We start from the raw sequence: 54,142 nt of genomic DNA, 5'->3' as shown, positions 1-54,142 counted from the left end.
GCCGGGGCTGCTGGCGCTGGCCTCACCCGGAACCATGTTCCTGGACTGTTCCACCATCAACGTGGAGGAAGCCAGGGAGGCGGCGCAGCTGGCGCTCGGCGCCGGCCACCGGTCCGTCGATGCTCCCGTTTCCGGCGGCGTGGTGGGCGCCGAAGCCGGAACACTCACCTTCATGGTGGGCGGCGAAGCGGAGGACTTCGACGCCGTCGGCCCCCTCCTTAACGTCATGGGCAAGCGCATCGTCCACTGCGGAGCCCACGGAGCCGGCCAAGCGGCGAAAGTCTGCAACAACCTGATCCTGGGTGTCTCGATGATCGCCGTCAGCGAGGCCTTTGTCCTCGGCGAGAAGCTGGGGCTCAGCCATCAGGCGCTGTTCGACGTTGCCTCCGCCGCGTCCGGGCAATGCTGGGCCCTGACCACAAACTGCCCGGTGCCCGGCCCGGTTCCCACCAGTCCAGCCAACCGCGATTACCAGCCGGGATTCGCCGGCGCGCTCATGGCCAAGGACCTCAACCTTGCCCTGAACGCCCTGCACAGCACCGGGGTTGCCGGCCGGATGGGCCCGCTTGCCGCGGAAATCTACGATACGTTTGCGGCAGGGGGCGGCGCCGGACAGGACTTCTCCGCGATCATCAACGACATCCGCGAGAAGTCCGGCACCGCGCCGCACAAGACCGCAACAGCGCACGACGACGGGAGTCCTGAATGACGGAGTACGCCAACATCCTGGTGGAACAGCGCGGCAGGGTGGGGCTGGTGACGCTTAACCGGCCCCAGGCGCTGAATGCCCTGAACAAGGCCACCCTGGAGGAACTGGTGCACGCCGTCAGTGCCATGGACTCAGATCCCGGAACCGGTGCCGTGGTGATCACCGGCTCCGGAAAGGCCTTCGCGGCCGGCGCCGACATCAAGGAGATGGCTGCCCAGGGCTACATGGACATGTACGCCGCTGACTGGTTCCGCGGCTGGGAGGATTTCACCCGGCTCCGGATCCCCACCGTCGCTGCCGTATCCGGGTTTGCCCTGGGCGGCGGCTGCGAACTGGCCATGATGTGCGACCTCCTCATCGCCGGGGACAATGCCAAGTTCGGCCAGCCCGAAATCAACCTCGGCGTCCTTCCCGGCATGGGCGGCTCGCAGCGGCTCACCCGGGCTGTGGGCAAGGCCAAAGCCATGGACCTGATCCTTACCGGGCGGTTCATCGGAGCCGACGAAGCCGAACGGTCCGGCCTGGTGTCCCGCGTGGTGCCCGCCGAGGACGTGGTGGCCGAAGCCCTCAAAGCCGCCGAAGTAATCGCCGGCAAATCAAAGCCGGTGGCGATGGTTGCCAAGGAAGCCGTGAACGCCGCCTTCGAAACCGGGCTGGCCCAGGGTGTCCTGTTTGAGCGCCGGCTCTTCCATTCGCTGTTCGCCACCGAGGACCAGAAGGAAGGCATGGCGGCGTTTTCGGAGAAGCGCGAACCGGAGTTCAAGCACCGGTAACGGCCAGCGACTCCCGGTAGGCCGTGAGGTCGCGTTCCATTTCCTCGGCCATGAGGGAGTTGTTGATGATCACCGCGGTCCAGGACGCGGCAGCCGCAGACGCCAGGACCTGCGCCCTCATGTCCGTGACATTGCCGGCGGCCCAGACCCCGGGAACTGACGTGGCGCCCTCGGCATCAGTTTCCAGATAGTCTCCGATGCCCAGGGGATGGGGAACCGCAGCCAGGCCAAGACCGCTGAATGCGTCGAGGCGGGCGTGCACCCGCGTACCCACCACGAGGGCGTCCACGGCTACCTCCGGGCCGCCCGCCAGCACCACGGACTTGAGCGCATCGCCCTGGACCCGCACGGTCTCGACGGCACCGGGAACCACCTTGACGCCACGGGCAGCCAACTGCTCGAGTTCGTCCTCCGAAGGCTCCACCACGTCGCTGAGGAACAGGGTGATGTTGCTGCTCCATTGCCGGAACAGCAGGGCCTGGTGCACAGACCACGGGCCGGTGCCCAGAACGCCGATGGCCCGGTCCCGGACCTCCCATCCATGGCAGAACGGGCAATGCAGCACGTCCCGGCCCCAGCGCTCGCGCAGGCCGGGGATGTCCGGCAGTTCGTCCACCAGGCCCGTGGTGATCAGGAGCCGCCGCCCGCGAAGCAGCCGGCCGTCGTCGAGCGTTATCTCGAAGCCCTGCTCGACGCCGCCTCCGGCAGCCACCACCGTGCCGTTGATGATGTCCGCGCCATAGTGCCGCGCCTGGTCGCGGCCGGTGGCGAGGAGTTCTGCCGGGCTGATCCCGTCGCGTGACAGGAAGCCGTGCACACCGTGCGCCGGGGCGTTGCGGGGCTCACCGCTGTCCACCACCGCCACGCGGCGGCGCGTCCGGCCGAGCATCAGGGCGGCGCTCAGGCCAGCGGCCCCGCCGCCAATTACCAGCACATCGTAAAAGGGGTTCTGTTCAGTCATGCATTCATCGTGCTTCCCGCCCCCAATTCTTGGCAAAGTATTTTGCCGGTATGGCAAAATGGCCGAATGGATGAGAACCTCGACGACGTCCTGGCAGCCGTCGGCCCGCGGCTGAAGGCCCTACGCCTGCGCAGGGATGTCACCCTGACCGCGCTCGCAGAGGCAACGGGCATTTCCGTCAGCACGCTCTCCAGGCTCGAATCGGGCCAGCGGCGGCCCAACCTCGAACTGCTGCTTCCCCTCGCGCAGGCCCACCAGGTGCCCCTCGACGAATTGGTCGGGGCTCCTGCCACGGGGGACCCGAGGGTACATCTGCGCCCCCTGACCGCCCACGGCATGACCATCATTCCCCTGACGCGGAAGCCGGGCGGTATCCAGGCGTACAAGCACATCGTTCCCGCCGGGCCGGCGGAGCAACCGAACCCGCAGGTCCATGAGGGTTACGAGTGGCTCTATGTGCTGAACGGCAAACTGCGGATGGTCCTGGGCGCCCGGGACCTGGTCCTGGGGGCGGGCGAAGCAGTGGAATTCGATACCCGGGTGCCGCACTGGTTCGGCCGGGCCGATGGCCAGGCCGTGGAGTTCCTGAGCCTGTTTGGCTCCCAAGGCGAGCGTATGCACGTCCGGGCCCGCCCGGCGGCCGGAAAAGCCACGGGGATGTAGCCCCCACCACGCTGCCAGCGGGCGTTCAGGTCCGTACGGTAAAAAGGACCTTCAGGGATATGGTCGCGGAACGCAGGGGAAATCGGGGGAACGGCCTATGTGGGCAACAGCGGCAGATGGAACGGGCGCAGCGGAAGGCCTGGGCGGGCTGGTGGGTGCAGCGGCCCAAGTGATCGAGAACCTCGGCGAATGGGGCGTGGGCGCCTTCACCCTTGCCGAGACCGTGGTCCCGCCCATACCCAGCGAAGTAATCCTCCCGCTGGCCGGCTATCTCGCCAAACAGGGCTCCCTGAACCTGGGGCTCATCTTCGTCACCAGTACGCTGGGCGCCTACCTCGGCGCCCTCCTCCTGTACTGGCTCGGCGCCAAACTGGGGCTGGAGCGGTCCATCCGCGGCCTGTCGAAACTGCCGCTGGTGGACCGTGAGGACTTCGAAAAGGCTGCAGGCTGGTTCACCCGTCACGGTAAGTCCTCGATCTTCTTTGGCCGGCTCCTGCCCGGCGTCCGCAGCCTGATCTCGCTTCCTGCCGGGGCGGCGGCGATGCCGCTTCTCACCTTCTCCGTCTTCACCCTGGCCGGCAGCGCACTGTGGAACGGGGCCCTGATCGGGTTCGGGCACCTGCTGGGAACGCAGTACCACCTGATTGAGGGCTACTCGAAGTATTTGAACTACGCCGTCTACGCGGCCCTCGGCATCGCCCTGGTGTGGCTGGTGGTCCGGCGGGTCAGGCGTGTGAAGGTGAACCGCTGACCATGGTTACGGCATTTCCTCAAAGTCGCCGGCACTCCTGCGGAAGTCGCCCAGGATCCGGATCAGTGCGTCAACATCCCCCGGCGGAAATCCCGGCTCGCTGAAGACCTGGCTGTTGAGGGCCGAGGTCGAACGCTGGGCTACGGTATGGCCTTCCGCAGTGAGCCCCACCAGGGTGGTTCGGCCGTCCGTGGGGTGCGGTGAGCGGGCCACCAGGCCCGCTCGCTCCAACCGGTCCACGGCGTTGGTGACCGACGTCGGGTGGACCTGAAGCAGGGCGCTCGCCTTGTTCATCGGCAGGGCGCCCTTCCGGGTGAAGCTCAAGAGGGCCAGCAGTTCGTACCGGGCGAAGGTCAGGCCAAACGGCTTGAGGACGGATTCAATCCTGGCCAGCAGGATCTGCTGGGTCCGCATAATCGCCGTGATGGCGGCCATGGGTGCCGCGACATCGGACCAGCCGTGGTCCTCCCAGTTCCGCCGGGCTTCGGCAATCGGATCCCGGGATAACGGTGTGCCCATAGCCAGCCCCTTTCCGGAAATCCTGTGAATATACTAGGACATCCAACCGTTTGGAAGGGAAGCGTGATGCCCGGACACTCCCATGACGGCCCGGCGGAGATTCCCTATCCGGACGCGGATCTCCTGCACATCGTGCGGCTCCTTTCCTCCATGGAGCAGGCCAGGTACGCCGATATCCGGAGCTACCTGCAGTCCACCGTCAGGCCCGCCTCCATCGGATACTGGAACCGGGAAGAATTTCCTCGCGATGTAGTGGCCGGGATGGGCGCCCGCGGGCTGGGAGAGCTGCAGCTCGACGGCAGTTCCGCCCTGTTCAAAGGCCTCATGTACCTGGAACTGGCCAGGGCCGACGTCTCTCTTTCCGCCCTGGCCGGTATCCATAACGAACTCATCGTGGGCACCATCCACCAGTTGGGCTCAGGTGAACAGAAGCGCAGGTGGCTCCCGGGACTGAGGACTTTTGCACAGCTGGGAGCTTTCGCCCTCACGGAGCCCGGCCACGGCTCCGACATTTCACGCGGGCTCGAAACCACCGCCCGGCGGGACGGCGGCGAGTGGATCCTCAACGGAACTAAACGCTGGATCGGCAGCGGGACTGTTGCCGACGTTGCCCTGGTCTGGGCCCGGGACACGTCTGACGGACACCTCAAGTGCTTCCTCGTGGAAACGGACCGGCCCGGCTACTCCGCCGCCAGGATTGACCACAAGATCGGCCTGCGGATCATGCAAAATGCCGACATCAGGCTGGAGGACGTACGCCTGCCCGCGGCCAACCTCCTGCCCGGCGCGTCAAGCTTCGCCTCAGCCAACGCGTTGCTCAGGGACTCCCGGGCCTGGGTGGGCTGGCAGGCCGCCGGCATTCAGTTCGCTGCCTTCGATGTGGCCCGCAGCTACACGCTGGACCGCCGCCAGTTCGGCAGGGAACTGGCGGGTTTCCAGCTGGTCCAGCAGCAGCTCGCGGACATCCTGGGGAACGCTGCCGCTTCGCTGGCCCTGATGGTGCAGCTGGCCCGGCTCCAGGAGGACGGGCTGCTGGAGATGGCACAGGCAGCCATGGCCAAGGCCACCACCACCAGGCTAGCCAGGGCCTCCGTGGCGATGGGGCGCTCGCTGCTGGGCGGCAACGGAATCACCAGCGACCACGAAATGGCCAAGCTCTTCGCGGACGCCGAGATCCTGTACACGTACGAGGGCACCTACGAGATCAACTCGTTGCTGGTTGGAAGGGCCGTCACGGGAATCCAGGCGTTCACCTAGGCCGCCCGCCGGCACTGCTAGAGGTTTCGGTCCGCGTAGGTCCGCAGAGCGTCCCGAACAAAGGTGGCTCCGGCCTCGCCCCCGTAGTTGGCGGCGAACCGTGGATCTGCCACGTACATGTCCGCCAGGCCAGCGACGTAGCCTTTGATGTCTCCACCGGCCTCGGCCGCGGGCGTTCCCGGGATGGATCGCAGCCACGCCACGTGCCGGGCGGCCACGTCCTGGGCTTCGGCGCTGCCGGGTGCTGCCCCCGAGCCGGCTGTGGCCAGCCAGTCCCTGCCAAGTTCCTCGGCGCGGGACTTCCACGACCGCTTCTCCTCCCCGTCCATTCCGCGCCACCACGCGTCACTTTTCGCGTAGGCGTCCTTGCCCCACCGTTCTTCCACTTCGTCCTTGTACTGCGTGTGGTCGAAGCCATCAAACATCTTCTCTGCCACGAGCTCTCCTCCTTGTTGCACTGTTTCGATGGTTTGGCGGACGGACCGGACTTGCCGGGCCAAGCGGTCCTGTTCCTGGCCCAGCCACTCAAGGTGGCGGGTCAGTGCCCGGACGGGGTCCGTCTGGTGCTGGAAGACTTCGGCGATAGCCGGCAGGCCCAGGCCCAGCTCCCGGAGGAGCAGGATCCGCTGTAACTGCAGGAGTGCTCCGCCGTCGTAGTAGCGGTAACCGTTGCTGCCCACCCTGCTGGGCTTCAGCAGGCCGATGTCGTCATAGTGGCGAAGGGTACGGCTGGTGGTTCCCGCCATCCTGGCTACGTCCTGGATGGGCCAGTCGCCGGCCCGGTCCTCCCCGGTTGCTTCCATGCTTCGAGCGTAGAGGTTGACGCAGCGTCAAGGTCAAGGGGGAACGCGAACGGTAACCAAGAAGGGTTGCGCGGGTCGTCAGCGGGTGCGGCGGTGACGGGCCTGGGCCACCAATCGGGTGAAAGAGAAAACGAAGACGGCCTCGATCAGGACCATGAGTCCGGCCAGCAGCCATTGCTGGCGGGCAACGAAGAAAACGCAGCCGGTCAGGACCAGGATGGTGCCCAGGGCCAGGGCGTAAACAGCGAAGCCGACGGCGACGCGGGCGCTGCGCACGCCGGTACGGAAACCGAAGCCGTGGGGTTCGCCGCCGGGCTGGCCGGGGATGCGGTCCGGAATTCCGGGACCGAGCCTTTCGAACTCCTCCCAGGGATCCCTGTCCTCTTCCTTGCCGGTCATAGGTCAAGTATCCCAAAGGCGCCGGAAGTTATGGGCGGGCGGCAGGCGTAACTAAAACAGCGGCCCAGCCAACCCGAGGTTGGCGGGGCCGCTGCTGGCTGATCCGGGAGACCGGGCCGGCCGTAAGACTTAGAGCGGGCGGATGTTCTCTGCCTGCGGGCCCTTGGGGCCCTGGGTCACATCGAATTCGACCTTCTGGTTCTCGTCCAGTGAGCGGTAACCGCTGCTGGCGATTGCCGAGTAGTGGGCGAAAACGTCAGCGGACCCGTCATCGGGGGCAATGAAGCCAAAACCCTTTTCGGCGTTGAACCATTTAACTGTGCCTGTTGCCATGGCTGCATTCCTTCATGTGACTCTGATTCTCTCCCCGGATTTCAGCCCGGGGTGTGCGAAGAACGTCCCCCGCAGTCCCAACGTACGGGGCGAAACGCCCTGTTGCAAGGGTAAACGCCACAAACCCGGGTCAGCGCATGCCCTCACGGCGGATGGCGGTGGCAATCGCCGCGGCCCGGGTTTCCACTCCGAGCTTCGAATAGATGTGCGCCAGGTGGGTTTTGACGGTGGCCTCCGAGATGAAAAGGCGCTGGCCGAGTTCGCGGTTGCTAAGCCCCTGGGTGAGCAGGCTCAGCAGTTCCGCCTCGCGCGGAGTGAGGATCTCGTCCGGGTTGCGGAGTTGCTGGAAGAGCCGCGAAGCCACCGGCGGGCTCATCACGCTCCTGCCCTGCACCGCGCCGCGGATAGCTGCAAAGATCTCCTCCGGCGCAGCGTCCTTCAGCAGGTAACCCATGGCACCGGCGTCCACCGCACGGACAATGTCCGCGTCCGAATCGTAGGTAGTGAACACCAGGATGGCCTGCCTGCTGTTGAGCCCGCGGATGCGCCGGATGGCTTCGATCCCGTCCATGCCGTCGCCCATGGCGAGGTCCATGACCACGACGCCGGGCGAAAGCTCCCGCACCAGCTCCAGGGCTTCCTCCCCGGACCCGGCGTCGGCCACCACGTCGATGTCCGGCTGGGTCCCCAGCAAGGCGCGCAGCCCGCTGCGGACCACCAGGTGGTCATCTACCAGGAGCACGGAAATGGTACTCATGCCGGGCTTCCTTCCGTTGGGGCCACCGATGGGCCGGCGGGGAGTTGCGCGGCCACGATGGTGCCCTCGCCCGGGGCGCTTTCCACCGAGAACGTCCCGCCAAGCTGCTCGACGCGCTGCCGCATGGCCCGCAGCCCGTACCCTCCGGCGTCCGACGGCGGGGCCGCCGCTGCCGGATCAAAGCCCGCGCCGTCGTCGTAAACGTCCAGGGTGACGGCGTCCGGGAGGAACCCGAGGGTCACCGTGGCGGCGGTTGCGGAGGCATGGAGCCGCACGTTGGATGCCGCACTTTGGACCACGCGCAGCAAGGTGTGCCGGGTGTCTGCCGCCACCGGCCGTGGTTCGCCGGTAACCAGGAGGCGGGCCTTGGGAAGGTAGCGGCGGGCAGCGGTCAGCAGCGCCTCCGGCAGGGGCGAGCCTTCGAGCCCCGGGGAGGCAAGGTCATGGACCAGGCTTCGGGTTTCGGCCAGGTTGTCCCGCAGCAGGGAAGTTGCCTGCCGCAGGTCCGATTGGGCGGCGGGGGCGGGCCAGCTGCGCCCGGCAGCCTCGAGCAACAGCAGGCTGCTGGCCAGGCCCTGGGTTACGGTGTCGTGGATTTCGCGGGACACGCGCTCCCGTTCGGCAATGGTGCCCGCACGCCGTTCGCTGGCTGCCAGCTGCCCTTGCGCGGTGGAGACCTCGGCGTGCAGCCGCCGCTGTTCCTCGGCATCGTTGCGGATCCGGTCGTGGATGAGGGTCAGCATTACGCCCACGGCCAGGGGGCCAAGCAGCATGGCCAGGTCCGTGCCTCCGCTGAGCCGGAACAGCCCGGCTGCGGTGGCAACGGCGATGATGCCCGCGGCAACGTAGGCGGCAATGCCGCTGATCGCGGCACGGCAGAGGAAAAAGAGGGCGAACGAGCACCAGGCAAAGCTGGGTGCAGCGATGACCAGCACCGCCCAGACCGCCACCAGGGCGGACATCCACGCCAGTTTGGGCAGGCCGCGACGGGCAAGCACCGCCACCCCTGCGTACAGCAGGGAGGCTGCGGCGGCGAGGCACAGGACCAGCATGTTGTCCGCGGGCGGGTGGCGCATGACGTACCGGATGGTTGACGCCACCAGGAGGACGGCGAATCCCGCGTGGACAGCGGTGTCGATGCTGCCCAGCCGGGGCAGCCCGGCAGGACTTGCGGACTGGTCTGGGCCTGGGGCTGTCATGGAATTTCCGGTCTGGTGGTGGGAACACTGCCTTTTCATGCTATTGCCAGCGGCCGGGGCGGGTCTCTCATCCATTTGGCTGATACGGCTGTCCTTTAGTCGCAGCAGGGACCATGCAAAGGCCCGATGGCAGGCGGGGCAGTGGCAGGAACGATTGAAGTGTTCGCAGCGATCGCCTGCCCAACCCAAGGAGCCACCATGAAAAAGTCCCGCACAGCCCTTGCCGCCGCCGCAGCCGGTGCCCTGGTCCTGACCGCCGGGGTCACGGCTGCCGCCAACGCAGGATCAACCCCTGCGCCGGTGGCTGTTCCCGCCGTGGACGTCCAGCCTGCTCCGGAAACCGTCGTCCAGCAGAACCGCATCTCTGTGGGGGCCTCCGCCGCTGCCGTGAACGCCGCGCTGGCCAAGTGCCAGGCGGACAAGCTTCCGTTCGTCACCGTTGCCGTGGTGGACCGGTTCGGCACTGTGCAGGCGCTGCTCCGCGGAGACAATGCGGCGGAGCACACCATTGAAGCCGCGAAGCAGAAGGCCTACACCGCTGCCGCCTTCGGTACGCCCACCAGCGAGCTGGCCAAAAGGGTCAACGGCAACGGTCCGTCGATTGCGGACCTTCCCGGCACCCTGTTCCTGGCAGGCGGCGTCCCGCTCAAGGTCAACGGTGTGTCGGTGGCCGGCGTCGGGGTTGGCGGCGCACCGGACGGCGCCCTGGATGAGGCATGCGCAACCGCCGGAGCTGGGGCCATCGCGGGCACCTCCGCCGGAAAGTAGGCTGCCCGTATGAGGCGCAGTGTCTTCGGAGCCCAGGGGTTGCTGGCCGCCGGCGCCCTGGCCCTCATCCTGACGGCGTGCCAAAGCCCTGGGCCGGTACAATCCGGCGGCCCGGCGCCGGCCGTCCCTTCGCCGGACCGCACTGCGTCCGCCACCACTGCGTCCGCCACTGCTGCGGCTCCGCCGTCGTTGTCGGCGGAGGCCCAGGCGCGGCTGGACCAGGAACTCATTGCCGCCGCCAAGGCCAACGACGCGGTGCGGGTCAGTGAACTGGTGGGCCGGGGCGGCAACGTCAATGCCAAGGACTCCATCCAGGACTCGGCGTTCCTCTACGCCGGTGCCGAAGGATTCAACGAGGTCCTGCAGCTGACCCTGGACGCCGGCGCTGACGTTTCCAGCATCAACCGCTACGGCGGGACCGCGCTAATACCGGCGAGCGAGCACGGGCATGTGGAAGCGGTGAAGATCCTGCTTGCCGCAGGGGTTCCTGTCAACCATGTGAACAACCTGGGTTGGACAGCCATGCAGGAAGCCATCCTGCTGAACAATGGTGGCCCCCGGCAGCAGGAAGTTGTCCGGCTGCTGCTGCTGGCCGGCGCGGATCCGGGCATCCGGGATCCGGAGGGCCGGACTGCGCTGCAGAACGCGGAGCGGCTGGGCTTTGCGGAGATCGCGGCGATCATTAAGGGCGGCACCTGATCCCCGCCCGGCCCTGGATTTTTTGGGCAGATACGAGGACTTTGCCGCCCCTGAAGTCCCGTTATCTGTCCAAAAACTCCAGGGGTTAGAGGGCTTCGAGGATGCTGACGTAGTTGGCGATGCCCACGCCGCCCATGTTCTGCACTGCGGCCCGGCGCGGGGCCGTAAGCTGCATGTCGCCAGCAGTGCCCGTCAGTTGCATGGCCGCCAGCACATGCTGGGAGACGCCGGTGGCACCCACGGGGTGGCCCTTGGATTTCAGGCCGCCGGAGACATTGACGGGCAGCTTCCCGTCCTTGAACACCCACCCTTCCTCGAGGGCCAGGGCACCCTGCCCGGGTTCGGTCAGTCCCATGGCCTCGTACATCAGCAGTTCAGCGATGGTGAAGCAGTCGTGGACTTCTGCGAGGTCCAAATCTTCGATCCCGACTCCCGCCATCGCCAGGGCGCGCTGCCAGGACACCCGCGTGGCCTCGAAAGCGGTGGGGTCCCGTCGTGCGGCAGGAAAGAAGTCGTTGGCCTGGCCAAAGCCGGCCAGCCTGACGGCGGGGTTGGTGCCGCCGGTGGCCGCAGTGGACAGCACGACGGCGGCCGCACCGTCCGAGACGGGGGAACAGTCGGTGCGGCGCAGGGGATCGGCCACCATGGGGTTCCTGTCCGACACGGTCCGGCAAAACTCCTCGCCGAGGTCCTTGCGGAGTTGGGCGTAGGGGTTGTCCACGCCGTTGCGGTGGTTCTTGGCGGCGATGCTGCCCAGCACGTCCCCAAGGTTCCCGGCCGGATCGTAGCGTTTGGCGTAGTGCTTGGCCACTTCCGCGAACAAGCCGGTAAAGCCGGTGGTGGAGGGCTTGCCGGCCATGTCGTAATCTGCGCCCAAGAGGCCGGCGCCCACCACGTCAGCCCCTGCGTGGGTCATCTTCTCGGCGCCGATCACCAGGACGGTTGTAGCGGTACCCGCCAGCAGTGACTTGGTGCCCTGCTGGAACGCCGCCGAACCCGAAGCGCAGGCGTTTTCCACGCGGGTGGACGGGACATTGGCCAGATCCGGGGAAACCTGCAGAGCCAGAGACGACGGGAACGCCAGCGGCATCATCCCGGAGTTGAACTGGCCCACGTAGATCTCATCGATCTGCGAGGGCTCCACACCCGCGCTGGCGATGGCCTCGGTGGACACCTGCACGATCAGTGATTCCAGGGTGTCATCAGTGAGTTTCCCGAACCGGCTGTGGCCCCATCCCGTGATCAGGACATCCTTGCCGAACTGTTCCTTCAGGCTCATGCCGCCACTTCCTCGTTCTCCAGGCGGACGTCGAAATCCGCTTCTGTTTTCTCCCGGATGTCCTCCACGGTGACTCCCGGCGCCAGCCGGGTCAGCGTAAGCTGCCGCCCGCCGTCGCCCGTTCCTCCCCCATCCTTGACCAGGTCGAAGACGGCGAGGTCGCTGATGATCCGGTCCACGCAGCTGAGGCCGGTCAGGGGGAGGGTGCATTCGCGGACGATCTTTGCTGTGCCGTCCTTGGCGTTGTGCTCGGTGAGGACCACCACCCGGGGCGTGCCTGCCACCAGGTCCATGGCCCCGCCCATGCCCTTGACCATCTTGCCGGGGATGGTCCAGTTGGCCAGGTCGCCGTTGCCGGACACCTGCATGGCACCCAGGATGGCCACTTTCACGTGTCCCCCGCGGATCATGCCAAATGACGTGGCGGAGTCGAAGATGCTGCCGCCGGGAAGCACCGTGACGGTCTGCTTTCCGGCGTTGATGAGGTCCGCGTCCTCATCGCCCTCATAGGGAAACGGCCCCATGCCGAGGAGCCCGTTCTCGCTCTGCAGGACCACCCGCACGCCCTCGGGCAGGTTGTTGGCCACCAGCGTGGGGATGCCGATGCCCAGGTTCACGTAGTCGCCGTCGGTCAGTTCCTCAGCCGCTATCGCAGCCATTTCATCCCTGGTCCAGGCCATGGTTTCCTCGATTCTCAGTATCTTGTCGGTTGTTTGGGGGTGCCGCCTGGGGCGGCTATTTGGGAATGACCGGCGGAACGAACTCAAAGGTCATTCCCAGCAGCCAGGCCAGCAGCAGGACCACCGGAAGGTGGAACAGGAACTGCTGGAAGGTGAAGCCCACCAGGTCCCGGGCGCGCAGCCCGAGCACGGCCAGCAGGGGCAGCATGAAGAAGGGGTTGATGAGGTTGGGCAGAGCTTCGGCCATGTTGTAGATCTGGACGGTCCAGCCCAGGTTCATGTTGACGTCCGTGGCGGACTGCATCACGTACGGTGCTTCCACCAGCCACTTGCCACCGCCCGAGGGGACGAACATGCCCAGGAAGGCCGTGTAGAGGGCGATGACCACCGCAAAGGCGCCGTTGCTGCCGATGCTTGTGAAGAAGTGGGCCAGGTGCTCGGAGACGGTGAGCCCGTCAGCCCCGGCGGCCTTCGTGAGGATGGCTGCCATGGCTGCATAGAGCGGGAACTGGACCAGGATGCCGGCGGTGGCGGGCACGGCCTTGGTGACCGCCTGCAGGAACTTCCTCGGAGTTCCGTGCAGCACCAGGCCCAGCATCAGGAACACCAGCAAGTAGCCGTTCAGCGAGCTGACCACGGTGAGGATGGGCAGTGTAAGCAACTGGGAGACCAGCCAGCCCAGGGTCAGGACACCGGCAATGATGGGCAGGATCCGGCTGTACTCAAGCCATTCACCGGGGCGCGACTTTTCGGCGGGAGCTTCGGGTTCGTCATCCAGGTCCACGCCCAGATCCCCGGCCGTCCGGATGGCCTTTCCGGTGGGGGCAGAGAAGTGCGCGATCACGGTAGTAAGGAGCATGAGGATCACCAGCGTCAGCAGCGACTGCCACGTGAAGATGGTGGTGCCGAAGTCCAGGACCCCGGTGATCTGCAGCAGAGCGGGCGGAATCGACGCCTTCGTTGCCTGCAGCTGCGCGGCCGAGGAGGACAACCCCAGGGCCCACACTGCACCGAGCCCCATGAAGGCTGCCGCACCGAGGGCGCGGTAGTCGACCATGAGGTCGGAGCGCCGCGCGATGGCCCGGGCCAGGAGGCCGCCGAAGATCAGGCTTAGGCCCCAGTTGATGAACGAGACGGACATGGACATGACGGCCACGAAGCTCACCGCCGTCCGGGCGTATCCGGGAATGAGGGCCAGGCGGTTGATCAGCCTGGCAACCGGAGGGGACGTGGCTACCACATAGCCGGTAAGCACCACCATGGCCATCTGCAGGGTAAAGGCGGTGAGGTCCCAGAACCCGTTACCGAAAGAGTCCACCACGGCCTTGGGAGAAGCTCCGATGGCCAGTGCGGCAATGGCGACCAGGACGACGCCGGCGAGGGCAAAGATGTAGGCGTCCGGGAACCACTTCTGCGTCCATCCGGCCAGGCTTTCCGCCATCCGGGCCAAGCCTTTCTGGCGGATATCCTGGTCTTGAATCTGCGCGGTGTTCATTTGCTCTCCATTGAGTTGCGGGCGGTTTGCTGCGGGCGTCGGCGCTGGTCAGGCGGACACAAGCCCTGTGCGCGGCCGCACCGTCCGCTGCTCAATGTCCTTAACACGGTTGGTTGCCTGCACGAGGCGCTGGACGAAGACGCCCGGGGTGACCACCTGGTTGGGGTCCACTTCACCCGGCTGCAGGATCACCTCCGCCTCGGCGATGGTCAGCTTGCCGGCCGTTGCCACCACGGGGTTGAAATTCCGGGCGGTGTAGCGGTAGATCAGGTTGCCGTCGGTGTCCGCGGTGTGGGCGTGGACAAGTGCCACATCGGCAATGATTGCGCGCTCGCGGACGTACGTTTCGCCGTCGAACACTTCAAGCGGCTTTCCTTCGGCCACCAGGGTGCCCACCCCCGTCTTCGTGTAAAAAGCCGGGATGCCGGCCCCTCCGGCGCGGAGCCGTTCGGCCAGGGTTCCCTGGGGAGTGAACTCCACCTCCAGCTTTCCGGCCAGGTACTGCTCGGCGAAGAGTTTGTTTTCCCCCACGTAGGAGGCAATGACCTTGCGGACCTGTCCGGCTTCGATAAGGATTCCCAGGCCCTTGCCGTCAACGCCCATGTTGTTCGAGACCACGGTGAGGTTCTGCACGCCGGAATCACGGACGGCTTCAATCAGGTCTGCCGGAATACCGCTGAGCCCGAAGCCGCCAACGGCGAGGGTGATGCCGTCCTGCAGCGCGCCTTCCAGGGCGGCTGCCGCGGAGTCCTGGATTTTCCTCATGGGTGTGTCTCCTCGTTGAGATGATCGGTCCACTTTGTGGACTAAGGGTCTGAATATGGAGACTACGGTCCCCGTCTCAAGCCCGTCAAGGCTGGAAATCATGCTTTTCTGACTAGGATCTATACTGTGGACGAGGGGCAAGAAAGTATCCACAATATGGACGATTGGATCAAGTATGAGCAGTTCTCCTGTGCAGGGCGCCCAGGTAGTCAGCCGGCTCGCCAGCCTGCTGCGGCTGGTTGGCAGCAGCGCCGCGGGCATGCCGCTCACCGGCATAGTCCGCGAATCGGGCCTCACCCGGCCGACCGTCCACAGGCTTCTGTCCTCTATGGCCGCCGAGGGCCTGCTGGACCACGATCCCGCCAACGGCAACTGGGTGCTGGGCCCCGAAATGCTGCTCCTGGGGTCTGTAGCCTCCGCCCGGTTCCCCATGGAGGACATCGCAAGGCCCAGCCTGCGGCGGTTGGCCGAAGCCACGGGCGAGAGCGCCTTCTTCTCCATCCGCCGCGGAATGGAAACGGTCTGCCTGCTGCGGGAGGAAGGCAGTTTCCCGGTCCGTTCCTTCGTGCTGCACGAAGGCGTCCGGTTTCCCTTGGGGGTGGCGTCCGCGGGAACCGCCATCATGGCTTTCCTTCCCGAGGGGGAACGGGAAGGGATCCTGCAGGACTGGGAGGCCCACGCGGGAACCTTCGCGGCCGGGCACACCGCCGGCATCGTCCGGGAGAACCTTGAACGCACCAAGCTGGCGGGCTATTCAGTGAACCCCGGGCTCGTCCTTGAAGGCAGCTGGGGGATGGGCGCTGCCGTGTTCGACAGGTCCGGCAAGCCGGCCTGGGCCCTGTCCCTGACAGGCATCGAGCCGCGCTTCAAGGCGGAACGGCAGGAAGAGCTGGGCGGCCTACTTTTGGCTGAGGCCCACCGGATCACCCAGCAGCTGGGCGGGGGCGACGGCGGCGGCCCGGCCCGCTGAGTTTCCCCACCTTTGCCGGGACACGACGACGGCGCGCCGCCCTTTTGGGTGCGACGCGCCGTCGTGATCCCCCAAAGCTGGGGAATGTCAGCGTGGGGTGCCGGGCTGCAGTCCGGCGCGGGGCCCTAGTGGTCTTCGCCCTTCCACCAGGTGTCGAAGATGGTGACCGGAACGGTGCGCTTGTGGCGGGTGCGCAGGTACTTCTGCTCGATGGATTCGGCCACGGCATCGGGGACCTCGCGTCCTTCGAGGTAGTCGTCGATCTGGTCGTAGCTGATGCCGAGCTCGTCTTCGTCGGTGCGGCCGGGCTTTCCGTCCAGGAGATCGGCCGTAGGGACCTTCTCCCAGATGCGTGCCGGGGCACCGAGCTCGGCCAGCAGGGCACGGTTCTGCCGCTTGTTCAACCCGAACAGGGGCAGGATGTCCGCGCCGCCGTCGCCGAACTTGGTGAAGAAACCCGTGACGGATTCGGCGCCGTGGTCCGTGCCGATCACCAGATAGTTGAACTCGCCGGCCAGCGCGTACTGGGCGATCATGCGGGTGCGGGCTTTGGTGTTGCCCTTGTGGAAATCCGAGATCTCCGAGCCCACGGTCTTCTCGAACTCGTCCTCAAAGCCGTCCACGGCGGCGGAAATGTTGAAGGTCCACTCCGTCTTGGCCTTGATGAAGTCCAGGGCCGCCTGGGCATCATCCTCGTCGTGCTGCACTCCGTAGGGCAGGCGGACCGCCACGAAGTTGGCGTCAACACCCTCGGCGGCGAGCTCCTCCACCGCCTGCTGGGCCAGTTTGCCGGCCAGCGACGAATCGAGCCCGCCCGAGATCCCCAGGACGAAGCCCTTGGTGTGGGTGGCCTTGAGGTATTCCTTCAGGAATGTGACGCGTTTGCGCACCTCCCCTGCGGGATCGATCCGGGGCTGCACGCCCATTTCTTCAATGATGGTGGCCTGGAGTTCGCGCATGTGGTCAACACTAGCCAGCGGCGGCAACCCTGCTCAAGCAACCGCACCGGCCCGGCCCCACTAAACTGGAACCCATGACTTCCCCCAGTGAGACTGCAGTGGACTCTGCAGCCGCCCGCGCCCGACTGCTCGAACTCATCAAGGAACTTGCCGTGGTCCGCGGCAAGGTCACCCTGTCCAGCGGCGCGGAGGCGGATTACTACATCGACCTTCGCCGCATCACCCTCCACCACGAGGCGTCCAAGCTGGTGGGCCAGGTCATGCTGAAGATGGCGGACGACGCCGGCATCAGCTTTGAGTGCGCAGGTGGCCTGACCATGGGGGCCGACCCCGTGGGCACCGCCGTCATGCACGCTGCGGTGGACGCCGGCCGCACCGTGGACGCGTTTGTGGTCCGCAAGGCCCAGAAGTCTTACGGCATGGGGCGCCAGGTGGAAGGCCCCTCGGTCGAGGGCCGGAACGTGTTGGTCCTTGAGGACACGTCCACCACTGGCGGATCCGCACTCACGGCTGTCGAGGGTGTCCGCAAGGCCGGCGGCAACGTTGTGGCCGTGGCTGTGATCGTGGACCGCGATACGGGCGCCAAGGAAAAGATTGAAGCCGAAACCGGCGTGCCTTACCTCTTCGCATTCGGCAAGGACGAACTGGGGCTGGACTAGGTCCCAACCGCTGGCCCGGGCAGCAATTGCTGGCCCCGGGCCGGCAGCCCGGCCGGGTGGCCGGGTGGGGGAGGAGCGGCGCAAAATGACTTGGCTAGCGCACTTGGCCCGGACTGACTGCTGACCTAATATTTTCGTTAGTCCCATTTAGCCCCTTGGAGAACGTGCCCATGCCCACCGCCGACCAGCCTTTGAGTGCCACTGAGACTGTTCAGGACCTGATCCTGGACAGCTCAGACTTTGAAGAGTTCCTCAATGAGCTCGCTCGTTTCTCGGCCCACCAGGTGGCCGGGCTGGGCGATGATGCCCTGTGCGGCATCACGCTGCTTCGTGACAGGAAGGCCGCCACCATCGGCTGGAGCAGCGACTCCGCCCGCGAAGTGGATGAAATCCAGTATTCGCTGTCCCAGGGACCCTGCCTGACCGCCGCCCAGGAGGAACGTGAGATCCACGTCCCGGACCTGTTCGAGGAGGAACGGTGGGGACCTGAGTACGCATCCGCCGTAGCTTCCTACGGCCTGCGTTCGGTGTTGTCGCTGCCTTTTAACCTGCAGGGCGATGCGAAGGCCGCGCTCAACCTGTACTCGGATGTCCCGCACAAGTTTGACGAGCGGGCCACAGCGAAGGCCCGCGGCTACACGAGGGAGATTTCGCAGGCCCTGCGTCTGGCCGTGCGCTTCTCCCTCCACACCGACAGCGCCGCGAACCTCCGGGCAACCCTCGAATCGCGCACTACTATCGACATCGCCATAGGAATTGTGATGGCGCAAAACCGGTGCAGCCAGGAAGCAGCCATCAGGATCCTCACCGAGGCTTCCAGCAACAGCAATACAAAGCTGCGGGACATTGCCAAGTCGTTGGTCGATTCCGTGGGCGGTTCGGGCACCCGTACGTTCTACCAGGAACCCGGCATCCGCAAGCCTGAGCAATCAGCCTAGGCAAGCTGCCCGTGCGGGCGGCCTGAGCGCGCACTCACTGAGGCGCCGGAGCGCGGGTTGTGCCTGCACCCCATCGGGGATACGCTGACCGTGGTTGAGCCGTCGGCCATAGAACCTCTTTTGGAGTACCTATGGACCGCTCTCTTAATGCGCTCGTTAACCTCGACGTCCCCACTGACATAGTCAGGATTGACGTCCGCGGCAGCCTCACCCACGATTCCCGGCCGGACCTTGTCCACATCATCCGACGTGTCCGGCGCATGGGCATCCGTGCCCACATCCGCGTCGACCTTTCGCAGGCTGCACTGGTGGAATCCAGTGCGTTGGCCGGCCTTCGCAGCGACCTCAACACCATGGACGCCAACACCCTGCCGGGCATCTATGGCTCGGGTGTTTCGCTCCACCTCACGGGTTCGCACGACAGGTTCCCGGGCGCACCCATGGCCGGTGCCGAGCCTGTCCAGGAGCTGCAGCAACTGCATATCGTCGACGACGACGCCAGCTTCCCGAACCACGGCAGGCCCTTCGGCGAGGGGCATCAGGTAGCGCCGGATGCCGCTCTGGAGGAACTGTTCGGGCGGCAGCTGGTGGAATACTCCGAACAGGAACTCCTCGCCGCCAGCGACACCCTTTTTGCGCTGCTGGACCACCCCGGGGCCTTCCCCGGCTCCGACCTCCTGGGGCGCTACAAGGACATCGGACGCGAGCTTGGCCGCCGCCAACAGGACCCGGAAGAGCCATTCCCGGCAGCGGAGGGCCAGGCCGCCAGCTGACGGACCGCCCAGCCCTGGGCAGTCACCGAATGGTTATCCAAGGCTCCTTGCGGCGGACTCTTCAGTTGTGCCTACGGTAGAGGCGTGCCGTATGAGGGGAAGGTTGATCCGCAGGGCCGGGGCGGGGCAACCGCAGCCCGGCTGCTGTCACAAGCTGCTGCCCTCAAGCGCTTTTCCCGCCGCAGCTTCTTCACCGCCACTGGTGCTTCAGGGGTACTTGCAGCGGACATGCTGCTGACCCGCGAGGTGCAGTCGCAGCGCCGGACGGACAAGATCCTGCCCGTTCCGGACGACTTCGCCGACGCCTACTATCCGGACGCCAGCTGGTTCCTGTTCCCGGGGTACAAGACCAGCTGGGAGGAGGCCCAGTGGATCCTGAACTCCCTCCGTGGTGCGCTGAACAAGCGGGCCCGGCTCGCCGCCGTTGGGTATTCAAACCAGGGGCTGGACATCGACGACATCGTGATCGCCGTCATCGAGTACGTCCGTGAGCAGAAAATCGAAAAACTGTTCTTCTATGGGCACAGTTTCGGCGGAATGGTGGCTACCCAGGTGGCAGCCAGGCTCTTGGAAATCCACGGCGTGCAGGTCCAGTTCGTAGTGCTGGACTCCAGCCCGTACAGCAAGCACGACGTCCTGGACCAGAGCTGGTTCGATGGCGTGGTGTTCCTTTACGAGCGCGGCTTCCGGTTCCCGTCCACCCTCCGCGGCGGCTACGAGCTGGGTGAGCGGGTCATCCACAAGGACGAGCGCAGCTGGCGCCAGATCCTTGACCAGACCCTGGAACAGCTCTCGCCCATCGCGCCGTCAAGCGTGCTGATCCAAACGGAATCCGCCTACATCTACCACTTCGACGGCACCCGGTTTGCAGGGAAGATCGGGACCGCGAAGATGGCCTACCTGGGTAATCCCAAGGACCGCACCGTGCGCTACGAATCAGCGGTGGAAGCGTGGGCGGTGGCTTTCAAGGACAACATGGTGTCCACCGGACTCCAGACCACCGGGGCCGCGCCCGCGCACGCCAGCCCACAGTGGAACCCGCACATCTACCGGCCGCTGCTGGACGGACTGCTGGACGAGCATTTCCCATTGCCGGCCGGCGGCTCCCGGGTAACGGTGTTCTAGAGCTGGTTCTTCAGGTCCGCTACGGAGTTCAGGACCTGGTTGGGCCGGAAGGGGTAGGAGGCGATCTCTTCCCGCTGTGTGATCCCGGTCAGCACCAGGACCGTGTGCAGCCCGGCTTCCATGCCGGCGATGATGTCCGTGTCCATCCGGTCGCCGATCATGGCCGTGGTTTCGGAGTGGGCGTCGATCTGGTTCATGGCCGAGCGGAACATCATCGGGTTGGGCTTGCCAACAATGTAAGGTTCCCGCCCCGTAGCTTTGGTGATCAGCGCCGCTATGGCACCGGTGGCCGGCATGGGGCCGTCCTTGGACGGGCCCGTGGCGTCCGGGTTGGTGGCGATGAAGCGGGCACCGGCGAGAATGAGGCGGATAGCCGTGGTGATCGCCTCGAAAGAGTAGGTGCGCGTCTCACCGAGCACCACGAAGTCCGGATCCTGGTCGGTGAGGATGAAGCCTGCCTCGTGCAGCGCCGTCGTCAACCCGGCTTCGCCGATGGTGTACGCGCGGTTGCCGGACCCCGAACCCCGCACCTGGTCCTTCAGGAACTGGGCCGTGGCCAAAGCCGACGTCCAGATGTTCTCCTCCGGGATCTCCAGGCCGGACGCGCGCAGCCGGGCCGCAAGGTCGCGGGGCGTGAAGATCGAGTTATTGGTCAGGACCAGGAAGCGCTTGGAGGTGTCCACCCAACGCTGGATGAGTTCAGCGGCGCCCGGCACGGCCTGGTTCTCGTGTACCAGGACACCGTCCATGTCCGTCAGCCAGCACTCAATGTCCTGGCCGCTGCGGTATGCCGCCGGTGCGCCCTTGACCTTGTCCGCTTCTGCCATGCCTGCCTCCGAATGTCGACGCCTGAGATGAAAGGGCGTGATGATTGCCCAAAGGTCCAGTCTAGTGTTGAGGGGTGAACCAAACGCCCGGGATGCCAGACGCGCCGCACCAGCCGCCAGAAGAAGCCGAAGCAACGGAAGCCGGCGCACCCAGGGCGGAGGTCGGCGTCGGACCCTGGGAAGGCGAGTTGCCCGAAGGCGACCATTGGGATCCTGACCTTCTGGCGGACGGTGACCGGCGCAACGTGCTGGACAAATACCGGTACTGGAAGCACGAGGCGATCGTGGCGGAACTGGATTCGCGGCGGCACAACTTCCACGTGGCCATCGAAAACTGGCAGCACGACCTCAACATCGGCACCGTGGTGCGCACCGCCAACGCCTTCCTCGCCAAGGAAGTGCACATCATCGGACGACGGCGGTGGAACCGCCGCGGAGCCATGGTCACCGACCGCTACCAGCACGTCCGCCACCACCCCACAGTGGAGGATTTCGTCCAGTGGGCGCAGGAAGAGGGTCTGGCGATCATCGGCATCGACATCTTCCCGGACTCCGTCCCGCTGGAGACGTATGAGCTGCCCCGCGACTGCGTTCTCGTGTTCGGGCAGGAAGGGCCCGGCCTGACGCCGGAGGTCCATGAAGCAGCCGAAGCCACGCTGTCCATCGAACAGTTTGGTTCCACCCGTTCCATCAACGCCGCCTCCGCCGCCGCGATCGCCATGCACGCGTGGGTCCGCCGGCACGTCTTCAACCAGCACGTTTAGGGCTGACTGCGCCGGCCCGCCAGGGAGTGTTACCGACTGCCGACCAGAAACTCGGCGGTGTGGCGGATATCGCTAGGATGGTGCCTAGCCGTAAGCGGTCTACTTGAGGGTCTTCCACCCACAGACGAAACTCAGCAGAGGAGTCAGCATGCCCATTGCAACCCCAGAGATCTACTCCGAAATGATCGACCGTGCGAAGGCGGGCGGATTCGCTTTCCCGGCAGTGAACGTCACGTCCTCGCAGACGCTGAACGCAGCCCTCCGCGGCTTCGCCGAGGCTGAGTCCGACGGCATCGTGCAGGTTTCCACCGGCGGTGCCGCCTACTGGTCCGGCGCCTCCACCAAGGACATGGTGGCCGGTTCCCTGGGCTTCGCGGCCTTCGCCCGTGAAGTGGCCAAGAACTACGGCGTCAACATCGCCCTGCACACGGACCACTGCCCCAAGGACAAGCTGGACGGCTTCGTCCTGCCCCTGCTCGCAGCCTCCGAGGCCGAGGTCAAGGCCGGCCGCAACCCGATCTTCAACTCCCACATGTGGGATGGGTCCGCCGAAACCCTGCAGGACAACCTGCGCATCGCCCGCGAACTGCTGGCCCGCACGGCCGCCGCCAAGATGATCCTCGAGGTTGAAATCGGCACCGTGGGTGGCGAGGAAGACGGCGTTGAGAACGAGATCAACGAGAAGCTGTACACCACCGTCGAGGACGCCCTGGCCACCATTGAAGCCTTGGGATCCGGCGAGAACGGCCGCTACATCACCGCACTGACCTTCGGTAACGTGCACGGTGTCTACAAGCCCGGTGGCGTCAAGCTCCGCCCGGAGATCCTCAAGGACATCCAGGCCCAGGTTGGTGCGAAGATCGGCAAGGACAGCCCGTTCGACCTCGTGTTCCACGGCGGCTCCGGCTCCTCGGACCAGGAGATCGCGGACGCCGTTTCCTACGGCACCATCAAGATGAACATAGACACGGACACCCAGTACGCGTACACGCGTCCGGTAGCGGACCACATGTTCCGCAACTACGACGGCGTCCTGAAGGTGGACGGCGAAGTGGGCAACAAGAAGACCTACGACCCCCGCGTCTGGGGCGCCTCCGCCGAAGCCGGCCTCGCCGCCCGCGTGGTGGAAGCCACCAAGCAGCTCGGTTCAGCCGGAAAGACCTTCTAAATGTCGGATGAGTTCCGCAAGAACCTGATGGGGCCGGAGCCAACGCTCCTGCCGGCAGAGTCCGAGATCTACCAGCACCTGGCGCTCGGCCAGGAGGCGGTCGACCTGGTGGCGAAGAACCCCACGTCGTCGCTGCTGTGGGCCATCCTTGCCGAGGAGGCCTGGGCGGAGGGGCGCACCATCGATTCCTACGCGTACGCCCGCGTCGGCTATCACCGCGGCCTGGACTCGCTGCGCCGCAACGGCTGGCGCGGCGTCGGTCCCATTCCCTGGGAGCACGAGCCCAACCGCGGGTTCCTGCGTGCGCTCTACTCGCTGGGGCGGGCGTCGTCAGCTATCGGTGAAGCCGACGAACCGGAGCGGATCGAAAAGTTCCTCAACGATTCCGACCCCGCGGCCAAGGCGGCCATCGAGGGCAAGTAGGTCCCCACCGCCTCCCTAGCTTCGCTGCGCTCAGCCAGGGAACCCTCCCCACTGCCTCCCCAACCTCGCAAGCTCGGTGGGGCCCCTCGGCAGCGTGGGCCCAGGCGGAGGCCCCTTCATATGACGACGGCGGGCGGTCACCTTCCTTGGAAAGATGACCGCCCGCCGTCGTACTGCCTCGGTGGTTGAGCTTGTCGAAACCTGTATTTCGACAAGCTCAACCGCCGGTTAGCTGGCCTTCTGCAGTCCTGTACGGGCCATGGCGTCTGCGTAGGCCACGCGCATGTCCTGGAGGTACTCCTCCTGGCGCGCCGGGGAACCGGCGAAGGCGCGGCCGCTGAGGGAGCGCACCTTGTAGGTCTTCAGGCCACGGCGCCACAGCAGCGGAACCTCGGTCTTCAGGAGCGCGTTGGCCAGCCGGTTGGCTTCGGTTCCGTGCGCCACGATGACGGAAGCGCGCGGGACGAGGGCCAGGAATTTGAGCAGCGGCTTGAGGCCGGCCTGGATCTGGTCCGGGGTGAATTTGCCGTTCGGTTCGCCCGGGACGTGCCAGGGGTGGACGTTCCACGGCATGACGTACTCGGGACGCAGCCCCAGCTTCCACTGGATACCGAGCATGCGGGTGGCGGCGTCCTGGTCGCCGGCGGTGATGAAACCGGAGTTGTCCGCCTCGCCGATGTTGGAGAACAGGCTGATGATGCGGCACTCGTCAACGTCGTGCATAGGGTCGACGTAAGGCACCACCGTGCCCGGCCTGGTGTCCTGCAGGGAATCGCACAGTTCGTTGACGGCGGCGACGTTGGGCTCGTAGCGGCGGTTCAGGAGCTGTTCGTGGAGGGATTCTGGTGCAAGGGCGGTCATGTGGTGCTGGGTCTCCTGCGGGGATTGGCGGTGCTTCCGCCTGCGGAGGAGGGCGCGTGAAGGCGCAACTCGACATCGGCGGTGTGTTGGGGTGGGCCGGTCAACCCGGCCTTCCCCAGCTTAGCAAGCCCCGGGCAACGAAACGCCGGCTGCGCGTATTCCGGTGACCGGATGCACAGCCGGAGTTTCGTCCTTCCCGTGATTATGCGGCGCGGGCTACCAGAGCCGCTTCGTGGCCCGGCGGGCACCCTCGCCCAGAGCCTCCAGCTTTGCGTAGGCGATCTGTGGGTGGACGCGTCCGCCCAGTCCGCAGTCGGTGGAGGCAATGACGTTTTCCCGGCCCACCACGTCAGCGAAGCGCACAATCCTGTCCGCCACCAGGTCAGGGTGCTCCACCACGTTGGTGGCGTGGGAGACGACACCCGGAATGATCACTTTGCCCTCAGGGAGCTTCGTGTCCTCCCAGACCCGCCATTCATGTTCGTGGCGGACGTTTGCCGCCTCGAAGGAGTAGGCGCCGGCGTTGACCTGCAGGACGGAGCCGATGATGTCTGCGAAGGGGATGTCCGTGGTGTGCGGGCCGTGCCAGGAGCCCCAGCACACGTGCAGCCGGATCTGATCCTGCGGGAGGTCCCGCAGGGCCCAGTTGGTGGCCTCCACGCGCAGCTGGATGAACTTCAGGTAGTCCTCCAGTGCCGGTTCGGGGTTGATCTGGTCCCAGCTTTCGGCAAGGGACGGGTCATCGAGCTGGACGGTCAGGCCGGCGTCGATGATGGCCTTGTATTCCTCCCGCATGGCGTCGGCACAGGCGTAGACGAGTTCCTCGTCCGACTTGTAATACTCGTTGGCAACCCGGGCACACGAGCCGGGGGAGAGCGACGCTACGAACCCCTCCGTGAGGCCTGCTTTAGCGAGTCCAGTTTTCAGGTTGGTGACGTCGGAGGCCACCAAGTCCTGCCCGGTGTAGGTCAGGGGGCCGGCAATCTTGGGCTGGGCAACGCTTTTCCGGTGGGCCAGGATCCCCGACGACGGGTCGTTGTACGCCTCGTTGAACTGCTGGCGGTCCCGCCGGTCGGGGAAGGACGTGAGGACGACGTTCCCTGGCGACGAACGCCGGACCAAAGAGTCCGCCCATCGATCCACGTTGGTGGGTTCCAGGCCACCCAGCCGGGCGAAGGAGTAGTTCCACCACGCGCCGTAGTCAACAGAGTTGGCCATGGTGTGGCCGTACTCGCCGTCGTTGGGAATATCGATGCCAAGGTCTTTCTGGCGCTGGACCACGTCAACCACGGAGGCCTCGAGGAGTTCCAGGAATTCCGGCGTGAACCCGTCAGCTTCCTTGGCGGCGTTCGCAGCGATGAGTTCCGGCGTCCGCGGCAGTGAGCCTGCGTGGGTGGCGCGGATGTGGTCGGTGTTCTGGGGCACGGTGGAGTTCCTTTCCATCGGTCCTGGCTGTAGCACCTTCGGGGCAGGATGTGATTGCCTGCCTGCGCGGGTTGCTGCGGCGTCACTGAGCAAGGTCTCTCAGCCGCTCCGGATGGGTCACTTCCACTCAAATCCATTGGCCGGCAGTGGGGCAAATCGGTCCGGACTGTGTCATCGATTCCGTGCCCGGCTATGAAGCGGCGATCAATCCAATGAGGAATGTCATTAGATAACAATTCGCACACCCTCTTGACTTAAATTTGTCATCAATGGTGGGCTAGAAGCATCGGTCTTTTGGGGGAAATGCCGATCAATCCCCCTGCCCGTGTCCCGGTTCTTACCGTTCGGGGTTTTAATTCTAATTTGGGGGAAACTGTGGTTGGAAAAACCAGCGCTAAGCCGCGCTCAGAATAAGCAAACAAAGTCCGCGCCATTCTTGCCGGCGGTCTTGTATTGGGGGTTGGCGCAGCCTTCACGCTCGCCGCGTGGACCGACAACGAATGGGTCTTCGGACAAGGGGCAAACGGTGGCGGGCCCGGCACTCTGAACTACAACATGGAACAGAACACCTTCAGCAATACCAATGGAACGGGGCCGTCGTCGTGGGGCAATAAGTCCAATATTCCGACGGTTCCAGATCCCGATGTCGACGGCGCTCTCACATTCGGGGCCCTGTCCGCGGCCTTGAAGCCCGGCGACACGACGTATGCTCCCATGCAGCTGCGCGCTGCCGCGGGTTCGGAAGCTTTGGTCGCCACCCTTGCTGAGGGGGTGAAGTTGGGTGGACAGGAAGTCGACACCGCCGCAAACTCCCTGTCGTTGTACAACGTTCTGACCTACCAAGCGGTACAGAAAATAGAGCCCGCCCAATGTGCAGCTGGCAACCTTAACGGCGGCGAAATCGTAGTTCCGGCCGGAACCGCCCTCAACCTGAACTCACAGGTTCCCATTCTGCTTCCGAAGGGGGATGATGCGTCGACCGCTGGTGCGCCGGTAAATCTTTGCTTTGCGCTTACGCTGCCCTCCACCGTGACGGATATCAACCTGCAGGGTAAGAAGACAATTCCGCTTTGGAAGTTCACGAGCTCTGTGGGTGTAACTCCGCAGCCATAGGTGAGGCGGATATCTGCAAGTCGTACCCGAGGGTTCCGGCCGGCGGTGCCGTCCGGAACCCGGGCCCGGCCCACAGTGCGGGGGGTTGCCAAGGGAGTCCGCGAGACAATACTTACCTTCGTTGCCCTGCTAGGGCTGGCATGCATCCTGTCGTTGGTTTTGGGCTTCTTTTTCAAGGCGTCCTTCGTCGTCTTCCGCACTGGATCCATGGAGCCGCAATATCCGGTTGGAGCGTTGTCCCTGACGGTCCAGGTCGACGCCAGGGAGCTGGTGCCGGGCGACGTCGTATCGGTCCGACGGGAAGCAGCAACCGCCCTGGTCACCCACCGCGTGGTGGGTGTCGACCCGCCCAGTGCGGAGGGCGCCACCGCGTCCCTGAGGCTGCGGGGCGACGCCAATACTTCGGATGATCCCTTGCCCTACGAGGTGGCCACGGCACAAAAGGTACTGCTGACCGTCCCTGGACTCGGAGCATGGGTCATGGCCGCACGAGGTCCGGAGTTCCTCGGTGCAGCCACGCTCGCCGTGACGGGATTGGTGATGTGGGCCTACTGGCCGAGGCGCAGCGCCTCCGGCCAGGCAGAACCTGATGGCGTATCCGGGGCAAAATCACAACAGTAAGGTCGTAGATGACATGGCGGGACCCAGCATTAGGCACCTCGCAGGAGCCGCAGGGGTTATCGCAGTTTTGCTGGTTGGTGCTGTGCCCGTCGCAGCCGTGGCCGACGAAGAGATGATTCCGGTCCCGGAGACGGGCGCGGCAGGCCTCCTGTCCTTGTCTTCTTCGGTGTACCCACTGGCCCTCCCCGTGCTTGGTGCCGGGGAATCCTTCAGCTGGCAGATTGGCATATCCCTGGATCGGCCCGGCGGAGAGTCGACTCTGCAGGTTACTGCCGACGGGGGGATCGCCGGCACGGACACCTACGTGGTTTCCGTGGACGAATGCGATGTCCCGTGGCAAGGGAGAAGCGGACTGGGTGGGAACCTGCGCTGTCCAGCAGGGTCCACACCGCGCATACTGCCGGTGACGCTGGCTGAACACCGGCAGGATGTGCTGGTTCCTTTACGGGATCTGCGCGGCGGCACCTCACCCTACCTCCGGTTCATTCTGTCCCGTCCCGCCGGCTCGCAGGATCCGCCGGACGCCGCACTGACGCTGGGGATCGGGGTGACTGCTGCAGGCAGTGACGACGCCATGGTCCCGCCGGGGCCGCGGCCGCCGGCCCCGCTGGCAAATACCGGGGCAGCGGTGCTCCAGTCAGTGTTCGCCGGCTTGGGACTGCTGCTATTGGGGGCAGCAGTCCTGGCCGTGCGCCGCCCCGCCCGCAGGGACCCGCAGGGAGCAAAATGAAGACTCTCCTCAAAAGGACGCTGAAGGACATCACCGGGAGACCGCGGCGCACGCTGCTGGTGGCAGCCGTCGCTGCGGTGTCGCTGACCGCCACAACCACGGTCACGACGGCGGCGTGGGTGGACAATGAATGGGCCGGCGGGAGCGTGGGCGTGAGCTCCCCGGGGGACTGTTCCACCAACACTCTCTTCAGCGGCGTGGCTTCGGCCAGGCAACTCTCCGGAACGGTTTTGGGAACCAACCTGAATTCCATTGCAGGGATTGAGGGACTTACAGTCACCAACTCCAATGGCACAGCGTCGCCCCTGCCGGTCACTGCCACGAAGGTCACGGACGTTCCCGACGCTTTCATCAACAAACTGCCCGTCACGGCGCTTGGCCTGAACCCGGTGACGGTCGGCCTGGGCCTTGGCCTCCCCGTGGGTGGCCTGGGCACCTACACGCAGTGGGCCCAAGCCCAGGACAGCGGACAAACACTTGCTGCCGCCGGGCTGGTCACCGACCAGTCAGGGGCTGTGGATGTGGGTGGAACGGCTACCGGCGCTGCAACTGCGCCGCAGGCGGCGGTGATCTCGCTGGATAAGATCCTTCCCGCGTCGCTGGGCGGGGTGACCCTCGACGTCGGTGCCGTGGCATCGTCCGCGTCGGTCCAGGGATGCGAGATGGTTAATGGCTGGCCTATCCTTGCTGACGCGCCCGGCGTGACGCGGGATTACGGCATCGCCAGCCTTGAACTGGGTGCGAATGTTCCCACAGCTGGGACAATTGTGACTGCCACGAACGCCGCTCTGACTGGCGTGCCTACGCTGCTTGACCTGCAGAGCAACCTCATCGGTGCACTGAATACCGGAGTCCAGGAGGCGCTCGAATCTTTGGGCCTCGTCAGGACCACAACAACCGCCGCCGTCGTAGGCCTGGATTTCAGCTCGGTCCGCGCGCTGCTTGACCAGCCGCAGACGCACGGCGCCGTGACGCTCAACCTGCGTACCGGCCGCCTCACGGTCGACCTGGCCAAGCTTCCCGGCGCATCGCCGCTGGGCAGCGGGCTGGCCCCAAACACCCCCGTTCTCCTCACACAGTTCGACGTTACGCAGGTGCAGGAAGATGTTCGTTTCCTCCTGACACAAATCACGACGCGCCTGCGGGCCGCCGTCGATGCCGTGACCGTTTCTGCGACTGTCACAGCGAGTGTTATTGCGTTGGGCAGCACCAAAATTGAGATCGCCGGAACCGTGGGGCAGTACCGGGCGGGGACTGTGCAGCCCGCTGTCACCGCAGCTGGGCTAAACCTTGGGCAGTTGCTTAGCAGCCTCGTGGGGGCGGTCTTGGGGGCGGTCACCACCTCCGTTGTAGCCCCGCTGAGCTCAGCGGTGTCCAGCCTTGACGCAACACTGGCGCCCACCATTGCAATGGCCCGCGCTGATGCCGGGGCCATTCTGACAGCAGTGGGCACCCTGGTGTCCATCCACGTAAACGTCCAGCCGGACCAATTATGGACCGGCGTAAAACCCGATGACGTCTCGGCTAACCCGGGCGAGTATAAAGTTTCGGCCATCCGCGTGGGCCTTATCAATCAACCAGGATTACTGAGCCTTTCGTTGGGCACTTCTGCTGCCGGACCAGTGAATTACCGACCCTCCTAATCAGTTTTCAAGGCTCGGGAACTTTTGAGTTTTGTGGGCCGTTATTGGCATCAATTTGATGGCTCAGAGCAACTAAACACGAACTGTCAATTTAATTGACAGTAACCGGTTTCGTTGGTTGTCTGATGTCACAGTTCGCAATGGGGGACATGGCGGCTGGACGCACTCAATGCACTCGAAAGAGGTAACGCACGTGAAGAAATCCCTGGCTACTTTCAGGACCCTTGCTGCTACCGGGGCGCTGGCACTGGCCGTCGTAGCCGCACCGGCCCCGGCAATTGCCGTCGGCGAAGGCCCCAACTACGGCGGCAACGGCCAGATCACCACATCGAAGCTGGCCACCTATGACCAGATGGTTTCTTTCCTGAAGGACCAGGACGCCAAGCAGCCTGCCATGGAACTTGAGGTCATCGGCAAAACGGTGAAGGGCCGCGACATCCACCTGGTCAAGTACATTTCGGACCCGGCCAAGCCCACCATCCTGTACCTGACCCAGCAGCACGGCAACGAACAGCTCACCACAGAGGGAGCACTGGAGTTCGTCAAGCACCTGGGCACGGGAAAATCGGCGGACATCCTCAAGGGCGTCAACATCCTGGTGGTTCCGATGCTCAACGCGGACGGAGCCATGGGCGACGTCGACTTCTCCCTGGAGGACTACATCGCCAAGGGCGACCGCAACATGACCCGCTTTAACGCCAAGGGCGTGGACCTGAACCGGGACCACATAGCCAAGATCCAGCCGGAAACCCAAGCCCTGCACAACAACGTGATGCGCAAATACCGGGTCGACTACATGATCGACCTGCATCACCAGGGCACCCGCGCAGAGCGCGACGGCAAACTCGTCTCCGGGTCCATCCTGTACCCCACCACCCCTAACGCCGATCCTGCCGTCGTCGAAAAGTCCAAACAGCTCGGCGCCGTCGTCTTCGACAACGTCGACTCCACCGGCTGGGGGCACCTCGGCAAGTACCAGGGCGGCAGCGCCGAGACCATCAGCCGGAACGGCATCTCGGTGGAATACGGCATCGCCACCCTGCTCTTTGAAATGCGCGGCATGTCGGATCACTACCTCGACGGCTACGCGCTGGGACAGCGCAGCAACGGCTACCTGATCAAGCAGACCGTCACCACGCTGACGTCAACCGCCGCCGCGATTGCGGATGGTTCAATTGCCGACGCCGATACCTCCTTCTGGGACACCCTCGCGGAGCAGACCTCCCGCCCGGCGGGCGAGGCTGACGACGAGTAGCTGCCGCAGGACGGGCGTCCCTGTTCTTACGGCGCGTAACGAACAGGGACGCCCCAGCGAGTGGACAAAGTGCACTATCGGCTAAACTTGGGTGGTAAGGGCCCCGGGGCCAACGCGTTCGCCAATCCGCCTGCGGAACGGCGGGAGCCGGTCCACTCGGGGCATTCTCATGAACGGCGCTGAACCAGGACCGCCACGCTGTGGCGCCCGGCCGGCCCGAACGAATGGGGGAGGATCCCATGCCAGCAATTGTGATCGTAGGAGCCCAGTGGGGCGACGAAGGAAAAGGCAAGGCCACCGACCTGCTGGGCGGCCGTGTTGACTACGTCGTCAAGCCCAACGGCGGCAACAACGCCGGGCACACCGTCGTCGTAGGCGGTGAAAAGTACGAACTCAAGCTGCTTCCGGCAGGCATTCTCAGCCCCAACGCAGTCCCCATCATTGGCAACGGCTGCGTGGTCAACCTTGAGGCCCTCTTCCAGGAAATTGACGGCCTGCAGGCGCGCGGCGCCGATACGTCGAAGCTGCGCGTCTCCGCAAACGCCCACCTCGTGGCCCCGTACCACCAGGTCCTGGACAAAGTGACTGAACGCTTCCTCGGCAAGCGCGCCATCGGCACCACCGGCCGCGGCATCGGCCCCGCCTACATGGACAAGGTGGCCCGCCTGGGCATCCGCGTCCAGGACGTCTTCGACGAGTCCATCCTTCGGCAGAAGGTGGAGGGCTCGCTGCACCAGAAGAACGAGGTCCTGGTCAAGATCTACAACCGCCGCAGCGTCGTGGTCGATGAGATCGTGGAGTACTTCCTGTCCTTCGCCGAGCGGCTCCGCCCGCTCGTCATCGACAGCACACTGGTCCTGAACACCGCCCTGGACGAGGGCAAGGTCGTCCTGATGGAAGGCGGCCAGGCAACGTTCCTCGACGTCGACCACGGCACCTACCCGTTCGTCACTTCTTCCAACCCCACCGCGGGCGGCGCATCTGTGGGCTCGGGCATCGGCCCCACCCGCATTTCCCGGTCCATCGGCATCATCAAGGCCTACACCACCCGCGTCGGTGCCGGCCCGTTCCCCACCGAACTGTTTGATGAGACGGCGTCAACACCGGCCGTCCCCGCCGCTGTGGCTGGTACGACGCCGTCCTGGCCCGCCATGCCTCCCGCGTCAACGGCTTCACGGACTACTTCGTCACAAAGCTGGACGTCCTCACCGGCATCGAGCAGATCCCGGTGTGCGTGGCCTACGACGTCGACGGCGTCCGCCACGACGAGATGCCCATGACGCAGACCGAGTTCCACCACGCCAAGCCCATCTTCGAGTACTTCGACGGCTGGACCGAGGACATCACGGGCGCCCGCACCCTGGCAGACCTGCCGGAGAACGCGCGCAACTACGTCCTTGCGCTGGAGAAGCTCTCGGGGACGCGTTTCTCCGCCATCGGCGTGGGACCGGACCGGGACCAGACCATCGTGGTGAACGACCTCATCAACGACTGACAGTTCGTCAGGAATTACGACGGCGGCGGGCCACCTTTGCAGGTGGGCCGCCGCCGTGTTTGTGTCCGGCCGGGCACGGAGCGGCTCAATTTACACAGGGTTTACCTGAGGTGCCTTGTGGGCCTACTGCCGTGACGGCCAGACTTTTGGGACAGCATTCGAGGACTGCCTGGCAAGCACGTCCAACACTCTGCGGAACAGGCGTGGCTGCGCGCCAGCCGGACCATCGGCGGAGATGCCGTCCGGAAAACCGCTCACAACCGGAAGGAAGTGCGCCATGGCGGGCAAGTTCGAAGTTTTCCTTGATTCCCAGTCGAAATTCAGGTTCAGGCTCTTGGGCGCGGACGGGGCGGTGCTGGCGGTCTCGCAGGCCTTCAATGACAAAGCGGCCGTCGTGGCCGGAATCGCCGCGGTCCGGGAGTGCGCCGGGACCGGTTTGGTGACGGACCTGTGCCCAGCCGGATCCCAGGCCCCGGCGGTGACCGTTGCCGCATCCGCTCCCGCCACCGAACCCACCCTCGATGACCGGGCAGCGGCCAGGCTTCATGCCCTCGCCTCGGCCAAGGTCATTCGCCGCCATACCGCTCCCGCGCATTGGGACTGGCGCCGCAGCCGTGCGGAACTGGCCAACTGAGGTACGCGGACACTTCGCTCCAGGACGGCAGGCAGTCCACGAAAAGTTTTTTGAAAGTCGCGTAACCTTTCGCCGCCCGGGGACGATTACCCTTATGTAGCGCCGGCCTGGAACTTGTCCCCCATCACGTTCCAGGCCGGCTCTTTAGTTCTCCGGCAGCAGGGACAGCTGCGCATGGCCGGAACCGGCAGTGCACGTGGCGGTCCGGTGCGCGGTGGTTACCGCGGGGTAAAGTAAGCGGGCAAAGGCATTCCGGCAACGGGCTTCCCTGCCCAGCCATCCCCGCACCGACCAAAGGCACCACGTCCGTGACCGATGCACTGACAGACGAGTCCCTGCGAGATCCAGATTCTGGTTCCTCGGCCTTCGGCGTCGTCTACCGGACGTATGCGTCACAGGTATTGGGCTATTTCAAAGCCCGTGGAGCCGAGGATCCGGAGGCAGCAATGCAGGAGGTCTTTCTTTCTGTGCTGCCACGGCTGAACTCAGTGACCGGCGGCAGCGCGGGCCTGCGCACGTTCATCTTTTCCGTGGCACATGCCCGCATGGTCGATGACCACCGGCGGCAGAGCCGCACCCCGGCCAAGCTCCCCTTCGAACCGGGGCTGGACGGGCGGGAGGACCCGTCCGCCGAGGAGGAAGCGCTGGAACGGATTGCGCCCGGAGAAATCGTGGGCCTGCTGGACTCATTGCAGGACGAGCAACGGCAAGTGTTGGCTCTGCGGTTAGTTGCCGGGCTCACCCTCGAACAAACAGCGGAAACCATGGGGAAGAGCACGGGAGCGGTGAAGCAGTTGCAGCGGCGCGGCATCCTCAAACTGCGCGAAGTTGCGGCAGTGAAGGAGTACCTGCGGCCATGACCACACCCGAAAGCAGGCTGCGCGAACTCGTCGATGAAGTCCTCACGGACGCAGGCCACCCGGAGGACGCCGCGCTGCGAAGTGCACTCGAGTCGATCGGATCCCTCGCGTCGACTCCCGCTCCCGAACCTTCCGGAGAGCTTGCCCGGCTGATGGCCGGCGGCGGGGACGAGCTGGCACGCCGACGTCGCTCCGGCCGGCACCGCCCCACTGTGGTGGGACTTGCAGTGATCGCCGGAATGGGGCTGGGTATAGGAGGAGTTGCCGCAACGGCCGGCAGTGCGCCCGGCAGCAGTGCTGCCTCCGTCCAGCACCTGCTCGCGGACTGGTCACCGGATCGGGGGATCACCCACGGTGCAACGGCAGCACCGGAACCCGGATACCGTGGAGGGGCGGTCCCTGAAGACCAAACTCCGGAATCGGTTCCCTCAGCCGTTTCCGCCTCGGATTCCGCCGAGACCCCCGAAGGCGCCGGCACCACCAAGGGCAAGGAACTGCGGCCGGACAGCGAGAGTGTGGCCTCTCCTGGTGGAAAACCCGGATGCGGAAGCCCGGAACAAACCAAGGCAACGGGCATCTGTCCGCCCGCAGCCGGGCCCGGCACCCACCTCGGCGGGAGTACGGCGGGGGATACGGCTACGCCCGGGAAGGCGGCCAAGAAGGAGATGCGGGACGAAGGCAGGCCCGGCCGCGCCAGCGCCATTCCGGTCCCGGACTCACCCCAGCCGGGGACCCCACGACGTGTACCCGGGAACGGGGACGTGCGGGGGATGGCGGGACCAAAACAAGGCGCTGACAGCGGACCCGGAAAGCCCGCGCCGGAAGAGCCTAGCCCGTCAAACTCCGGGCAAGGTTCAGGAAATGGTCGCGAAACCGCTCCGGGCAGTAAATAGCTGTCCGCCGGCCCGGTAGTCCGTGGCCCGGGTTAGGCTGATGGCATGGGCCACACGAACGATCCTGCAGTTATTGAACGCCTCATGCGGACCAAAGGGCGGTGGGCCATCGTCGGCCTGACCACCAACGAGTGGCGCTCCGCCTACGACGTGTCCTTGTTCATCCGGGACCAGCTGGGCATGGACATCATCCCCGTCAACCTTGCCGGCGATACCGTGCACGGCGAACAGGGGTACCGCACCCTCTCCGAAATTCCCCCCGAAAAGCAGCCCATCGACGTCGTGGACTGCTTTGTGAACTCGGAGAAGGTGGGCAAGGTAGTTGACGAGGCCATCGCCGTCGGCGCCAAGGCTGTCTGGCTTCAGCTGGGCGTCATCGATGAAGCCGCCGCGGAACGTGCCAAGGCCGCCGGCCTGGACGTTGTGATGAATTCATGCCCGGCCCAGCAGGCCTGGAAGTTCAAAGTCTGAGCCCCGGGGGAGATTAGCCCCGCTTCAGGAGATCCGGGTAGTGCCGCTCGGTGACGTCCGGGTGCGCCCGCATCCTGCCCTTGAGCATGTTGAGCCCGAAGGACGCGAGCAACGGGTTGCTGGGATCATCCGTGAGGCCGCGTGCGGCTGCCTTCAAATCCGGGGCAAGCGGAACGGGCTCGATGACCGAGTCCAGGCGGGGCGACCAGAAGAATGGCACCGAGTAGCGGTCTACACCCGGGGGCGGTGCCTGCACGCGGTGGATGGTGGCCGCAAGGTATCCCTCGGTGGCTACTTCCAGCATTTCGCCGAGATTCACCACCAACGCCCCGGGAAGGGGCTCCACCGGAAGCCATTCGGCGGTCCCCGGCGGCTTTACTTCCAGGCCGCCCACGTTGTCCTGCAGCAGGAGCGTCACGAATCCGTAGTCTGCGTGGGAACCGACGCCCTGGTTACCGGCCTCTTTGACTACGCCGCCAACATAGTGGACCAGTTTTCCCATCCACGCCGGTGCTTCCCGGAACGGTTCGTCGAAATAGTCTTCGGGCTGCTGCAGCGACACGGCAATCGCGCGCAGAAGTTCCATGCCCACCCCGGACATCAGTTCGGCCCAGGCCATAGCTGCCGGCTTTAGCTCAGGGAACGTTTCGTCCGGCCACTGGTTGGGTCCCTGCAACAGCCAATACGGCTGGTCCGGCGGATAGCCGTCAACGGGCGCGCGCTCGGGGGAGTAGTCGATCTGCTCGCGTGCATCCGCCCGCCCCTGCGTCACTTCGGTTCCCATCCGGGTGTAGCCGCGGAAGTGCGGTGAAAGCCTGTTGTCCAGCTTCATCCGTTCTTCGAGGGGAAGGTTGAAGAACCGCCGGACGGTTTCCAGGAGCTGATCCGCCTGCCCCGGCGAACCCCCGTACCCGGTGATCTGGAAGAAGCCCACGTTATGGGTGGCGTGCCGCAACTGCTCAATGAATTCCGGGCTGAAGGTCCCATAGGGCTGCCGTGCGGTACTCAAATCCAGGACAGGTATGGCTCCCTGGTCGTGTGACATCTTCGCAGACTAGCACCGTAGGGACGCGCTTTATAGGCTTCGGTCATGGACCCCACTCTGCTGCGAAAGATCTGCCTGTCCTTCCCGGGCGCCTACGAGGACTACCCGTTCGGGCCGGAGACTTCAGTCTTCAAAGTCCGGGCCCACATCGCCGGCGGGGCCAGGCATGAGGCGAAACTGTTTGCGCTGTCCTCGATGGATCCAGCCGATTTCTACGTAAACCTCAAATGCGAGCCGGCTTTGGCTGTCCAGTTACGGGCGGCCCACGAAGCGATCAAGGGCGCATGGCATATGAACAAAACGCACTGGAACGGCGTGCGACTTGACGGCTCGCTCCCGGACGAGATGGTGCGGGACATGGTGGAGGACTCCTACGACCTGGTGGTTGCCACCCTGAGCCGCAAACAACAGGAGCAGCTGGGCTGGGCACGCCTGGGACGCTCAGGTGAATGAGGCACGGCCGGGCGGCAGCCTGAACTATCCGGGAATTGGAAGTACACGGCAGGGCACGACGCCGGCGGGGTACCCCAGCGTCCTGGAGGAGGTGCGCCTTGGGTCGGGGCTGCCGCTGTTCCGTCGCGTCGCGGACGGCATCCTGGGGTGGGAACTCCAGCGGCGCGCTGGGCTCCGTGTCCGGGCGGAGTCCCCGCAGGCGAAGCCGGGTGTGCGGGTAATCAGCGGCTTCGGCGTTGGTCCGTTCCGGCTTAACGCGCCGTGCGAGGTGGTTTGGGTCCGTGAGCCATCCGCGGTCGGGATGCCCCAGTCCGCAGGTTTCGGCTACGGGACGCTGCCGGGTCATCCCGCCCGCGGCGAAGAATCCTTTGAAGCGGTCATCGACGCCTCGGGTGGGGTTTACCTGCGGATCCGCGCCTTCAGCAAACCGGCCAACTGGTTCTACGCCACCGGCGGACTGGTAACCCGGGCAGCCCAGCGGTACGTTACTTCCCGGTACATTGAAGGAGCACGCACACTCGCCGCGGAAGGAACAGCCCAGTGATTTTTATCGTCGTCAAATTCAAGGTCAAGCCGGAATGGTCGGAGCGCTGGCCGGACCTCGTGGCGGACTTCACCGCAGCAACCCGGCAGGAGCCCGGGAACCTCTGGTTCGACTGGTCGCGCAGCTTGGACGACCCCAACGAGTACGTCCTCGTTGAAGCCTTCAAGGACGACGCCGCGGGCGACCACGTGAACAGCGAACATTTCAAGAAGGCCATGGCGGACATGCCGCAGGCACTCGCCGAAACTCCCCGTATCGTCAGCCGCCAGCTCGACGGCGACGGCTGGGACCGCATGGGCGAGCTCACCATCTGAGCCGCTTCAGCTGGGCGGCACGCGGGCAGCGTCGAACGGTACCTGCGCCGTCACCACCCACTGCGTTCCGACGATTTCCGCCGTCAGCGTGCCGCCCAGCCTTTCCACCCGTTCGTGCATGAATCCGAGCCCGAATCCGCTGTTAGGGATCCGCGGGGCATGGCCGGAAGCCTGCGCGCCGTTGGCAATCCGAAGGTCGAGCGCGGCCTTTCCGGCGGCTATGCGGATATCCACCCCGGCACCGGGAGCGGCGTGGACCACGATGTTGGTTCCGCACTCGCGCAACACCGGAAGGATACCCAGCTGGATGCTCGCCGGCAGCGCGTCGAGGGAGCCGTCTATGGCAACCGTGACGGGATAACCCAACCGACGCAGGTGACCGGCAATGCTGGTGGCTGACTTGGCCAGCGAAACTTCCACCGGTCTCGGGGGCGTCGCGGACGGTGGCGACAAGACCCGCATCATTGATCGGAGGTCGGCCAGCGCTGTGTGAGCCGCCTCCGAAATCGCTTCGAGGCTTTGACGCTGCCGCTCCGGCTCCGCCGTGGAGAGCGCCGCATCGGCCTGTAGGGCGATGATGGTGACGTCGTGGGCGATCACATCGTGCAGGTCACGGGTCATCTGCCGGCGGCTGGCCGCCAGCAGCTCGGCGTGGTCCAGATGCGCCTGCGTGTTCGCTGCGGTCGACTCAGCAAGCTGCTCCCTGGAGCGCACGCCGGCCCGGCAGATGCCAAAAAGCAATGCCACGACGATCGCAAGCACCACATTGATGATCAGGTAGTCCTGCGGAATGAGCGCAGCGTTGATGGTCAACCAGGCAAGGACCGCCACCAAGACCGCCGTACTGACGCGGCGGCTGCCCGCAAACGCGGCCACCAGGACAATGACGGCCAGGAAGAACAGGGCGGGCGAAGCCGGGACGGCCAGCTCGAAGCACGCTCCGGCCAGGGTGGTGGCCGCCCCCTGCCAGCAACGGACCGTAGCCAGCAATGGTCCCAGCGTAAGCAGGACCAGGCCCACAATCGGCAGGTATGCCGCTGGGGTTGCCACGTTGGCGGCTGCAGCTACGGCGGAAGGAAAGTCAGTCACCAGTGACCACAGTGACAGCACCGCCACCGCCACCCGCCACGCTATTGGAAGCGGGCGGGTAACAAACGTCCCGTTGGCGGGGGCGGACGCCAGCCCGGAAGGTTGACGGACTGGCGGCGGTGTGGTCTGCATGAAGCAACCGTACCGAACCGGCCTGGCCTACCCGCCCCGCCTGCCGGGCGCCGCCTTCCTTGGCGCCGCGCCCGCATTGTCAGCACAGGCGCAGCAGGAGGCAGCGGATGCGGTTGATCTCATCGAACATTCCGTTCGGCGATGCAGTCTGTCCGCCCTTGGCCGCCGTCGCGCCAAGGACCGGTTCAAGGGCCGTTGGCGGGGCCGCAACAGCTGCTGCTGGAGCTGTAGCCAGGAGTCCGGCGATGCAGAAGGCGGCTGCTGCTGTACGGAACTGCTTCACGTGATTTCCCCAATCATTGGATTAAAAGCTGTCAAGCCCATTATTTTCTGCCGCCGCCCGCCTCAACAGCGACGAAAGTATCCATCCCGGGTCGCCTATAGTCGAGGTGTGGACGAACAGAGCAAGCAGGGCATCCGTGTCCTGGTGGTGGAGGACCAGGCGCTGATGAGCCAGGCGTTGGCGATGTTCGTCGACGCCGGCGAGGGGATGCACTGCGTAGGCATCGCCGAGGACGGCGCGGCGGCGGTGCAGATGACCGCTGACCTGCGTCCCGACGTCGTGCTGATGGATATGCAGTTGCCGGTGATGGACGGCGTCGAGGCCACGCGGCGGATCGTTGCCGCTGCACACGTGCCCTCGATAGTGGCTGTCACCACGTTCGTCACCGAGGAGTATCTGCTGCCGGCGTTCCGGGCAGGCGTCCAGGGGTTCATTGTCAAGGATTCCCGGCCGCACGAAGTAGCCGCGGCCGTGACGCAGGCCTTTGAAGGCAGCATGCCGGTAAGTCCGCAAGTATCGCGTGCCCTGGTGCGGGTCGCGATGACGCAGCCGGACCGCCCCGCCGGGACGAAGGTGTTGCTGGAGCCGGTCACGCCCCGCGAACGGGAGGTTTTGGCGTGCTTAGGGCAGGGCCTGTCTAACCAGGAGATTGCGGCGGAACTGTTTGTGACCGAGGCCACTGTGAAGGCGCATGTGGGCCGCCTCATGACGAAGTTCGGCGTAGACAACCGGGTCAAGCTCGTGGTCAACGGAGTCCGGCTGGGCCTGGTCACGCTCTGAGGCGTGACGAACGGCGGCGCTGCTGCGAACGGACGTAACCGAAAGTAGTACCCCGGGCCCCCGTACTGTGGACCTTCGGCCGACGCGCCGCCCCGGCCCGCTCCCTAGGCTTGCATCACCGGCAGGACATGCCCGGTGCAAAGTCAGGCATTACACAAACAGGGGGATTCATGAAAAGCAAGGTGCAACGGGCAACAACGGTGACTATCGCGGCCGGCATTGCAGCGCTCGGCCTGGTGGTTGGCGGTGTCGCGTTGGCATGGGTTGCAGGTTCGTTGGGGATCTCGACGGCGGCAGCCAGCCAGATCGTCAATGCCGTTCAGGTCGGTGGGCTGGCGTTGACGCTGGTCGGCGCGGCATTCGGCTTCGGCGTGGGCAGCGCTCTGGTGGCGACTATCAGGTGGTACATCCTGCGCAAGGGCAAAGCAGTCGCAATCGCCTAGGCCGTAGCGATGACGACGATCAGCTCCGTCCGACGAAGCAAAATGGTGCCCCGGGTGGAACTGCCGATACTCGCAGCTTCGCTGGCGCTCAGTGTTGCCCTCTTCGCAGCGGGGCTGATCGTCGGCTTCCAGAATTTTTCCTTCCTGGGCTCTGCCGCAGGCGATACACCGCAGCCAGGCTGGGACTTCGGCTCCATCCTTGCCCGCAACTTCGGTGCTGCGTGCCTGCTCTTCGCAGGAGTCCTCAGCGGCGGCACCATCACCCTGATCACGCTGCCCATGATCGGCCTGTACGTCGGTGCAACCGCGCAGGTGGGAGTAACGGTGGCTGGCGCGCCGGCACTCCTGGGTGCCGTGGCGTGGTACGTGCCCTTCGAATTCGCCGGCTGCCTGATGGCCGCGGCGGCGGGGCTGTATCCGGTCCTCGCCAGTCTGCGCAAAAGGCGTCCGCAGGCCTCTCTGGTCGGAACCTACACGGCCTCCTTCACCGGCGCCCTGGTGCTGTTCGCCGCAGGTGCGGTGCTGATCCTGCTCGGCGCCGGCATCGAAACCTTTGTCATCTCCACCTCCGGAAGGTCATCATGACAGCCGTACCACTCGCCCCGCGCGTCGAAGCCCGGGAGCCCCGTTCCAGCGCCACCTCGGCCCTCATCCGCTGGGCTGTCTTCCTGGGCGGCATGGCGCTGATCCTGCTTCGCATTCCGCAGACCGAGGCCATGCTGGTGCAGCAGATTCCGCAAACTGCACCGGCGGACATGGAGCCTGAACTCGTCAGGCTCTCAGTGTCGGTGGCGTTGCTCCTGGGCACCATAGCCTTTGGCATAGTCCTGGCCATGTACCTGGGTTTCGCCGCGATCCTGGAACGTAAACTCTTTCCCGGCGAGCTGAGATTCGGAAATAACCTCCGGCTGGGGCTTTTCACCGCCGTCATCGTCGCCGCCGTCGTGCCCGTCCAGGTCTGGTCGATGCTCAGCGGCGGCATGCCTTCCCCGGCGTTGAAGGCGGGGCCCGTCATCGTCTGCTGCCTGGGCGTGCTGTTCCTGTATCGTCGGTCCCTCCGGGACACAGGCCGGGCACGCGCGGCCTTTGCAGGGCTGGGCGCGGTTGCCTTGGGTGCCGCCGTCGCGATCGTCTGACCAGCAACTGCTTCACAGCTGACACCAGAGACTATGGAATCGAGGACAGGAACCATGACCCTGAAAACCAACCACGTGCGGGCGTTGCTGGCCGTTGTCGCCCTTTGCGGGGCCGGGATGCTGGCCGCCTTCCTTGCCGATGACAGCCTCCTGGCCCGGTCCGAGCTGGGCGGGCTTTCATCGGTGCTGGCGATGGCGCTCGGGATTGGTGCGCTGGCGATTCCCCTGCTGGGGATGGCCGGCAGCCTGTCAGATCCCACCCGGATCCGCAGCGTTATCTTCCTTGTGGTCCCGCTTCTGACGTTGGCCGTGTTCCTTGATCCCAGGTTCGATGTGTTTCCCGTACGGATTCTCTGCCTGATCGGGATGGTGTTGGCCTTCGCGGGCACTGTAGTGGTGCTTTTCAACGCGATGGGAGAAAAGAAGGCCGGCGCGCGGGGTACGCCCAGCAGATTCTCATGACGCACACGATTGCCAGGCGGACAACCGCCCAGGAAGAGACCGGATCCCTGCCAGGGCCAGCCGGTCCTGTCCGGGGGCGCACACGGGTTCAGCTGGCGTTGCTGGCTGACCTGCGGTGCGCGGAACTGGCCAACGCCCTTGGGCTGGCGTGGAAACTCAGCAACCTCAAACGCGTGCTGGCGCTCGCCGTGGCGGCCCTGGCAGTTGTGATTCCGGCAGCAGCATTCGGTTTCGCACGCATCTATGCGCTCGTGTCCACCCAGGTTCCGGCGCCCGCCCTGCTGGTGCCATTGACTACCGTTGTGGTCCTCACGTCAGGCGCGGGCCTGCTCTGGTCCGAAGTCATGGGAAAGTACCGGACCAGCGTGTCAGGGCATCCCAACATCAAGTTCTTCCGCTCCCTGGACATTCCGGCCGTCCTGGTGCACGCCGTCTACGTGGTTCCGCGGCTGGGGCTGGCGACCGGCTTTTGGCTGCTCGTGGGCGGAGGACTGCTCGCGGGTTTGCTGTCGGGCGAGGCAGCCGGCCCGTGGCTCCCCATCGCCGTGGCAGGCATGTTGCTGCAGCCGTTGCTGTGGTTCGCGGCGGCACTCCTGGCCAGCCTGTGGTTCGCGGGCAGAAACCCTGCGCGCGGATTGGGCTTTGGCCTTGGCGCCGTATTCGCTGTGTCTGCCGGCGGAACAGTAGGGGCGGTGGCTGCTGGTTTACTGCCGCGGTTGGCCGCCTCGAACGATGGCAGGGGGCCCTCCACCGCCGGAGCGCCGCTGGCCGCAAGCCGCGACGTCCCGGGCCAGGAATACGGACCTGCCGCCGTGCTGGCCATTGCCGGGGCGGTGGTCCTTATGACGGCACTCAGCATCGTTGCGGCCAGGGCATTAAGCCGCAGATCATTCATCCTCGCTGCCGCCGGGCCGGGACGTGGGCCGTCCGCCGGCGCAACGGCCGGGAATTTGGCATGGTTCTGGCTGCGGGCCCTCAACCACCAAAGGGCAGCTGGGTGGCGGAAACTGGCTGAGAACCGGATCGGCTGGGTCCTCTGCGCCCTCATTGGAGTGCTGCTCTCCTTGCGGCTGACTGGGGCGTGGGACCGTGCGGGGTTCGGGGACCTTCTCGTGCCGCTGCAGGGCGCAGCGTTCCCCACCGTGGCGCTCGCCTCCGTCGTCCTCGGGATCGCCGTTGCCGAGCTGACCCTGGGCGACATGAGCCGGCGCGTCGTGGGGCCTGCGTTGCGGGCGGCCATTGAACTCGGGGCGCCGCTGCGGACAACGGCCGCGGTGCACGCGGCCAGCCTGTTTGGCCCAAGCATGGTGGCGGGCGCATTGGCGTCGGTGCTGGCTGGGCTGCTGCTGGGCTGGACGTTTGCGGTGATGCCGGTCGTCGTGGCTGCTGGCGCGTGCGCCGGTTCCATCCTGGGGGAGCACATCTTTCCACCGCCCCGGATGGTGGATGGCGGAGCCGGTGAATCCGTGGCTACAGCGCTCGCCAGCCTCATGCTGGCTACCATCCCGGCAATCTGGACCCTGGTGCTGCCCGACCTTTCACTTGTCCTGCTGCCGCTGTCCGCTGCGGCCCTACTGGGAGGAGCGCTGTGGTGCGTTCGCCGCAACCTGACCACTTTGTAGAACTGCGCGCCCTGGACGCCGGCTACGTACCTGGCAAGCCGGTGCTGCGCGGTACTGACCTGGTACTCTCCGGGCCGGGGATCGTGCACGTCGCAGGGCCCAACGGTTCAGGCAAATCCACGCTCGTTGAGGTGCTGAGCGGTTACCTGCGGCCCGCCGCCGGCGCCGCCCTGGTCTCCGGAATGGCAGCTTCGTCGACGCAGGCCCACCTTCATCGGCGCATCTGCCGGACCGAACCTGCGCTGTATCCCATGATGAGTGTCCGTGACCACCTCATTTTCGCCAGCCGCTGGAGTGGCGCCGATCCGCAGGACGCGCTGGACCGCGCCGAGCTGTATGGCCTCGGCGAATGGCTGGACCACGCGGCGGAGACCCTCTCCACGGGAAACCGGCGGCGGCTCTGGATCGTCCAATGCACGGTGGGCGAGTTCAGCACGGTTGTCCTGGATGAGCCGTTCAACGGGCTGGATCAGGCCTCGGAAGCAGTTTTGGTCACCGAACTGGAGGCGTGGGCCGGCACCAGGTGCGTGGTGCTGGTGGCGCACCAGCCACCGCCTGCCCTGCGCGTGGACCGGGTCCTGGCATGGCCGCCCGGGCTGGATAGCGGAGCGTCCTGACTCCTAAGATCCGGGCCGTCGCTTAAAGCAATTGCCCCGCAACTGCCTGCCTGGATTCCCAGGAGGGCAGTTGCGGGGCAAGCAGGTGTCGCGTCAGCCGAAGTACTTCGGCAGCGTCCCCTCGTGGGCTTCGCGGAGGGCGTCGAGGGACAGGCTGTCCACGCCGTTGATCTCCAGGGCGCCGCTGGCAGCGTCCACTACACCGATACGGGTGTGCGCGAAACCGCGGGCGGTGCACATGTCCGTGAAGCGCACTTCCTCCGAGCGGGGAACGCCTACGACGGCCCGTCCCTGGGATTCGGAGAATAGGGCCGTGAACAGGTCCACGCCATCGCGGTCCATGACGTCCTGCAGCGCAATCCGCGCGCCGACGCCGTAGCGCAGCGAAGACTCCACCAGCACGGCAGCCAGGCCACCCTCGGAGAGATCGTGTGCGGCGTCGATCATGCCGTCGCGGGAGGCGTTGATCAGGATCTCACCCAGTGCGCGCTCGGTCTCAAGGTCAACCTTCGGCGGCTGGCCACCCAGGTGCCCACGCATGTTGGCCCACTCCGAGCCGTCCAGCTCGGCAGCGGTGGTGCCCAGCAGGTAGATGGCCTGGCCATCCTCGCGCCAGCCCGACGGCGTGCGGCGGGCAACGTCGTCGAGCTTGCCCAGGACCGCCACCACGGGGGAGGGGTGGATCGGGGTGGTGCCCGTCTGGTTGTACAGCGACACGTTGCCGCCGGTGACGGGGATGCCGAGTACCTGGCAGGCGTCGGACAGGCCGCGGATGGCTTCGGCCAGCTGCCACATGACGTCCGGGTCCTCGGGGGAGCCGAAGTTCAGGCAGTCGCTGACGGCCATGGGGATGGCGCCCGCCGTGGCGACGTTGCGGTAGGCCTCGGCCAGTGCCAGCTGGGCACCGTGGTACGGGTCCAGGTAGGTGTAGCGGCCGTTCGCGTCGGTTGCCAGGGCAACACCCAGGCCGGATTCCTCATCCACGCGGACCACGCCGGCGTCGTCGGGGAACGCCATGGAGGTGTTGCCGCCCACATACCGGTCGTACTGGTTGGTGATCCACGCCTTGGAGCACATGTTGGGGGACGCCACGAGTTCCGTGACGGCCTTCGCCAGCTCGGCGGGTGCGGCCGGGCGGCCGGCATCCTGCACGGAGCCGGTGAAGGTGTCTGCCTGGACCGAATCCTGCCACTCGGGGCGGGCGAACGGACGGTCGTAGACCGGGCCGTCGTGCGCCACGGTGCGGGGGTCGACGTCGACAATCACGTCGCCTTCCCAGGTGATGATGAGGCGGCCGGTGTCGGTCACCTCGCCCAGCCAGGAGTACTCCACGGCCCACTTGTCCATGACGGCTTCGAACGCTTCCACGTTCTCCGGCGTCACAACGGCCATCATGCGTTCCTGTGATTCGGACATCAGGATCTCGCCCGGGGTCAGCGTGGGGTCGCGCAGCAGGACGGAGGTCAGCTCAACCTGCATGCCGCCGTCGCCGTTGGACGCCAGTTCCGAGGTGGCGCAGGAGATGCCCGCGGCGCCGAGGTCCTGGATGCCCTCCACCAGGGAGCCCTTGAACAGCTCAAGGCAGCACTCGATGAGCACCTTCTCGGCGAACGGGTCGCCCACCTGGACGGCAGGACGCTTGGACGGCTTGGTGTCATCAAAGGATTCGGAGGCCAGCACGGAAGCGCCGCCGATGCCGTCGCCGCCGGTGCGTGCACCGAACAGGACCACCTTGTTGCCCTTGCCCGAGGCATTGGCCAGACGGATGTCCTCGTGGCGCATGACGCCTACCGCCAGCGCGTTGACCAGCGGGTTGCCCTGGTAGACGGAGTCGAACACCATCTCGCCGCCGATGTTCGGCAGGCCCAGGGAGTTGCCGTAGCCGCCGATACCGGCCACGGCGCCGTGCATGACGCGGGCGGTGTCCGGGTGGTCGATCGCGCCGAAACGCAGCGGGTCCATGACCGCCACGGGGCGGGCACCCATGGAGATGATGTCGCGGACAATGCCGCCGATGCCGGTCGCGGCGCCCTGGTAGGGCTCAACGAACGACGGCGAGTTGTGCGATTCGATCTTGAAGGTCACGGCCCAGCCGTCCCCCAGATTGGTGACGCCGGCGTTTTCGCCGATGCCCACCAGCATGTCCTTCTTCATTTCCTCGGTGACCTTTTCGCCGAACTGGCGCAGGTGGTTCTTGGAGGACTTGTAGGAGCAGTGCTCGCTCCACATGACGGAGTACATGGCCAGTTCGGCGCCGGTGGGGCGGCGGCCCAGGACCTTGACGATCTCGTCGAACTCGTTCCGCTTCAGGCCCAGCTCGGCCCAGGGCAGCTCGGTGTCCGGGGTCTTGGCAGCGTTCTCGACGGTGTCGATGTTGAACTTCTTGGTGGTTTCGGTGGTCACTTGTCGCCTCCCACAATCTTGGTCAGTACGGAGGTGAAGAAGCCCAGGCCGTCGGTGTCGGACCCTCCGATGCCATCGAGCGATTCGGGGCCGAAGCCCGGTTCCACGGCGTGCTCCGGGTGCGGCATGAGGCCCACCACGTTGCCGGCGGCGTTGGAGATGCCGGCGATGTCCCGGCGGGAACCGTTCGGGTTGAAGCCCACGTAGCGGAAGACGACGCGTTCTTCGGCCTCAAGGGCGTCCAGGGTTTTCTCGTCAGCGATGTACTGGCCGTCCTGGTTCTTCAGCGGGATGGTGATTTCCTGGCCCGCTTCGTAGTCCAGCGTCCACGCGGTGTTGCTGTTCTCGACGCGCAGCACCTGATCGCGGCAGAGGAACTTCAGGTGGTCGTTCTTGATCATCGAACCGGGCAGCAGGTGCGACTCGGTGAGGATCTGGAAGCCGTTGCAGATACCCAGGACGGGCAGCTTGGCGTCACTGTTGGCGGCGTCGATGATCTTGGACATCAGCGGCGCGAAACGGGCAATGGCGCCGGCGCGGAGGTAGTCACCGTAGGAGAAGCCGCCGGGGATGACCACCGCGTCCACGTCACCGATTTCCGTGTCGCCGTGCCAGAGCTCGACGGCGGTGCCACCAGCCAGGCGGACGGCGCGGGCAGCGTCGCGGTCATCCAGGGTCCCGGGGAAGGTGACGACGCCGATGCGGGCGCCGGCGAGGCGCGGTTCCGCCGCGACAGCGACAGCTTCGCCGATCAGGGGAAGTTCAGTCATCTCAGGCCTCGACGACCTCGACGTTGACAACGTCCTCGATCACGGGGTTGGACAGGAGGGTTTCGGCGGCGTTGCGGGCCTGGGCCAGGATTTCCTCCGTCACCTCGCCGTCGACCGTCAGTTCGAAACGCTTGCCCTGGCGGACAGAGCTGAAGCTGGTGAAGCCGAGGCGGGGAAGAGCGCCGACGATCGCCTTTCCCTGGGGGTCAAGAATCTCGGGCTTGGGCATGACGTCAACAACGATCCGGGGCATCCGGCAACTCCTGTGCGTGAGCTTGGGTAAGGGCGCAGCGGAGTGATGCCGTCTCACGCCGTACCGGTGTTGGGGGCACACTGTAAGGCAGTGTTCCAGACTTTGTGGACGGGCGCTCCGCGAGCTTGCCCTATCATTCTACCGGGCCGGCGGCTCCACCCTGTATTCGGTAGATCCACGTCACGGCGGCGCCCAGGCAAGGGCAATCCGACGCTTCCGTCCAATCCCGCTATGGAGTTGAAAGGGACGCATCACTAGGATGACGGGATGGCAGAGAATTCGAAGTCCGTCCTTTTGCCAGTGATGGCCGCAGCCGTGTTTGCCGGCCTGGGCCGGATGGTCTTCCAGAAGATCAAAGCCGACCGCCGCGCCCGGGAAAACCGCACGGCCGGTCCGGTGGACGAGAAGACCCGGCAATGGATCAGCGAAGTGGTCCGGACCCCCCGGCAGTAGCGTCCCGCCGCGGCTTCCTGCGCCCTGCCCCCTGAGGGCCAGGGCTTCCCGGGATGCCCGCCTGTGTCCCCGCCATCGTTGTTTTTGACTGGCGAAAATTCGCCGTTTGTGCCCTATGTCATATTCGGCTATCAGTCTGTACTCTGTGAACCGGCTGGTCTTATCGAATTACAAAACCTGTAATTCCCTGTACCAAGCCGGTCGTTTCCGGCCCTCTGATCCTGACAGGCCGGTTCATCGTGAAAGGGTGCACGTGAAATTAACAGGAAAGAGCCCTGCAAGGGGCGGTGGGCTCCGGAGGGCTGCAGCGTTCTCCGTCGGAATTCCGCTGCTTCTTGGTTCAGTGGCAGCCGTGCCGGCCACGGCAGCCCCCGCCACGGGGCAGGTTCCGTCGGTCCAGCAGAAAAACCTTGATCCTAAGGACTACCAGGCCGGCAGGTACATCGTGGTACTGGCGGAGAAGCCCGCGGCCACTTATGCAGGCGGCACCGGCGACCTGAGCGCTACGAAGCCTGAAAGCGGAAAGAAGCTCGACGCCGGGCGGCCGGAGGTGCAGCGCTACCAGCAGCACCTCGAAACCCAGCAGCGCGAGATCGCCAAGGACGAAAGCGTCCAGATCAAACGCAACTTCACCGCCGCCATCAATGGTTTCGCTGCGGATCTCTCCGCCGACCAGGCGCTGAAGCTGGCCAAGGACCCGAAGGTCCTCATGGTGGCACCGGACACCGAGAACGCGCCGGACTACTCCACCACCGATTTCCTCAAGCTCTCGGGCCCGCAAGGCATCTGGAACACATCATTTGGTGGCACGGAGAACGCCGGCAAGGGCGTGGTGGTGGGAGTCATCGACTCCGGCTACACCCCTTCCAGTCCCTTCTTCGCCGGGACCGAGGTCAAGCCACTGGCCGGAAACCCCGAGGTGGGCGTGCCCTACCGGACGGCAGACGGCAAGATCGCCATGCTGAAGTCCGACGGCGACACGTTCGTAGGCGAATGCCAAAAGGGTGAAGGTACCGGGGCAGCTTTCGACGGCAGCGCCTGCAACTCCAAGGTCCTCAGCGCCCGTTACTTCGCGGACGATTTCAAGAAGTACGTCCCGGAAGCCAACCGTGCCCCCGAGGAAGTTCTCTCTCCTGTTGACGTGGGAAGCCACGGCACACACACCGCCAGCACCGCGGCCGGAAACGCGAACGTCCGGGCCAACCTGGGCGGCCGCGACATGGGCATCACCGGCGGCGTCGCTCCGGCGGCCAAACTCTCCATCTACAAGGTCTGCTGGGAAGACACCGATCCCAATACCGGCGGCTGCTACAGCTCCGCATCGGTGGCCGCTATCAACCAGGCGATCCTGGATGGCGTGGATGTCCTGAACTACTCCATTTCGGGCAGCACCTCCACCACTACGGATCCGGTTGCCCTGGCATTCCTCTCCGCCGCCTCAGCCGGAGTCTTTGTTTCCGCGTCCGCAGGCAACAGCGGCCCCACGGCCAGCACCGTGAACCACGGCGCACCCTGGCTCACCACTGTCGCTGCCTCGTCCTTCTCCACCGAACTGCAGGGAACCGTCGAGTTCGAGGACGGCAGCAAGTACCGGGGTGCCAGCCTGATGGCCAACAACGTCCCGGCCAGCCCGCTGGTCCTCGCCGCTTCGGCTGCCGCAGCGGGAGCCGCAAGCCCCGAGCTTTGCGGACCCAACACACTGGACCCCGCCAAGGTGGCAGGCAAGATCGTTGTTTGTGACAGGGGAGTCGTTGACCGCGTGGCCAAGAGCGCTGAGGTCAAGCGCACCGGCGGCGTCGGCATGATCCTCGTCAACGTCACGCCGTCTTCCGAGGACGTGGACCAGCACGCCGTTCCCACTGTCCACGTGAATCCGCCGGCCACGCAGCAGATCAAGGACAAGCTGGCGGCCAACCCCGCCATCAAAGCCGCGCTGGTCAACAAAGACACCACCGGCCTGCCGCAGGAGCCCCAGCCGCAGATCGCTGGATTCTCTTCACGCGGCCCGCTGCTGGCCACAGACTCCGACCTGCTGAAGCCGGACGTCGCTGCTCCCGGCGTCGCCGTGCTGGCCGGTGTTTCCCCCATCGGTGAAGCCGGAGCCCAGTTCGGCATGATGTCCGGCACTTCGATGGCCGCCCCGCACGTGGCGGGCTTTGGAGCGCTGGTGCTTGGCAAGAACCCCACCTGGTCACCGGCAACCGTCAAGTCGGCCATGATGACCACCGCCACGGACGTCAAGAACGCGGACGGCAGCCGCAACACGGATGTCTTCGCCACCGGCGCCGGCCAGGTGTCCGTCGCCAAGGTCCTGGACCCGGGCCTGGTATACGACGCCAACGAGACCGACTACCTGAAGTTCATCCAGGGAACCGGACTGGACCTGGGCATCCCGGATCTTGGCACTACGGCGCCGCGCGATATGAATGTGGCCTCGTTTGCGCTCGGTGCGCTGACCGGCAGGACCGAGGTGACCCGCACGGTAACGGCACTGACTCCCGGCGTGTACCGCGCCCAGGTGAACGTGCCGGGCGTCAAAGTCACGGTGACTCCCTCCATCCTGAACTTCAGCGCGGTGGGAGAAAAGCGGACGTTCAAGGTCAAGTTTGAAAACGCTTCCGCCCCCACGGGCCAGTTCGCCATGGGCAGCCTCGTATGGCAGGGAGCCGGCAAGAACGTCGCTTCACCGGTAGCGGTCCGTCCGCAGTCCGTGGTGGCGCCGGCGAATGCCGCCTTCAGCTCAGTGGGGGGTACCGGCCAGGGGAAGATTCCCGTGGTGTCCGGCACCAATGCGCCGGTCAGCATGACGGTGGACGGCCTGTCCAAGGCGGATTCGACTGCCGTGGAACTGGTCCCCGGGCCGCTGGCCCTGGCGAACAACACCTCCAACGCCATGAAGCAGGTGACGGTGGCAGCAGGTTCGCCGCTGGCCAAGTTCTCCGTCTTCTCCTCCGACGAGAACGCTGACTTCGATCTCCTGGTGTTCACCCCGGACGGCAAGCAACTCGCCTCCCAGACGGTGTCTGCCAGCGAATCGGTGTCCGTCGCCAATCCAAAGGCCGGCGTGTACACGATGTTCGCCAACCTCTACGCAAGCCCGAACGGTCAGCCCACCAAGGCGTCGCTGGATGCTGCGGTCCTGGGTGCCAACGTGGGCAACGCCTCGGTAAGCCCCAACCCGCTTCGGCTGGCAAACGGCACTGCCGGTGACGTGACGTTGTCGTGGCAGAACCTCCAGCCGGGCTCCTACATCGGCCGGGTCAACTACTCCGGCGGTGCCACGCCCACCTTTGTCTCGGTGGTAGTGACACCGGGCGCCGGTGCAGTGGTCCCGGATGACGAGCAGACGGACCCCGGCAAGAAGGACAAGAAGGACAAGGTCAAGAAGGAAAAGAAGAAGAAGGAGTTCCAGGACGAATCGGGAAGCTCCAACCTGGGAATCTAGGCGCCAGCCTCTCAAGAGGCCAGGAGCCTGGATAACCGGATAAATGATGGCCGGCGGATCGACTGCGATTCGCCGGCCATCATTGTCTTCGCCCGGGTACCGTCTGCCTAGGTAGCGCCGGTGGTTCCGGCAGTTCCGCCCAGCAGCGGAGCAAGGGCCCGCCAGCGGGAAATCTCGCAGCCATCGGTCAAGGTCAGCGTAGTGTGAACGCGCCTGCCGTGGAACGTCCCCGTGACGACGGCCTGCTGCGGCCCGCCATACTGCTGGGTACACAGGCGCGGCGGCCCGGGCTCCGGAAAGAAGATCGCAGGTCCGTGTTTCAGGACGGCGTCGAGGGCCGCTTGCGGGTCCGGTACGGTCGAGCCGGGGGACACGGTGCCGTGGCTGGCCTGCAGGGTGAACTGATGGTGCGGGCCGTCAGGCGTTTCGCTGAGGTTGATGACCAAGTGAACGGATCCGGGATCAGGCTGCGCCTTGTTCTCCATGGAGGTCTCCTTTCTCGGACCTGGTGGCCAAGCCCGTGGCCGCCGCCAAAGCCGTTGCAAGCCGGCCCCGAAGTGTTGCGGCTTCCCGGGCAAAGCCACGCTGCCGGGCCACGTAGTCGGCCTTACCATCGGTGGTCTCAATCCGGATGGGCGGATATCCCCAGGCGGCGAGGTCGTAGGGGGAGGCCTGCATATCCATGGCGCGGATCCGCCAGGAAAGCTCGAAGCAGTCCATGACCAGCTCGCTCGGAAGTGCCGGAAGCAGCTTGTAGGCCCACTTGTAGAGATCCATGTTGGCGTGCAGACAGCCGGGCTGTTCCATGTGCCGCTGGGAATCCCGGGTGGGCAGGTGCTCATTGAGCGGCAAAGCATCAGGGGTATAGAAGCGGAACGCATCAAAGTGCGTGCAGCGGATTCGGTTGTCCTCCACCACCTGGTCGGTTCCCTCGGAGCCCAGGCGCAGTTCAAGGTATTCGTGGCGAAGGTCGAACTTGTCCTGGCGGTACACCATGGCCCACTCGTGCAGGCCAAAGCAGCCGAACTGGGCAGGCCTGGCCGCCGTTCCGCGCAGGATGATTTCAGCAAATGCCACCGCGTCCGCACGGTCGGCCAGGAAGGCGGCCCGGTCGAAGGTCACCGCTGTGCTTCCCGCAGGCAGGCCCAGCCTGGCGAGCTCGCCGTCGTCGAGCGCGCGGTAGTGCTTCCATCCGCGCCGGGCCTCGCCCGCCCTGTCTACCAGGACACTTCCAGCGCCCGGGTGCCAGCGGCGAAGCTGACCCGGCTTTTGCGTGTAGTAGGTGAAGAGGAAGTCCTCCACCGGGTGTTTCCGTCCGGCTGACCTCCGCTCCAAGTAAGGATCGGCGTAGCGGCCGACGCGCAGCTGGTGGGCTTCTTCCCTCGCGCGCCACTCATTAGCAGCCAGGAGCTTAAGTTGCTCCACCGGCGCCTCCCAGTATGTCTTTCGCGGCATCCCAGGCGCTGATCTCGCAGCCGTCCGTGCGGGCGAAGGATGCCTCGACGGCGGTTCCGTCAAGCACTCCGGTCACGGTCGCCTTTTGAGGTCCGCCATATTGCTGGGTGCAGGCCTGGGCCGTGCGGGGCGCCGGGTTCAGCAGGGCCGCGTTCCGCTTGAGGGCGGCGCAGGCGGCGTCAGCCGTCGGGTGGCTGCTTTCGCCTGCCGGCACTCCGGCTTCGCAGACCAGGGTGTAGTTGACCGCGGCCTGGCCTTCCGCGGGAATGACTGTGATGGCAAGTTCGGCATTGCCCTGGCCGGGCCCGGAGGGCAGCGCTGACGGTGATGCGGGTGGTGGGGCCGGGACGGTCGTCTCGGTGTCCGGCGACGGAGTGGCCGTTGACGGAGGTGGGGTTGCCGACGACGGGGCGGAGGGAGTTGGCGACGGAGCCGGGGGCGTGGATGAAGACGGCGTGTTGCCTCCGTCCGGGCCGCCGGTGCAGCCGGTGAGTAGCCCGGCAGTGATGGCAAGGGCCGTGATGTGAAGCCGCAGGTTACGCATGGTCCGACGCCTCATTCATGCCTCGATTCTAGCTTCCCCGGGTTGTGCCGCCCTTCCCGGGTGGGTGACGCGGGCCTGCGCTGATCCGGGCTGGTGCGCTGAAGGGTTGTGTGCTGCGCGGCCTATGGCTCTGCGCTGCCGGACGTGGCAGCGATGAGCGCCATCATGCTGGCGTGCAGTTCGGTGACTTGCCCGCGGGTCAGTCCCAGCCTGTCCATCATGGTGCCGGGAACCTTGAGCGCCTCCTGCCGGAGGGCGGCACCCTGCGGCGTGAGCTCCACCGACAAGGCACGTTCGTTTCCGTCTGCGCGGCGCCGGGTGATGAATCCGGCCGCTTCAAGCCGGCGCAGCAGCGGCGAAATGGTGGCCGGTTCCTGGGCCAGGGCTTCACTGATGTTCCTGACGGTGCGGGGACTGGTTTCCCACAGCGCAAGCATGACGAGGTACTGCGGGTGTGTCAGGTTCAGTCTTTCGAGGACGGG

General features: G+C 65.6%; 61 protein-coding genes, 1 pseudogene and 1 riboswitch (2 of these 63 running past the window's edge). Of the genes and pseudogenes, 37 read left to right on the top strand and 25 right to left on the bottom strand.

From position 1 onward, the window contains the following. Positions 1 to 709 carry the 3' portion of a 3-hydroxyisobutyrate dehydrogenase gene (mmsB, locus tag UC32_RS04515; RefSeq protein ID WP_045730057.1) on the top strand. 251 nt of this gene lie to the left of the window's left edge, so only the last 709 of its 960 coding nucleotides appear in the window; its start codon lies off the left edge, out of view; it ends in the stop codon at positions 707 to 709. Next, positions 706 to 1,482, top strand: a complete 777-nt coding sequence (locus UC32_RS04510; protein WP_045730056.1) for an enoyl-CoA hydratase — start codon at positions 706 to 708, stop codon at positions 1,480 to 1,482. Before mmsB ends, UC32_RS04510 begins: the two co-directional genes overlap by 4 nt. On the opposite strand, the gene UC32_RS04505 is transcribed toward UC32_RS04510, so the two are convergent. Next, complete coding sequence (locus UC32_RS04505; RefSeq protein WP_045730055.1) at positions 1,469 to 2,443, bottom strand: NAD(P)/FAD-dependent oxidoreductase; 975 nt, start codon at positions 2,441 to 2,443, stop codon at positions 1,469 to 1,471. The genes UC32_RS04510 and UC32_RS04505 overlap by 14 nt on opposite strands. Before the next feature lie 66 nt (positions 2,444 to 2,509). Between UC32_RS04505 and UC32_RS04500 the strand changes: the two genes are divergently transcribed. Together UC32_RS04500 and UC32_RS04495 are read left to right on the top strand one after the other, a co-directional pair. Continuing rightward, the gene (locus tag UC32_RS04500) at positions 2,510 to 3,106 is read left to right on the top strand and encodes a helix-turn-helix domain-containing protein (RefSeq protein ID WP_045730054.1); all 597 of its coding nucleotides are present in this window, start codon (positions 2,510 to 2,512) and stop codon (positions 3,104 to 3,106) included. A gap of 97 nt (positions 3,107 to 3,203) precedes the next feature. Continuing rightward, on the top strand, positions 3,204 to 3,857 hold the full coding sequence (locus UC32_RS04495) for a DedA family protein (RefSeq protein WP_045730053.1): 654 nt from the start codon (positions 3,204 to 3,206) through the stop codon (positions 3,855 to 3,857). Positions 3,858 to 3,863: 6 nt separating this feature from the next. Here the strand turns inward: UC32_RS04495 and UC32_RS04490 are convergent, their stop codons facing one another. Continuing rightward, complete coding sequence (locus UC32_RS04490; RefSeq protein ID WP_045730052.1) at positions 3,864 to 4,376, bottom strand: MarR family winged helix-turn-helix transcriptional regulator; 513 nt, start codon at positions 4,374 to 4,376, stop codon at positions 3,864 to 3,866. Positions 4,377 to 4,442: 66 nt separating this feature from the next. On the opposite strand from UC32_RS04490, the gene UC32_RS04485 reads away from it, so the two are divergent. Further along, the gene (locus tag UC32_RS04485) at positions 4,443 to 5,633 is read left to right on the top strand and encodes an acyl-CoA dehydrogenase family protein (protein ID WP_045730051.1); all 1,191 of its coding nucleotides are present in this window, start codon (positions 4,443 to 4,445) and stop codon (positions 5,631 to 5,633) included. A 17-nt stretch (positions 5,634 to 5,650) separates the two neighbouring features. Here the strand turns inward: UC32_RS04485 and UC32_RS04480 are convergent, their stop codons facing one another. The 5 genes from UC32_RS04480 to UC32_RS04460 all read right to left on the bottom strand — a co-directional run bounded on the left by UC32_RS04480 (position 5,651) and on the right by UC32_RS04460 (position 9,124). Then, positions 5,651 to 6,436 (bottom strand): MerR family transcriptional regulator, encoded by a 786-nt coding sequence (locus UC32_RS04480; protein WP_045730050.1) that lies wholly within the window; start codon positions 6,434 to 6,436, stop codon positions 5,651 to 5,653. Between the two features lie 78 nt (positions 6,437 to 6,514). Continuing rightward, a complete protein-coding gene (locus UC32_RS04475) occupies positions 6,515 to 6,835 on the bottom strand; it encodes a hypothetical protein (RefSeq protein WP_045730049.1) in 321 nt (106 codons plus the stop codon). Positions 6,836 to 6,964: 129 nt separating this feature from the next. Beyond that, complete coding sequence (locus tag UC32_RS04470; RefSeq protein ID WP_013599688.1) at positions 6,965 to 7,168, bottom strand: cold-shock protein; 204 nt, start codon at positions 7,166 to 7,168, stop codon at positions 6,965 to 6,967. Between the two features lie 130 nt (positions 7,169 to 7,298). Then, positions 7,299 to 7,925, bottom strand: a complete 627-nt coding sequence (locus UC32_RS04465; RefSeq protein WP_045730048.1) for a response regulator — start codon at positions 7,923 to 7,925, stop codon at positions 7,299 to 7,301. Further along, complete coding sequence (locus UC32_RS04460; protein WP_045730047.1) at positions 7,922 to 9,124, bottom strand: sensor histidine kinase; 1,203 nt, start codon at positions 9,122 to 9,124, stop codon at positions 7,922 to 7,924. Before UC32_RS04460 ends, UC32_RS04465 begins: the two co-directional genes overlap by 4 nt. Before the next feature lie 198 nt (positions 9,125 to 9,322). On the opposite strand from UC32_RS04460, the gene UC32_RS04455 reads away from it, so the two are divergent. Together UC32_RS04455 and UC32_RS04450 are read left to right on the top strand one after the other, a co-directional pair. Further along, the gene (locus UC32_RS04455; RefSeq protein ID WP_045730046.1) at positions 9,323 to 9,892 is read left to right on the top strand and encodes a GlcG/HbpS family heme-binding protein; all 570 of its coding nucleotides are present in this window, start codon (positions 9,323 to 9,325) and stop codon (positions 9,890 to 9,892) included. A gap of 9 nt (positions 9,893 to 9,901) precedes the next feature. Continuing rightward, positions 9,902 to 10,591 (top strand): ankyrin repeat domain-containing protein, encoded by a 690-nt coding sequence (locus tag UC32_RS04450; RefSeq protein WP_045730045.1) that lies wholly within the window; start codon positions 9,902 to 9,904, stop codon positions 10,589 to 10,591. A gap of 85 nt (positions 10,592 to 10,676) precedes the next feature. Here the strand turns inward: UC32_RS04450 and UC32_RS04445 are convergent, their stop codons facing one another. The 4 genes from UC32_RS04445 to UC32_RS04430 are packed head-to-tail and all read right to left on the bottom strand — an operon-like array spanning position 10,677 to position 14,810. After that, a complete protein-coding gene (locus UC32_RS04445) occupies positions 10,677 to 11,870 on the bottom strand; it encodes an acetyl-CoA acetyltransferase (protein WP_045730044.1) in 1,194 nt (397 codons plus the stop codon). Then, on the bottom strand, positions 11,867 to 12,550 hold the full coding sequence (locus UC32_RS04440; protein ID WP_045730043.1) for a CoA transferase subunit B: 684 nt from the start codon (positions 12,548 to 12,550) through the stop codon (positions 11,867 to 11,869). Before UC32_RS04440 ends, UC32_RS04445 begins: the two co-directional genes overlap by 4 nt. 55 nt (positions 12,551 to 12,605) lie before the next feature. Then, positions 12,606 to 14,045 (bottom strand): short-chain fatty acid transporter, encoded by a 1,440-nt coding sequence (locus UC32_RS04435; protein ID WP_045730042.1) that lies wholly within the window; start codon positions 14,043 to 14,045, stop codon positions 12,606 to 12,608. A gap of 48 nt (positions 14,046 to 14,093) precedes the next feature. Then, positions 14,094 to 14,810, bottom strand: coding sequence for a CoA transferase subunit A (locus UC32_RS04430; protein WP_045730041.1), 717 nt, complete (start codon positions 14,808 to 14,810; stop codon positions 14,094 to 14,096). A gap of 175 nt (positions 14,811 to 14,985) precedes the next feature. Here UC32_RS04430 and UC32_RS04425 point away from each other — a divergent pair, with 175 nt between their 5' ends. Next, positions 14,986 to 15,780, top strand: coding sequence for an IclR family transcriptional regulator (locus UC32_RS04425; protein ID WP_045730040.1), 795 nt, complete (start codon positions 14,986 to 14,988; stop codon positions 15,778 to 15,780). A gap of 125 nt (positions 15,781 to 15,905) precedes the next feature. Here UC32_RS04425 and nadE read toward each other — a convergent pair whose 3' ends face one another. Beyond that, on the bottom strand, positions 15,906 to 16,739 hold the full coding sequence (gene nadE / locus UC32_RS04420; RefSeq protein WP_045730039.1) for an ammonia-dependent NAD(+) synthetase: 834 nt from the start codon (positions 16,737 to 16,739) through the stop codon (positions 15,906 to 15,908). A 74-nt stretch (positions 16,740 to 16,813) separates the two neighbouring features. Here nadE and pyrE point away from each other — a divergent pair, with 74 nt between their 5' ends. From pyrE to UC32_RS04400, 4 genes are all read left to right on the top strand, one after another. Next, positions 16,814 to 17,398 carry an orotate phosphoribosyltransferase gene (gene pyrE, locus UC32_RS04415; protein WP_045730038.1) on the top strand — a complete coding sequence of 195 codons (585 nt, stop codon included), beginning with the start codon at positions 16,814 to 16,816 and terminating at the stop codon, positions 17,396 to 17,398. A 170-nt stretch (positions 17,399 to 17,568) separates the two neighbouring features. Then, positions 17,569 to 18,336, top strand: coding sequence for a GAF and ANTAR domain-containing protein (locus tag UC32_RS04410; protein ID WP_045730037.1), 768 nt, complete (start codon positions 17,569 to 17,571; stop codon positions 18,334 to 18,336). A 131-nt stretch (positions 18,337 to 18,467) separates the two neighbouring features. Continuing rightward, entirely contained in the window at positions 18,468 to 19,109 is a 642-nt protein-coding gene (locus UC32_RS04405; protein ID WP_045730036.1) for a hypothetical protein, read from the top strand. Between the two features lie 84 nt (positions 19,110 to 19,193). After that, on the top strand, positions 19,194 to 20,234 hold the full coding sequence (locus UC32_RS04400; protein WP_045730035.1) for an alpha/beta fold hydrolase: 1,041 nt from the start codon (positions 19,194 to 19,196) through the stop codon (positions 20,232 to 20,234). Here the strand turns inward: UC32_RS04400 and UC32_RS04395 are convergent. Beyond that, positions 20,231 to 21,061: an HAD-IIA family hydrolase gene (locus UC32_RS04395; RefSeq protein ID WP_045730034.1), complete on the bottom strand. Its 831-nt coding sequence runs from the start codon at positions 21,059 to 21,061 to the stop codon at positions 20,231 to 20,233. The two genes, UC32_RS04400 and UC32_RS04395, sit on opposite strands and share 4 nt — an antisense overlap. A 92-nt stretch (positions 21,062 to 21,153) precedes the next feature. On the opposite strand from UC32_RS04395, the gene UC32_RS04390 reads away from it, so the two are divergent. From UC32_RS04390 to UC32_RS04380, 3 genes are all read left to right on the top strand, one after another. Next, complete coding sequence (locus UC32_RS04390; protein ID WP_200896313.1) at positions 21,154 to 21,825, top strand: TrmH family RNA methyltransferase; 672 nt, start codon at positions 21,154 to 21,156, stop codon at positions 21,823 to 21,825. A 103-nt stretch (positions 21,826 to 21,928) separates the two neighbouring features. Continuing rightward, the gene (fbaA, locus tag UC32_RS04385) at positions 21,929 to 22,993 is read left to right on the top strand and encodes a class II fructose-bisphosphate aldolase (protein WP_268159442.1); all 1,065 of its coding nucleotides are present in this window, start codon (positions 21,929 to 21,931) and stop codon (positions 22,991 to 22,993) included. Continuing rightward, positions 22,994 to 23,416 (top strand): DUF3151 domain-containing protein, encoded by a 423-nt coding sequence (locus UC32_RS04380; RefSeq protein WP_045730031.1) that lies wholly within the window; start codon positions 22,994 to 22,996, stop codon positions 23,414 to 23,416. Between the two features lie 228 nt (positions 23,417 to 23,644). Here UC32_RS04380 and UC32_RS04375 read toward each other — a convergent pair whose 3' ends face one another. Beyond that, a complete protein-coding gene (locus UC32_RS04375) occupies positions 23,645 to 24,277 on the bottom strand; it encodes a uracil-DNA glycosylase family protein (RefSeq protein WP_045730030.1) in 633 nt (210 codons plus the stop codon). Between the two features lie 216 nt (positions 24,278 to 24,493). After that, on the bottom strand, positions 24,494 to 25,702 hold the full coding sequence (locus UC32_RS04370) for a cobalamin-independent methionine synthase II family protein (RefSeq protein ID WP_045730097.1): 1,209 nt from the start codon (positions 25,700 to 25,702) through the stop codon (positions 24,494 to 24,496). 11 nt (positions 25,703 to 25,713) lie between these two features. Next, a riboswitch (SAM riboswitch) is annotated at positions 25,714 to 25,821 on the bottom strand. A gap of 313 nt (positions 25,822 to 26,134) precedes the next feature. Here UC32_RS04370 and UC32_RS04365 point away from each other — a divergent pair. From UC32_RS04365 to UC32_RS04320, 10 genes and pseudogenes are all read left to right on the top strand, one after another. Beyond that, positions 26,135 to 26,815 (top strand): SipW-dependent-type signal peptide-containing protein, encoded by a 681-nt coding sequence (locus tag UC32_RS04365; protein ID WP_045730029.1) that lies wholly within the window; start codon positions 26,135 to 26,137, stop codon positions 26,813 to 26,815. Further along, on the top strand, positions 26,816 to 27,436 hold the full coding sequence (locus UC32_RS04360) for a signal peptidase I (protein WP_152642555.1): 621 nt from the start codon (positions 26,816 to 26,818) through the stop codon (positions 27,434 to 27,436). Positions 27,437 to 27,518: 82 nt separating this feature from the next. Continuing rightward, positions 27,519 to 28,166: a hypothetical protein gene (locus UC32_RS04355; protein ID WP_235423587.1), complete on the top strand. Its 648-nt coding sequence runs from the start codon at positions 27,519 to 27,521 to the stop codon at positions 28,164 to 28,166. Continuing rightward, a complete protein-coding gene (locus tag UC32_RS04350; RefSeq protein ID WP_045730026.1) occupies positions 28,163 to 29,809 on the top strand; it encodes a choice-of-anchor G family protein in 1,647 nt (548 codons plus the stop codon). The genes UC32_RS04355 and UC32_RS04350 overlap by 4 nt, the downstream gene beginning before the upstream one ends. 169 nt (positions 29,810 to 29,978) lie before the next feature. Further along, entirely contained in the window at positions 29,979 to 31,064 is a 1,086-nt protein-coding gene (locus tag UC32_RS04345) for a M14 family zinc carboxypeptidase (RefSeq protein WP_045730025.1), read from the top strand. Positions 31,065 to 31,303: 239 nt separating this feature from the next. Next, a pseudogene (locus UC32_RS04340) lies at positions 31,304 to 32,559 on the top strand (adenylosuccinate synthase). A gap of 277 nt (positions 32,560 to 32,836) precedes the next feature. Then, a complete protein-coding gene (locus tag UC32_RS04335) occupies positions 32,837 to 33,193 on the top strand; it encodes a YegP family protein (protein WP_045730024.1) in 357 nt (118 codons plus the stop codon). 308 nt (positions 33,194 to 33,501) lie between these two features. Then, positions 33,502 to 34,053, top strand: a complete 552-nt coding sequence (locus UC32_RS04330; protein ID WP_045730023.1) for an RNA polymerase sigma factor — start codon at positions 33,502 to 33,504, stop codon at positions 34,051 to 34,053. Then, positions 34,050 to 34,946, top strand: coding sequence for a hypothetical protein (locus UC32_RS20015; RefSeq protein WP_052690514.1), 897 nt, complete (start codon positions 34,050 to 34,052; stop codon positions 34,944 to 34,946). The genes UC32_RS04330 and UC32_RS20015 overlap by 4 nt, the downstream gene beginning before the upstream one ends. A 45-nt stretch (positions 34,947 to 34,991) precedes the next feature. Next, positions 34,992 to 35,417, top strand: a complete 426-nt coding sequence (locus tag UC32_RS04320) for a CoA-binding protein (protein ID WP_045730022.1) — start codon at positions 34,992 to 34,994, stop codon at positions 35,415 to 35,417. A 13-nt stretch (positions 35,418 to 35,430) separates the two neighbouring features. On the opposite strand, the gene UC32_RS04315 is transcribed toward UC32_RS04320, so the two are convergent. Continuing rightward, positions 35,431 to 36,462 (bottom strand): isopenicillin N synthase family dioxygenase, encoded by a 1,032-nt coding sequence (locus UC32_RS04315; protein WP_045730021.1) that lies wholly within the window; start codon positions 36,460 to 36,462, stop codon positions 35,431 to 35,433. Between the two features lie 45 nt (positions 36,463 to 36,507). Here UC32_RS04315 and UC32_RS04310 point away from each other — a divergent pair, with 45 nt between their 5' ends. From UC32_RS04310 to UC32_RS04300, 3 genes are read left to right on the top strand one after another with little or no spacing between them, the layout of a single operon-like run. After that, positions 36,508 to 36,915, top strand: coding sequence for an MmcQ/YjbR family DNA-binding protein (locus UC32_RS04310; RefSeq protein ID WP_045730020.1), 408 nt, complete (start codon positions 36,508 to 36,510; stop codon positions 36,913 to 36,915). Next, positions 36,908 to 37,459, top strand: a complete 552-nt coding sequence (locus tag UC32_RS04305; RefSeq protein ID WP_045730019.1) for a DUF1990 family protein — start codon at positions 36,908 to 36,910, stop codon at positions 37,457 to 37,459. Before UC32_RS04310 ends, UC32_RS04305 begins: the two co-directional genes overlap by 8 nt. Then, positions 37,456 to 37,773, top strand: a complete 318-nt coding sequence (locus UC32_RS04300; RefSeq protein ID WP_045730018.1) for a putative quinol monooxygenase — start codon at positions 37,456 to 37,458, stop codon at positions 37,771 to 37,773. The genes UC32_RS04305 and UC32_RS04300 overlap by 4 nt, the downstream gene beginning before the upstream one ends. Before the next feature lie 6 nt (positions 37,774 to 37,779). Here the strand turns inward: UC32_RS04300 and UC32_RS04295 are convergent, their stop codons facing one another. Both UC32_RS04295 and UC32_RS20910 read right to left on the bottom strand, forming a co-directional pair. Further along, complete coding sequence (locus UC32_RS04295) at positions 37,780 to 38,994, bottom strand: sensor histidine kinase (protein ID WP_082071902.1); 1,215 nt, start codon at positions 38,992 to 38,994, stop codon at positions 37,780 to 37,782. Between the two features lie 79 nt (positions 38,995 to 39,073). Then, entirely contained in the window at positions 39,074 to 39,277 is a 204-nt protein-coding gene (locus UC32_RS20910; protein ID WP_045730016.1) for a hypothetical protein, read from the bottom strand. A 108-nt stretch (positions 39,278 to 39,385) separates the two neighbouring features. Here UC32_RS20910 and UC32_RS20905 point away from each other — a divergent pair, with 108 nt between their 5' ends. From UC32_RS20905 to UC32_RS04255, 7 genes are all read left to right on the top strand, one after another. Further along, positions 39,386 to 40,057, top strand: a complete 672-nt coding sequence (locus UC32_RS20905; RefSeq protein ID WP_052690513.1) for a response regulator transcription factor — start codon at positions 39,386 to 39,388, stop codon at positions 40,055 to 40,057. A 170-nt stretch (positions 40,058 to 40,227) separates the two neighbouring features. Beyond that, positions 40,228 to 40,500: an uberolysin/carnocyclin family circular bacteriocin gene (locus UC32_RS04280; protein WP_152642554.1), complete on the top strand. Its 273-nt coding sequence runs from the start codon at positions 40,228 to 40,230 to the stop codon at positions 40,498 to 40,500. 54 nt (positions 40,501 to 40,554) lie between these two features. After that, a complete protein-coding gene (locus UC32_RS04275) occupies positions 40,555 to 41,085 on the top strand; it encodes a hypothetical protein (protein WP_161797257.1) in 531 nt (176 codons plus the stop codon). Beyond that, positions 41,082 to 41,636 (top strand): hypothetical protein, encoded by a 555-nt coding sequence (locus tag UC32_RS04270; RefSeq protein ID WP_045730014.1) that lies wholly within the window; start codon positions 41,082 to 41,084, stop codon positions 41,634 to 41,636. Before UC32_RS04275 ends, UC32_RS04270 begins: the two co-directional genes overlap by 4 nt. 54 nt (positions 41,637 to 41,690) lie before the next feature. Then, on the top strand, positions 41,691 to 42,098 hold the full coding sequence (locus tag UC32_RS04265; RefSeq protein WP_045730013.1) for a hypothetical protein: 408 nt from the start codon (positions 41,691 to 41,693) through the stop codon (positions 42,096 to 42,098). Next, the gene (locus tag UC32_RS20685) at positions 42,095 to 43,720 is read left to right on the top strand and encodes a hypothetical protein (RefSeq protein WP_045730012.1); all 1,626 of its coding nucleotides are present in this window, start codon (positions 42,095 to 42,097) and stop codon (positions 43,718 to 43,720) included. Before UC32_RS04265 ends, UC32_RS20685 begins: the two co-directional genes overlap by 4 nt. Then, positions 43,690 to 44,337: an ABC transporter ATP-binding protein gene (locus UC32_RS04255; protein ID WP_052690512.1), complete on the top strand. Its 648-nt coding sequence runs from the start codon at positions 43,690 to 43,692 to the stop codon at positions 44,335 to 44,337. Before UC32_RS20685 ends, UC32_RS04255 begins: the two co-directional genes overlap by 31 nt. 93 nt (positions 44,338 to 44,430) lie before the next feature. Here UC32_RS04255 and purL read toward each other — a convergent pair whose 3' ends face one another. From purL to purS, 3 genes are read right to left on the bottom strand one after another with little or no spacing between them, the layout of a single operon-like run. After that, a complete protein-coding gene (gene purL / locus UC32_RS04250; protein WP_045730011.1) occupies positions 44,431 to 46,740 on the bottom strand; it encodes a phosphoribosylformylglycinamidine synthase subunit PurL in 2,310 nt (769 codons plus the stop codon). Then, entirely contained in the window at positions 46,737 to 47,510 is a 774-nt protein-coding gene (gene purQ / locus UC32_RS04245) for a phosphoribosylformylglycinamidine synthase subunit PurQ (RefSeq protein ID WP_045730010.1), read from the bottom strand. The genes purL and purQ overlap by 4 nt, the downstream gene beginning before the upstream one ends. A gap of 1 nt (position 47,511) precedes the next feature. Next, positions 47,512 to 47,763, bottom strand: coding sequence for a phosphoribosylformylglycinamidine synthase subunit PurS (purS, locus tag UC32_RS04240; protein WP_045730009.1), 252 nt, complete (start codon positions 47,761 to 47,763; stop codon positions 47,512 to 47,514). 267 nt (positions 47,764 to 48,030) lie between these two features. Between purS and UC32_RS04235 the strand changes: the two genes are divergently transcribed. Both UC32_RS04235 and UC32_RS04230 read left to right on the top strand, forming a co-directional pair. Next, positions 48,031 to 48,216, top strand: a complete 186-nt coding sequence (locus UC32_RS04235) for a hypothetical protein (protein WP_015935903.1) — start codon at positions 48,031 to 48,033, stop codon at positions 48,214 to 48,216. 115 nt (positions 48,217 to 48,331) lie between these two features. Further along, positions 48,332 to 51,661 (top strand): S8 family serine peptidase, encoded by a 3,330-nt coding sequence (locus tag UC32_RS04230; protein WP_235423586.1) that lies wholly within the window; start codon positions 48,332 to 48,334, stop codon positions 51,659 to 51,661. Positions 51,662 to 51,768: 107 nt separating this feature from the next. Here the strand turns inward: UC32_RS04230 and UC32_RS04225 are convergent, their stop codons facing one another. From UC32_RS04225 to UC32_RS04210, 4 genes are all read right to left on the bottom strand, one after another. Then, complete coding sequence (locus UC32_RS04225) at positions 51,769 to 52,146, bottom strand: hypothetical protein (RefSeq protein WP_045730007.1); 378 nt, start codon at positions 52,144 to 52,146, stop codon at positions 51,769 to 51,771. Continuing rightward, positions 52,124 to 53,116: a hypothetical protein gene (locus tag UC32_RS04220; protein ID WP_045730006.1), complete on the bottom strand. Its 993-nt coding sequence runs from the start codon at positions 53,114 to 53,116 to the stop codon at positions 52,124 to 52,126. Before UC32_RS04220 ends, UC32_RS04225 begins: the two co-directional genes overlap by 23 nt. Next, entirely contained in the window at positions 53,073 to 53,660 is a 588-nt protein-coding gene (locus UC32_RS04215) for an SSI family serine proteinase inhibitor (protein WP_045730005.1), read from the bottom strand. Before UC32_RS04215 ends, UC32_RS04220 begins: the two co-directional genes overlap by 44 nt. Before the next feature lie 122 nt (positions 53,661 to 53,782). Further along, on the bottom strand, positions 53,783 to 54,142 hold the 3' portion of the coding sequence (locus UC32_RS04210; protein ID WP_045730004.1) for a MarR family winged helix-turn-helix transcriptional regulator. It continues 108 nt past the right edge of the window; the window shows 360 of its 468 coding nt (coding positions 109-468); its start codon lies beyond the right edge, outside the window — the gene reads right to left on this strand; the stop codon is at positions 53,783 to 53,785.

Source organism: Pseudarthrobacter chlorophenolicus (genome assembly GCF_000962805.1).
Taxonomy (GTDB): Bacteria; Actinomycetota; Actinomycetes; order Actinomycetales; family Micrococcaceae; genus Arthrobacter; species Arthrobacter chlorophenolicus_A.
Note: the sequence above shows the minus strand (reverse complement) of the source record. Positions and strands in the feature narration are given on the sequence as shown.

What these genes read in the sequence shown, in the direction of transcription:
- UC32_RS04295 (WP_082071902.1), bottom strand. Translation starts at nt 38,994, where the DNA reads ATGCAGACCACACCGCCGCCAGTCCGTCAACCTTCCGGGCTGGCGTCC.
- UC32_RS04425 (WP_045730040.1), top strand. Translation starts at nt 14,986, where the DNA reads ATGAGCAGTTCTCCTGTGCAGGGCGCCCAGGTAGTCAGCCGGCTCGCC.
- UC32_RS04505 (WP_045730055.1), bottom strand. Translation starts at nt 2,443, where the DNA reads ATGACTGAACAGAACCCCTTTTACGATGTGCTGGTAATTGGCGGCGGG.
- UC32_RS04490 (WP_045730052.1), bottom strand. Translation starts at nt 4,376, where the DNA reads ATGGGCACACCGTTATCCCGGGATCCGATTGCCGAAGCCCGGCGGAAC.
- UC32_RS04380 (WP_045730031.1), top strand. Translation starts at nt 22,994, where the DNA reads ATGTCGGATGAGTTCCGCAAGAACCTGATGGGGCCGGAGCCAACGCTC.
- UC32_RS04475 (WP_045730049.1), bottom strand. Translation starts at nt 6,835, where the DNA reads ATGACCGGCAAGGAAGAGGACAGGGATCCCTGGGAGGAGTTCGAAAGG.
- UC32_RS04435 (WP_045730042.1), bottom strand. Translation starts at nt 14,045, where the DNA reads ATGAACACCGCGCAGATTCAAGACCAGGATATCCGCCAGAAAGGCTTG.
- UC32_RS04480 (WP_045730050.1), bottom strand. Translation starts at nt 6,436, where the DNA reads ATGGAAGCAACCGGGGAGGACCGGGCCGGCGACTGGCCCATCCAGGAC.
- UC32_RS04440 (WP_045730043.1), bottom strand. Translation starts at nt 12,550, where the DNA reads ATGGCCTGGACCAGGGATGAAATGGCTGCGATAGCGGCTGAGGAACTG.
- UC32_RS04460 (WP_045730047.1), bottom strand. Translation starts at nt 9,124, where the DNA reads ATGACAGCCCCAGGCCCAGACCAGTCCGCAAGTCCTGCCGGGCTGCCC.
- UC32_RS20685 (WP_045730012.1), top strand. Translation starts at nt 42,095, where the DNA reads ATGACGCACACGATTGCCAGGCGGACAACCGCCCAGGAAGAGACCGGA.
- UC32_RS04405 (WP_045730036.1), top strand. Translation starts at nt 18,468, where the DNA reads ATGGACCGCTCTCTTAATGCGCTCGTTAACCTCGACGTCCCCACTGAC.
- UC32_RS04410 (WP_045730037.1), top strand. Translation starts at nt 17,569, where the DNA reads ATGCCCACCGCCGACCAGCCTTTGAGTGCCACTGAGACTGTTCAGGAC.
- UC32_RS04495 (WP_045730053.1), top strand. Translation starts at nt 3,204, where the DNA reads ATGTGGGCAACAGCGGCAGATGGAACGGGCGCAGCGGAAGGCCTGGGC.
- UC32_RS04500 (WP_045730054.1), top strand. Translation starts at nt 2,510, where the DNA reads ATGGATGAGAACCTCGACGACGTCCTGGCAGCCGTCGGCCCGCGGCTG.
- UC32_RS04225 (WP_045730007.1), bottom strand. Translation starts at nt 52,146, where the DNA reads ATGGAGAACAAGGCGCAGCCTGATCCCGGATCCGTTCACTTGGTCATC.
- UC32_RS04320 (WP_045730022.1), top strand. Translation starts at nt 34,992, where the DNA reads ATGGGCCACACGAACGATCCTGCAGTTATTGAACGCCTCATGCGGACC.
- UC32_RS04470 (WP_013599688.1), bottom strand. Translation starts at nt 7,168, where the DNA reads ATGGCAACAGGCACAGTTAAATGGTTCAACGCCGAAAAGGGTTTTGGC.
- UC32_RS04390 (WP_200896313.1), top strand. Translation starts at nt 21,154, where the DNA reads ATGCCAGACGCGCCGCACCAGCCGCCAGAAGAAGCCGAAGCAACGGAA.
- UC32_RS04375 (WP_045730030.1), bottom strand. Translation starts at nt 24,277, where the DNA reads ATGACCGCCCTTGCACCAGAATCCCTCCACGAACAGCTCCTGAACCGC.
- purQ (WP_045730010.1), bottom strand. Translation starts at nt 47,510, where the DNA reads ATGACTGAACTTCCCCTGATCGGCGAAGCTGTCGCTGTCGCGGCGGAA.
- UC32_RS04350 (WP_045730026.1), top strand. Translation starts at nt 28,163, where the DNA reads ATGAAGACTCTCCTCAAAAGGACGCTGAAGGACATCACCGGGAGACCG.
- UC32_RS04395 (WP_045730034.1), bottom strand. Translation starts at nt 21,061, where the DNA reads ATGGCAGAAGCGGACAAGGTCAAGGGCGCACCGGCGGCATACCGCAGC.
- UC32_RS04230 (WP_235423586.1), top strand. Translation starts at nt 48,332, where the DNA reads ATGTCATATTCGGCTATCAGTCTGTACTCTGTGAACCGGCTGGTCTTA.
- UC32_RS04215 (WP_045730005.1), bottom strand. Translation starts at nt 53,660, where the DNA reads ATGCGTAACCTGCGGCTTCACATCACGGCCCTTGCCATCACTGCCGGG.
- UC32_RS04335 (WP_045730024.1), top strand. Translation starts at nt 32,837, where the DNA reads ATGGCGGGCAAGTTCGAAGTTTTCCTTGATTCCCAGTCGAAATTCAGG.
- UC32_RS04220 (WP_045730006.1), bottom strand. Translation starts at nt 53,116, where the DNA reads ATGCCGCGAAAGACATACTGGGAGGCGCCGGTGGAGCAACTTAAGCTC.
- UC32_RS04235 (WP_015935903.1), top strand. Translation starts at nt 48,031, where the DNA reads ATGGCAGAGAATTCGAAGTCCGTCCTTTTGCCAGTGATGGCCGCAGCC.
- UC32_RS04510 (WP_045730056.1), top strand. Translation starts at nt 706, where the DNA reads ATGACGGAGTACGCCAACATCCTGGTGGAACAGCGCGGCAGGGTGGGG.
- UC32_RS04265 (WP_045730013.1), top strand. Translation starts at nt 41,691, where the DNA reads ATGACCCTGAAAACCAACCACGTGCGGGCGTTGCTGGCCGTTGTCGCC.
- pyrE (WP_045730038.1), top strand. Translation starts at nt 16,814, where the DNA reads ATGACTTCCCCCAGTGAGACTGCAGTGGACTCTGCAGCCGCCCGCGCC.
- UC32_RS04270 (WP_045730014.1), top strand. Translation starts at nt 41,082, where the DNA reads ATGACAGCCGTACCACTCGCCCCGCGCGTCGAAGCCCGGGAGCCCCGT.
- UC32_RS04345 (WP_045730025.1), top strand. Translation starts at nt 29,979, where the DNA reads ATGCACTCGAAAGAGGTAACGCACGTGAAGAAATCCCTGGCTACTTTC.
- UC32_RS04430 (WP_045730041.1), bottom strand. Translation starts at nt 14,810, where the DNA reads ATGAGGAAAATCCAGGACTCCGCGGCAGCCGCCCTGGAAGGCGCGCTG.
- UC32_RS04310 (WP_045730020.1), top strand. Translation starts at nt 36,508, where the DNA reads ATGGACCCCACTCTGCTGCGAAAGATCTGCCTGTCCTTCCCGGGCGCC.
- UC32_RS20015 (WP_052690514.1), top strand. Translation starts at nt 34,050, where the DNA reads ATGACCACACCCGAAAGCAGGCTGCGCGAACTCGTCGATGAAGTCCTC.
- UC32_RS04445 (WP_045730044.1), bottom strand. Translation starts at nt 11,870, where the DNA reads ATGAGCCTGAAGGAACAGTTCGGCAAGGATGTCCTGATCACGGGATGG.
- nadE (WP_045730039.1), bottom strand. Translation starts at nt 16,739, where the DNA reads ATGCGCGAACTCCAGGCCACCATCATTGAAGAAATGGGCGTGCAGCCC.
- UC32_RS04450 (WP_045730045.1), top strand. Translation starts at nt 9,902, where the DNA reads ATGAGGCGCAGTGTCTTCGGAGCCCAGGGGTTGCTGGCCGCCGGCGCC.
- UC32_RS04455 (WP_045730046.1), top strand. Translation starts at nt 9,323, where the DNA reads ATGAAAAAGTCCCGCACAGCCCTTGCCGCCGCCGCAGCCGGTGCCCTG.
- UC32_RS04485 (WP_045730051.1), top strand. Translation starts at nt 4,443, where the DNA reads ATGCCCGGACACTCCCATGACGGCCCGGCGGAGATTCCCTATCCGGAC.
- purS (WP_045730009.1), bottom strand. Translation starts at nt 47,763, where the DNA reads ATGCCCCGGATCGTTGTTGACGTCATGCCCAAGCCCGAGATTCTTGAC.
- UC32_RS04280 (WP_152642554.1), top strand. Translation starts at nt 40,228, where the DNA reads ATGAAAAGCAAGGTGCAACGGGCAACAACGGTGACTATCGCGGCCGGC.
- UC32_RS04315 (WP_045730021.1), bottom strand. Translation starts at nt 36,462, where the DNA reads ATGTCACACGACCAGGGAGCCATACCTGTCCTGGATTTGAGTACCGCA.
- UC32_RS04465 (WP_045730048.1), bottom strand. Translation starts at nt 7,925, where the DNA reads ATGAGTACCATTTCCGTGCTCCTGGTAGATGACCACCTGGTGGTCCGC.